This window comes from Pseudomonas sp. BE134 (assembly GCF_031456105.1).
Lineage (GTDB): Bacteria > Pseudomonadota > Gammaproteobacteria > Pseudomonadales > Pseudomonadaceae > Aquipseudomonas.
Genome location: NZ_JAVDUA010000042.1, coordinates 1 through 42,291, shown reverse-complemented (window position 1 = coordinate 42,291; position 42,291 = coordinate 1). Strand labels below are relative to the sequence as shown.

39 protein-coding genes are annotated in these 42,291 nt (G+C 58.8%); 15 read left to right on the top strand and 24 right to left on the bottom strand.

Translation table 11 applies throughout. The features are described 5' to 3' along the window. Nucleotides 1-114 precede the first annotated feature (114 nt). Nucleotides 115-1,056, bottom strand: a complete 942-nt coding sequence (locus J2Y56_RS26545; protein ID WP_310353692.1) for a fatty acid desaturase — start codon at nucleotides 1,054-1,056, stop codon at nucleotides 115-117. Nucleotides 1,057-1,394: 338 nt separating this feature from the next. Here J2Y56_RS26545 and J2Y56_RS26540 point away from each other — a divergent pair, with 338 nt between their 5' ends. Continuing rightward, a complete protein-coding gene (locus J2Y56_RS26540) occupies nucleotides 1,395-1,811 on the top strand; it encodes a GNAT family N-acetyltransferase (RefSeq protein WP_007945407.1) in 417 nt (138 codons plus the stop codon). Nucleotides 1,812-1,947: 136 nt separating this feature from the next. Here the strand turns inward: J2Y56_RS26540 and def are convergent, their stop codons facing one another. From def to J2Y56_RS26525, 3 genes are all read right to left on the bottom strand, one after another. Beyond that, complete coding sequence (gene def, locus J2Y56_RS26535) at nucleotides 1,948-2,487, bottom strand: peptide deformylase (RefSeq protein WP_310336104.1); 540 nt, start codon at nucleotides 2,485-2,487, stop codon at nucleotides 1,948-1,950. Further along, nucleotides 2,484-3,443: a YihY/virulence factor BrkB family protein gene (locus J2Y56_RS26530; protein WP_007949465.1), complete on the bottom strand. Its 960-nt coding sequence runs from the start codon at nucleotides 3,441-3,443 to the stop codon at nucleotides 2,484-2,486. The genes def and J2Y56_RS26530 overlap by 4 nt, the downstream gene beginning before the upstream one ends. Nucleotides 3,444-3,611: 168 nt before the next feature. Beyond that, nucleotides 3,612-3,803, bottom strand: a complete 192-nt coding sequence (locus tag J2Y56_RS26525; protein ID WP_007949464.1) for a CsbD family protein — start codon at nucleotides 3,801-3,803, stop codon at nucleotides 3,612-3,614. Nucleotides 3,804-4,003: 200 nt separating this feature from the next. Here J2Y56_RS26525 and J2Y56_RS26520 point away from each other — a divergent pair, with 200 nt between their 5' ends. Then, nucleotides 4,004-4,381, top strand: coding sequence for a hypothetical protein (locus J2Y56_RS26520; protein WP_116261953.1), 378 nt, complete (start codon nucleotides 4,004-4,006; stop codon nucleotides 4,379-4,381). A 160-nt stretch (nucleotides 4,382-4,541) separates the two neighbouring features. Here the strand turns inward: J2Y56_RS26520 and fadD1 are convergent, their stop codons facing one another. Together fadD1 and fadD2 are read right to left on the bottom strand one after the other, a co-directional pair. Then, a complete protein-coding gene (gene fadD1 / locus J2Y56_RS26515; protein ID WP_310353687.1) occupies nucleotides 4,542-6,242 on the bottom strand; it encodes a long-chain-fatty-acid--CoA ligase FadD1 in 1,701 nt (566 codons plus the stop codon). A gap of 378 nt (nucleotides 6,243-6,620) precedes the next feature. Then, nucleotides 6,621-8,309: a long-chain-fatty-acid--CoA ligase FadD2 gene (gene fadD2, locus J2Y56_RS26510; protein ID WP_007949461.1), complete on the bottom strand. Its 1,689-nt coding sequence runs from the start codon at nucleotides 8,307-8,309 to the stop codon at nucleotides 6,621-6,623. A gap of 231 nt (nucleotides 8,310-8,540) precedes the next feature. Between fadD2 and J2Y56_RS26505 the strand changes: the two genes are divergently transcribed. Both J2Y56_RS26505 and J2Y56_RS26500 read left to right on the top strand, forming a co-directional pair. After that, complete coding sequence (locus J2Y56_RS26505) at nucleotides 8,541-9,485, top strand: alpha/beta hydrolase (protein ID WP_310336108.1); 945 nt, start codon at nucleotides 8,541-8,543, stop codon at nucleotides 9,483-9,485. A 41-nt stretch (nucleotides 9,486-9,526) separates the two neighbouring features. Further along, on the top strand, nucleotides 9,527-9,997 hold the full coding sequence (locus J2Y56_RS26500) for a MaoC family dehydratase (protein WP_310353684.1): 471 nt from the start codon (nucleotides 9,527-9,529) through the stop codon (nucleotides 9,995-9,997). Nucleotides 9,998-10,055: 58 nt separating this feature from the next. Here J2Y56_RS26500 and J2Y56_RS26495 read toward each other — a convergent pair whose 3' ends face one another. Continuing rightward, nucleotides 10,056-10,523: a PA2169 family four-helix-bundle protein gene (locus J2Y56_RS26495; protein WP_007949457.1), complete on the bottom strand. Its 468-nt coding sequence runs from the start codon at nucleotides 10,521-10,523 to the stop codon at nucleotides 10,056-10,058. Between the two features lie 203 nt (nucleotides 10,524-10,726). On the opposite strand from J2Y56_RS26495, the gene J2Y56_RS26490 reads away from it, so the two are divergent. Together J2Y56_RS26490 and J2Y56_RS26485 are read left to right on the top strand one after the other, a co-directional pair. Continuing rightward, nucleotides 10,727-10,963 (top strand): DUF3820 family protein, encoded by a 237-nt coding sequence (locus J2Y56_RS26490; protein ID WP_007949456.1) that lies wholly within the window; start codon nucleotides 10,727-10,729, stop codon nucleotides 10,961-10,963. Nucleotides 10,964-10,980: 17 nt separating this feature from the next. Next, on the top strand, nucleotides 10,981-12,162 hold the full coding sequence (locus J2Y56_RS26485) for an aminotransferase class V-fold PLP-dependent enzyme (RefSeq protein ID WP_007949455.1): 1,182 nt from the start codon (nucleotides 10,981-10,983) through the stop codon (nucleotides 12,160-12,162). Between the two features lie 2 nt (nucleotides 12,163-12,164). On the opposite strand, the gene J2Y56_RS26480 is transcribed toward J2Y56_RS26485, so the two are convergent. The 4 genes from J2Y56_RS26480 to zwf all read right to left on the bottom strand — a co-directional run bounded on the left by J2Y56_RS26480 (nucleotide 12,165) and on the right by zwf (nucleotide 15,961). Continuing rightward, nucleotides 12,165-12,890, bottom strand: coding sequence for an intradiol ring-cleavage dioxygenase (locus J2Y56_RS26480; RefSeq protein WP_310353680.1), 726 nt, complete (start codon nucleotides 12,888-12,890; stop codon nucleotides 12,165-12,167). A gap of 218 nt (nucleotides 12,891-13,108) precedes the next feature. Beyond that, nucleotides 13,109-13,774 carry a bifunctional 4-hydroxy-2-oxoglutarate aldolase/2-dehydro-3-deoxy-phosphogluconate aldolase gene (locus J2Y56_RS26475; protein WP_310353678.1) on the bottom strand — a complete coding sequence of 222 codons (666 nt, stop codon included), beginning with the start codon at nucleotides 13,772-13,774 and terminating at the stop codon, nucleotides 13,109-13,111. Between the two features lie 17 nt (nucleotides 13,775-13,791). Continuing rightward, entirely contained in the window at nucleotides 13,792-14,505 is a 714-nt protein-coding gene (gene pgl / locus J2Y56_RS26470; RefSeq protein ID WP_310353676.1) for a 6-phosphogluconolactonase, read from the bottom strand. After that, nucleotides 14,492-15,961, bottom strand: coding sequence for a glucose-6-phosphate dehydrogenase (gene zwf, locus J2Y56_RS26465; protein ID WP_310353673.1), 1,470 nt, complete (start codon nucleotides 15,959-15,961; stop codon nucleotides 14,492-14,494). Before zwf ends, pgl begins: the two co-directional genes overlap by 14 nt. A 226-nt stretch (nucleotides 15,962-16,187) precedes the next feature. On the opposite strand from zwf, the gene J2Y56_RS26460 reads away from it, so the two are divergent. Next, nucleotides 16,188-17,048: a MurR/RpiR family transcriptional regulator gene (locus J2Y56_RS26460; protein WP_177318169.1), complete on the top strand. Its 861-nt coding sequence runs from the start codon at nucleotides 16,188-16,190 to the stop codon at nucleotides 17,046-17,048. A 102-nt stretch (nucleotides 17,049-17,150) separates the two neighbouring features. Here the strand turns inward: J2Y56_RS26460 and J2Y56_RS26455 are convergent, their stop codons facing one another. The 11 genes from J2Y56_RS26455 to edd form a co-directional block, all read right to left on the bottom strand. Further along, a complete protein-coding gene (locus tag J2Y56_RS26455; protein WP_310336115.1) occupies nucleotides 17,151-18,005 on the bottom strand; it encodes a D-hexose-6-phosphate mutarotase in 855 nt (284 codons plus the stop codon). Between the two features lie 114 nt (nucleotides 18,006-18,119). Continuing rightward, the gene (locus tag J2Y56_RS26450; protein ID WP_310353671.1) at nucleotides 18,120-19,466 is read right to left on the bottom strand and encodes a carbohydrate porin; all 1,347 of its coding nucleotides are present in this window, start codon (nucleotides 19,464-19,466) and stop codon (nucleotides 18,120-18,122) included. A 127-nt stretch (nucleotides 19,467-19,593) separates the two neighbouring features. Further along, entirely contained in the window at nucleotides 19,594-20,754 is a 1,161-nt protein-coding gene (locus J2Y56_RS26445; RefSeq protein WP_007949444.1) for an ABC transporter ATP-binding protein, read from the bottom strand. Between the two features lie 3 nt (nucleotides 20,755-20,757). Continuing rightward, on the bottom strand, nucleotides 20,758-21,603 hold the full coding sequence (locus J2Y56_RS26440; RefSeq protein ID WP_007949443.1) for a carbohydrate ABC transporter permease: 846 nt from the start codon (nucleotides 21,601-21,603) through the stop codon (nucleotides 20,758-20,760). Continuing rightward, nucleotides 21,596-22,504 (bottom strand): carbohydrate ABC transporter permease, encoded by a 909-nt coding sequence (locus tag J2Y56_RS26435; protein ID WP_007949442.1) that lies wholly within the window; start codon nucleotides 22,502-22,504, stop codon nucleotides 21,596-21,598. Before J2Y56_RS26435 ends, J2Y56_RS26440 begins: the two co-directional genes overlap by 8 nt. Nucleotides 22,505-22,667: 163 nt before the next feature. Next, entirely contained in the window at nucleotides 22,668-23,960 is a 1,293-nt protein-coding gene (locus tag J2Y56_RS26430) for an ABC transporter substrate-binding protein (RefSeq protein WP_007949441.1), read from the bottom strand. A 117-nt stretch (nucleotides 23,961-24,077) separates the two neighbouring features. Next, nucleotides 24,078-25,337: an AGE family epimerase/isomerase gene (locus tag J2Y56_RS26425; protein ID WP_310353666.1), complete on the bottom strand. Its 1,260-nt coding sequence runs from the start codon at nucleotides 25,335-25,337 to the stop codon at nucleotides 24,078-24,080. Between the two features lie 211 nt (nucleotides 25,338-25,548). Further along, a complete protein-coding gene (locus tag J2Y56_RS26420; protein WP_007949439.1) occupies nucleotides 25,549-27,018 on the bottom strand; it encodes an ATP-binding protein in 1,470 nt (489 codons plus the stop codon). Continuing rightward, nucleotides 27,008-27,739 carry a response regulator gene (locus J2Y56_RS26415; protein ID WP_007949438.1) on the bottom strand — a complete coding sequence of 244 codons (732 nt, stop codon included), beginning with the start codon at nucleotides 27,737-27,739 and terminating at the stop codon, nucleotides 27,008-27,010. The genes J2Y56_RS26420 and J2Y56_RS26415 overlap by 11 nt, the downstream gene beginning before the upstream one ends. Before the next feature lie 155 nt (nucleotides 27,740-27,894). Then, nucleotides 27,895-28,848, bottom strand: coding sequence for a glucokinase (locus J2Y56_RS26410; RefSeq protein ID WP_310353664.1), 954 nt, complete (start codon nucleotides 28,846-28,848; stop codon nucleotides 27,895-27,897). After that, nucleotides 28,845-30,671 (bottom strand): phosphogluconate dehydratase, encoded by a 1,827-nt coding sequence (edd, locus tag J2Y56_RS26405; protein ID WP_007949436.1) that lies wholly within the window; start codon nucleotides 30,669-30,671, stop codon nucleotides 28,845-28,847. The genes J2Y56_RS26410 and edd overlap by 4 nt, the downstream gene beginning before the upstream one ends. A 218-nt stretch (nucleotides 30,672-30,889) precedes the next feature. On the opposite strand from edd, the gene gap reads away from it, so the two are divergent. Together gap and J2Y56_RS26395 are read left to right on the top strand one after the other, a co-directional pair. Continuing rightward, nucleotides 30,890-31,891 (top strand): type I glyceraldehyde-3-phosphate dehydrogenase, encoded by a 1,002-nt coding sequence (gap, locus tag J2Y56_RS26400; RefSeq protein WP_007949435.1) that lies wholly within the window; start codon nucleotides 30,890-30,892, stop codon nucleotides 31,889-31,891. 29 nt (nucleotides 31,892-31,920) lie between these two features. After that, nucleotides 31,921-32,385, top strand: coding sequence for a methylglyoxal synthase (locus J2Y56_RS26395; RefSeq protein ID WP_310353660.1), 465 nt, complete (start codon nucleotides 31,921-31,923; stop codon nucleotides 32,383-32,385). A 73-nt stretch (nucleotides 32,386-32,458) separates the two neighbouring features. Here the strand turns inward: J2Y56_RS26395 and J2Y56_RS26390 are convergent, their stop codons facing one another. After that, a complete protein-coding gene (locus tag J2Y56_RS26390) occupies nucleotides 32,459-33,322 on the bottom strand; it encodes a DNA-3-methyladenine glycosylase (RefSeq protein WP_310353657.1) in 864 nt (287 codons plus the stop codon). Further along, nucleotides 33,319-34,746, bottom strand: coding sequence for an arginine-ornithine antiporter (gene arcD / locus J2Y56_RS26385; RefSeq protein ID WP_007949432.1), 1,428 nt, complete (start codon nucleotides 34,744-34,746; stop codon nucleotides 33,319-33,321). Before arcD (J2Y56_RS26385) ends, J2Y56_RS26390 begins: the two co-directional genes overlap by 4 nt. 462 nt (nucleotides 34,747-35,208) lie before the next feature. Here arcD (J2Y56_RS26385) and arcD (J2Y56_RS26380) point away from each other — a divergent pair, with 462 nt between their 5' ends. The 6 genes from arcD (J2Y56_RS26380) (at nucleotide 35,209) to J2Y56_RS26355 (ending at nucleotide 42,173) form a co-directional block, all read left to right on the top strand. Continuing rightward, complete coding sequence (gene arcD / locus J2Y56_RS26380) at nucleotides 35,209-36,636, top strand: arginine-ornithine antiporter (protein WP_007949431.1); 1,428 nt, start codon at nucleotides 35,209-35,211, stop codon at nucleotides 36,634-36,636. Between the two features lie 35 nt (nucleotides 36,637-36,671). After that, a complete protein-coding gene (arcA, locus tag J2Y56_RS26375; protein WP_007949430.1) occupies nucleotides 36,672-37,928 on the top strand; it encodes an arginine deiminase in 1,257 nt (418 codons plus the stop codon). An 81-nt stretch (nucleotides 37,929-38,009) separates the two neighbouring features. Continuing rightward, entirely contained in the window at nucleotides 38,010-39,020 is a 1,011-nt protein-coding gene (locus tag J2Y56_RS26370) for an ornithine carbamoyltransferase (RefSeq protein ID WP_007949429.1), read from the top strand. Between the two features lie 142 nt (nucleotides 39,021-39,162). Further along, nucleotides 39,163-40,092 (top strand): carbamate kinase, encoded by a 930-nt coding sequence (gene arcC / locus J2Y56_RS26365; RefSeq protein ID WP_007949427.1) that lies wholly within the window; start codon nucleotides 39,163-39,165, stop codon nucleotides 40,090-40,092. Nucleotides 40,093-40,104: 12 nt separating this feature from the next. Next, nucleotides 40,105-40,467 carry a DUF5064 family protein gene (locus J2Y56_RS26360; protein ID WP_007949426.1) on the top strand — a complete coding sequence of 121 codons (363 nt, stop codon included), beginning with the start codon at nucleotides 40,105-40,107 and terminating at the stop codon, nucleotides 40,465-40,467. Between the two features lie 197 nt (nucleotides 40,468-40,664). Then, nucleotides 40,665-42,173 carry a sigma-54-dependent transcriptional regulator gene (locus tag J2Y56_RS26355; protein WP_310353652.1) on the top strand — a complete coding sequence of 503 codons (1,509 nt, stop codon included), beginning with the start codon at nucleotides 40,665-40,667 and terminating at the stop codon, nucleotides 42,171-42,173. The last annotated feature ends 118 nt before the right edge of the window (nucleotides 42,174-42,291 follow it).

Genomic DNA, 42,291 nt, shown 5'->3' with positions numbered 1-42,291 from the left:
GGGTGGCATTCGCCCTCATGAAAAACCAGAGCGAATACCAGCCGAATTTACGGCTGCAGGGTTCCCCTGCAACATAGAATCTCCCACAGGGGATTGCGGGGTGATCCAAAAAAATCAGTGAAACGGATGCTGCGGGCTGTCGATGGCTTTGATCCCGTGCTCACGCCACAACTGGCCATACCCCCGCACCAGAAATCCGCCACTGCGCGCAATCCATTGCTCGCGACGCGCCTGGTAAGCACGCGGCAAGTCGTACCAGGCCAGCCCCGGCAAATCATGATGCACGAGGTGAAAGTTGAGGTTCAGGAACAGCCAGCGCCACGGCCAGGCCGCTTCGTTGATCACGGTACGTTGCTCGGGAGAAGCGTGGGGACGATGTTCATAGTAGGAGCGAATCATCGCAATCGACAGCGCCGGCACGCTGATCAGCAACAGGTAATGCCCTACCGGCAGCACACTGTAGCGGGCGATAAATGTCAGCATCAGCAAGGTCAGTGCGCCATGGGTCAGCCACATCAGCCACGCCTGTCGCTGGCCGGCTTTCAATCGCAGCCCTTCTTCCCGGGCCAGCGCCAGCAACGCCAGCGGTGCGCCGAGAACAAAACGACCCAGGACCGTTTTGTTCAACCAGTGCAGGCCCTGCTCGAACAGCGAACGGCCCTGCCACTGGTCGGCGCTCAGGTAGCGGCTTTCCGGGTCGCGACCGGGAAGGGTCAGGTCTTCGTCGCGGTGATGCAACAGATGGCTGTCGCGATACAGGGTGTAGGGATACCAGACAGCGAACGGTGCATAGCCAAGGACTTTGTTCAGCCATGTCCAGCGGGTCGGATGGCCGTGCAACAATTCGTGTTGTACCGACAACCACAGCACCAACAAGGGAATCAGCAACACCGTGCTCCACCACAGCCCCAATCGGTCACTCGCCAGGACCAGGTTGAACCAGCCTCCGTAAACGCCGATCAACAACAACCAGGTCGGCCATTCGGTGCGGGCAGTCAGGCGTTGACGCAGGGTTTCGATGTCTTCTTGGTGGGCGCTATCAAAGTAATGGGGCATGGCGTTGCTCAGATCGGGAACCAGTTCCCTTCTGTGCAATAGCCCTGGAAAATCTTGCAGATGATTTGCTTATATCGTTAGACGTGCAGCAGGAGCCCGATTGCCGGGCTCCCTTGGCGCGGGATCAATGACCGAACACATCCACCTTCTTGGCCTTCTTGTCCGCGCGCTTTTCGATGGCGGTTTTCGCCGGCTTTTTCTTCGCTGCTTTCTTCGAATCCATACCTTTGGACATGATGCGTACTCCACTCACACGGGATGTGAGATCAGGTATACACCTATCCCCGCGCGCGCGTTCTTTTATAATCGCCCGCTTTGCACACTGACAGTCCAGACCCATGCCCGACACCCGGTACACCTTGCTCGACGAGCCGTTATGGCCATTGATGAACAAATTTTATCGCGCTCACCAATCGCCGATGAAGGCCGTGCGCGACGCTCGGTTATGGGTCGCGCGGCGCGATGAGATTGTGGCAGCGCTGTGTTTGCGGCCGGTGGCGGGCGGGCATTGGCTGACGGGGTTGTTTGTCGATCCGGCCTGTCGTGAACAAGGGGTGGCTGGCGCGTTGATCGCGGCGGCAGTCAAGGACCTCGACCTACCGGTGTGGTTGTTTTGCCATCCGGATTTACGTGGTTTTTATGAACGGCGCGGCTTCGCCTTCGATCCGCAGATGCCTTACGCCATGGTCGAACGCTTGAGCCGCTATGCGCGTAGCAAGCCGATGATTGCGATGGGGTTGGAGCCGGGCCAGTAACGCCCTCAAGACCTGTAAAGATCCCCTGTGGGAGCGAGCCTGCTCGCGATAGCGGTGTGTCAGACACAACTTTGCTGACTGACACACCGCTATCGCGAGCAGGCTCGCTCCCACAGGGGGTCAATGTAATTTTGAATCAGTCGTCAGCGTTGGGATCAAGATCCGGAAACATGACCTCGGTAAACCCGAACTTGCTGAAATCGGTAATCCGCGACGGGTACAAACGGCCGATCAGGTGATCGCATTCATGCTGCACCACACGCGCATGGAACCCTGAAGCGATGCGCACGACAGGCTGACCCTTGGGGTCGAAGCCTTCGTAGCGAATCTGCTGGTAACGCTCCACGGCGCCGCGCAGACCCGGCACGGACAGGCAACCTTCAAACCCTTCTTCGAGCGTCGGACTCAACGGCGTGATCAGCGGATTGATCAGAATGGTTTGTGGTACCGCTTCGGCGTCCGGATACCGTTCGCTGTGCTCGAAACCGAAGATCACCAGTTGCAGGTCGACACCAATCTGCGGCGCCGCCAGGCCCACGCCACCGACGCTTTCCATGGTCTGGAACATGTCGTCGATCAACTGCCACAACTCGGGGCTGTCGAACATCTCGGCCGGAACCGGCGGAGCAATGCGCAGCAGGCGCTCATCGCCCATTTTCAGAATTTCACGGATCATTTGATGACTTCGTCAGTGGAGGGATGGACCGAGTGATCGCGCCCCAATCCCGAAACATGGTGTTTTTGATGGTCATGGCCGGGCTCGCCCGGGTATTTTTCGCCGGGGTCCTTGCCCTCCCTCGACATGTGTTCGATTACCGCGTTCATCTCCGCGCCGAGCAACAGCACCGCGGAAGAAATGTAGAAGTACAACAAGAGCACGATGATCGCACCGATACTGCCATACATGGCGTTGTAATCGGCGAAAGTCTTGACGTACAGGCCGAAACCCACGGAGGCGAGGATCCACACCACCACCGCCAACACTGAACCGGGCGTGATGAAACGAAACTCTTGTTTGACGTCCGGCATGACGTAATAAATCAACGCCACCGCGACCATCAACAAAATCACAACGACAGGCCATCGAAGGATGGTCCACACGATGACGATGAAATCTTCCAGACCGACTTGCGAGGCGATCCAGCCCATCACCTGCGGGCCGAGCACCATCAGCGCGGCGGCGATCAACAGCATCCCGGCGATGCCGATGGTATAGATGATCGACAACGGAAAACGCTTCCAGGCCGGTCGGCCTTCGACCACATCGTAGGCCGCGTTCATGGCACTCATCATCAGCCGCACACCGGCGGAGGCGGTATACAGGGCAATCACGATACCCACCGAGAGCAAGCCACCCTTGGATTGCTGTAGCTGGTCAATCACCGGATTAACCTGTTCCAGCGCCTGGGGCGGCAAGACCAGTTCCGATTGCAGGCGCAGCCAGGAGAAAAAATCCGGCAGGTGCAGGAAACCGATCAGGGCAATCAGGAACAGAATGAAGGGGAACAGCGAGAACAACATCTGATAAGCCAGCGCCGAGGCATAGGTCGACATCTCATCGTCGACGAACTCGGTGACCGTGCGCATGATCACACGGTGCAGGGGCAGATTTTTCATGTCCGGGAAAATCATTAGCGTCTCCTTTCGCCGCAAGATCGGGAGTCATGGCGACTCAAGGGCCGTTTTCTACATCAAAGTAGCCTACTTGGCGACTTTGAAACAATTTCCGTGATCAAGTTCTGGCTGATACAAAAACGGCCATCCATGGATGGCCGTTCCTGATCATCGAAAAAGGCCGAATCAGGCGTTGTCGACGCCTTTCTTGATGGCATCTTTGGCTTTACCCACGGCTTGCTGAGCTTCGCCTTTCCTTTCCTGAGCTTTGCCTTCGGTCTGCAGCTTGGGGTTGTCAGTGGCTTTGCCGACACCTTGCTTGACGTTGCCGACCGCTTCGTTTGCCATGCCTTTTACTTTATCGCCAGTGCTGCTCATGGTGTTTCTCCTGTGAACATTTCAATGAGAAAAGTAGTTACACAAGGATTGACCGGAGGCGTTTGCACGGAGTTTCATTTATTTTGTACTGCCCATTTCGTCGATCTCGGCAGGTTGGGCTTTATGTTTAACGACCAACCCCCGAGAATGCGCAACGTATTCAGGCCATGGCGCTGAAGATCCAATCCCGTAGGAATGTTATGAAACTCGATAAAAAGCAGGCCATTGCCCGCAGAAACCAGGAACTTGGCGGTGCCGTGCTTGGCGTCAACAACTGCCATTTCACCGAATTGAACCGCAACCGCAACATCTGGTGGTTCGATATCCCGGTCGCGCGCCTGGCCGTTGGTCAGTACGAATGGATTCACTTGCTGATGCACACGCCGGACACCGACGAGCTGCTGCACCTCAAAGTGCCGACCGTGTTCCTGCGTGAAAAGCTTGAAGGTCTGGTGGTGCGCAATGAAGGCAAGCGCAAGGCTGCGTTGAGCCTGGAGCTGAGTGCCGACAAGGACTCGTACCTGCAAGACATGCGCCCGGCGGGCACCAACGTCAACTTCGCGCCGTTTCGCCTTTAACTGATCGTTCCCACGCTCCGCGTGGTAATGCATCCCGGGACGCTCTGCGTCCCTGCAGCATAGGACGCGGAGCGTCCGGGGCGACATTCCCACGCGGAGCGTGGGAACGATCTCACGGTCATCCAACAAAAAGCCCCGCATCTGCGGGGCTTCTTGTGTGTTACGCGCCGACCTTTTTCGCGGCGATTTTCTTCAGTTCTTCGTCGCGCAGTTCGCGGCGCAGGATCTTGCCGACGTTGGTGGTCGGCAGCGCATCGCGGAACTCGACGGCACGCGGCACCTTGTAGCCGGTGACGTTCGCACGCATGTGCTCCATCACTTGCTCTTTGGTCAGCGTCACGCCGGGTTTGGCAACGATGAAGAGCTTGATCGCCTCACCCGATTTCTCGTCCGGCACGCCAATGGCCGCGCATTGCAGCACGCCCGGCAGGGTCGCGAGCACGTCTTCCAGTTCGTTCGGGTAAACGTTGAAACCGGAGACCAGGATCATGTCTTTCTTGCGATCGACAATGCGCAGGTAGCCATCCGGCTGGATCAGCGCGATGTCACCGGTCTTCAACCAGCCTTCACTGTCGAGCATTTCATCGGTGGCGTCCTGGCGCTGCCAGTAGCCCTTCATGACCTGCGGGCCTTTCACGCACAGTTCGCCGATTTCGCCCAGCGGCTGCTCGACGCCGGCATCGTCAACGATTTTGCAGTGAGTCGATGGAACCGGGATACCGATGGTGCCGATCTGGATGTGCTGGATCGGGTTGACGGTGGCCACCGGGCTGGTTTCGGTCATGCCGTAACCTTCGCAGATAGCGCAACCGGTGACCGCTTTCCAGCGTTCGGCGGCGGCCAGTTGCAGGGCCATGCCACCGGACAGGGTGACTTTCAGTGCCGAGAAGTCCAGCTTGCGGAAACCTTCGTTATTGCACAGCGCCACAAACAAAGTGTTGAGGCCGACGAAACCGCTGAACTTCCACTTCGACAGTTCCTTGACCATCGCCGACAGGTCGCGCGGGTTGCTGATCAGGATGTTGTGGTTGCCGATCAGCATCATCGCCATGCAATGAAAGGTGAACGCATAGATGTGGTACAGCGGCAGCGGAGCGATCAGAATCTCACAACCTTCATTGAGGTTGGAGCCCATCAGCGCCTTGCATTGCAGCATGTTCGCCACAAGGTTGCGGTGGGTCAGCATCGCCCCTTTCGCCACCCCGGTGGTACCGCCGGTGTATTGCAGCACCGCGACATCGCTGCTGGCCGGGTTGGCTTCAGCCACTGGCTGGCCATGGCCCTTGCTCAGCACGTCGTTGAACTTGATGGCTTTGGGCAAGTGATATGCCGGGACCATCTTCTTCACGTACTTGATGACGCTGTTGATCAGCAGACGCTTGAGCGGCGGCAGCAGGTCGGCCACTTCAGTGATAATCACGTGCTTGACGCCGGTTTTCGGCACAACGGTTTCGGCCAGATGGGCCATGTTGGCCAGGCAGACCAGCGCTTTGGCTCCGGAGTCGTTGAACTGGTGTTCCATTTCCCGCGCGGTGTACAGCGGGTTGGTGTTGACCACGATCAGCCCGGCACGAATGGCGCCGAAGACGGCAACCGGGTACTGCAGCACGTTAGGCAATTGCACGGCGATTCGATCGCCTGGCTGCAAGTCGGTATGCTGTTGCAGGTAAGCGGCAAACGCACCGGACAACTCGTACAGTTCACCGTAGGTGATTGTCTTGCCCAGGTTGCTGAACGCCGGCTTGTTGGCGAAGCGTTGGCAGGATTGCTTCAACACTGCCTGAATATTCGGGTACTCGTCTGGGTTGATCTCGGCAGAAATCCCAGCTGGGTACTTATCCTTCCAAAAGTCTTCAATCATGGAAGCCCACTCCTCAGCAACGCGAATTCATTACCGCATTTGATGCGATTATTATTGGTGTGTGTTTTTTTTTGGTGAGTCTGGCTGTTTACTAGGCCGAGAAGTCACAAAGCGCGCCGAGAGTAGCAGCTTTGCCAAGGGTCGACTAGAGCCAAAAGAGGCCTCTATGGTCACAAATATGACTCAAGAACTTCTGGTGGTCATTTTAGAGCAAAGATTCTATATAACCTCAAAACCCCCTGAATCCGGGGGCTTTCACCCTCTTCAAAAGCATCGCGGGCAAGCCCGCTCCCACATTGATTAGCGATAACCTTGTGGGAGCGTGGCTTGCCCCGGGCGGCGTTCCGACGATCCGCGCAACGCGCGGCCATTCAACGATTAAGCAATATCACGCAATTCCCGCCGCAAAATCTTCCCGACCGGCGTCATCGGCAACGACTCGCGCAACACGATGTGCTTGGGCACTTTGTACGCCGTGAAGTTTTCCTTGCAGTAGGCCTTCAATTCTTCAAGGCTGACCCCGGCTTCACGAGCCACCACAAACAACTTCACCGCCTCGCCCGAACGCTCGTCCGGCACACCGATGACCGCGCAATTGGCGACGTTCGGGTGCGCCATCACCACGTCTTCGATCTCGTTCGGGTACACGTTGAAACCCGACACGATGATCATGTCCTTCTTGCGATCGACGATGCGCACAAAACCGTCCGGGTCGATCACCGCGATGTCACCGGACTTGAACCAGCCCTCGGCATTCAGCACTTCAGCGGTGGCCTCGGGCTTGTTCCAGTAGCCCTTCATGATCTGTGGGCCTTTGATGCACAGTTCGCCGCGCTCGCCCAACGGTTGCTCGACGCCTTCATCGTTGATCACTTTCAGCGTGGTGCCTGGCACCGGCAGGCCGACCGTGCCGATCCGCGATTGGTCACCGTACGGGTTGGTGCATGCCACCGGCGACGTTTCGGTCAGGCCGTAACCTTCGGTGATGCGGCAGCCGGTCATCTGCTCCCAGCGCTCGGCGGTGGCCTTGACCAGCGCAGTGCCACCGGAGTTGGTGAGCTTGAGACTGGTGAAATCCAGGGTCTTGAAGTCCGGGTGATCCATCAACGCAACGAACAGCGTGTTGAGCCCCAGCAACGCCGAGAAACGCCAGTTCTTCAGTTCCTTGATGAAGCCGCCAATGTCTCGCGGATTGGTGATCAACACGTTGTGGTTGCCGGTCACCATCATGCACATGCAATTCGCCGTGAAGGCATAGATGTGGTACAGCGGCAGTGGCGCAATCATCACCTCCTGCCCTTCACGCAGCAGTGACTGGCCGTCAGCGCCGAACTGCCCAAGACACGCCCGCGCCTGTTGCATGTTCGCCACCAGGTTGCCGTGGGTCAGCATCGCGCCCTTGGCCAAACCGGTGGTGCCGCCGGTGTATTGCAGCACGGCGATGTCGTCGAGGCCGACTTTCAGCGGTTTGATCCCCAGGCCACGCCCCTTGCCCAGCGCGTGCTTGAACGAAATGGCCTGCGGCAACGAATACGCCGGGACCATCTTCTTGACCTTGCTGACCATGGTATTGACCAGCCAGCCCTTGGCGGTCGGCATCAGGTCGCCCATTTTCGCTTCGATCAGGTACTGGATGTCGGTGTCGGGCAGCACTTCCTGGACTTTCTGCCCGAACATGTTCAGGTACACCAGCGCCCGGGCGCCGGAATCCTTGAACTGGTGACGCATCTCCCGCGCGGTGTACAACGGGTTGGTGTTGACCACGATCAGCCCGGCGCGCAAGGCACCGAAGACGGCAATCGGATAATGCAGGACATTGGGCATCTGCACCGCGATCCGATCCCCCGGTACCAGGTCGGTGTGGGCTTGCAGGTAAGCGGCGAATGCCAGGCTCTGGCGTTCCAGATCGGCGTAGGTCAGGGTCACGCCCATGTTGCTGAATGCCGGGCGGTCAGCAAATTTCTTGCAGGAACGTTCGAACACCTCAATCACCGACTTATAGGCCCCAAGGTCAATGTTCAGGGGCACGCCGGCCGGGCGTTTGTCATTCCAGAATTCAGGTTGCATTATTCTTGTCCTCTTTACCTGAGCCTATCCGGGCCGCTTTCTGTCACTTCTGAAAAAAGCGGGCTTCACGGACACTAGCAGTTATGGCGATTCAGGCAAATACAGCCAACGCCCTCATTGACCGTGTGAATCTTCCTGCCGTGGCGTGGCCTGATCAGACGGCGCGCACGGGATGCGCTATACAATGCAACCACGCCCATGCCACATGCAGCCCCATGCAAAGGAATCGCCATGATCCACGACACGTTCTGGCTGACCGCAATGGACCACAGCCAACTGTTCGTCAACCAGTGGCTACCCGCCCCGCCTTTAAAAGCCGTGATCCTGCTGGCCCATGGCATGGCCGAGCACAGCGCTCGCTATGCCCGTCTGGCGGAAAAATTCTGCGAACAGGGTTACGGCGTATACGCTCCGGATTTGCGTGGACATGGCAAAACTGCCGAAAACGGAACACTGGGTCATTTCGCCGACAACGACGGCTGGTGCAAAGTCGTCGGCGACCTGGCCTGTCTCAACCAACACATTGGCCAACAGCATCCTGGCGTACCGATCATATTGCTCGGGCACAGCATGGGCAGTTACATCGCCCAGGCCTATTTGCTGCATCACAGCGCCAGCCTGCACGGCGCGGTGCTCAGTGGCTCCAATTTCCAGCCAGTGGCGCTCTATCGCGCGGCGCGGCAGATCGCCCGTCTAGAAAAATTACGCCAAGGGCCCAAGGGGCGTAGTGCGCTGATCGAATGGCTGTCCTTCGGTTCATTCAACAAACAGTTCAAACCGGCACGCACCCGATTCGACTGGCTCAGCCGCGACCCGGTGGAAGTGGATTTGTACGCCAACGACCCGCTCTGCGGCTTTCGTTGCACCAACCAGATGTGGATCGATTTGCTGGGTGGGTTGCAGCAAATCAGCAAAGCGTCCAATCTCGCGCAGATCGATCCGGGCCTGCCGCTGCTGGTGATTGGCGGCGAATGTGATCCGGTGAGCGAAGGCAAACGTCTGAAAGATCTGGCCGACGCGCTGCGCGCGGCAGGCAGCCAGAACCTGCACCTGACGATTTACCCTCAGGCGCGACATGAATTGTTCAATGAGAGCAACCGCGATGAAGTGGTCAACGACGTGTTGCACTGGATCGCGGAGGCGCTCAGCCACCGCCGGCCACCCCGGTCGGAATAGTTTTTTGTGGATTATTTAATTCGTCATAGGAACCGAGACAGATGACCCAGGTTACCAACACGCCTTACGATGCCCTCGAAGTCGGCCAGACCGCCAGCTACAGCAAGACAGTCGAAGAGCGCGACATTCAGTTGTTCGCCGCCATGTCCGGCGACCACAACCCGGTACACCTGGACGCAGAATTCGCGACAGGCACCATGTTCAAGGAGCGCATCGCGCATGGCATGTTCAGTGGCGCGCTGATCAGTGCCGCCGTTGCCTGTGAGCTGCCTGGGCCGGGGACTATCTATATTGGCCAGCAGATGAGCTTTCAGAAGCCGGTGAAGATCGGCGACACCCTGACCGTGCGTCTGGAAATCCTCGAGAAAATGCCGAAGTTTCGGGTGCGCATTGCCACGCGCGTGTTCAATCAGCGTGACGAGTTGGTCGTGGACGGCGAAGCGGAGATCCTGGCGCCGCGCAAGCAACTGACCGTGACGTTGCCAACATTGCCGGCGATCAGCATCGGCTAATCGACCGGCCACAAAAAAACGCCAGACTGGCTGGCGTTTTTTAGCAGGCAACGAACGCTTACGAGCGTGCGCGAGCCTGGTTACGCAGGGCTTTTACCTGATCGTGATTGCGTTGCACGCCGTGGTACTGACGTTCAACCAGATCACGAATGCCCACCAGGTTGTGTTTGTTGATTTTCTCCATGGCTTCCCGGTAAGCCTTCAGCGCATGGTCTTCACCGCGTTCGGCTTCGTTCAGCACAGCCTCTTCGTCCTTGCCGGTGAACATCGATTTCACGTCCACCCAACGACGGTGCAAGTCACCGCTGACACTGGTGGAAGTTTCCGGATCACCGCCCATCGAACGCACGGCGGCTTGCAGTTCCGAAGCCGCGGTGGCGCAATCGGCAGCACGCTGCACGAACAGGGTTTTTAGCTCAGGGTGTTTAATGTCTTCAGCGCAAGTCTTGAACCCTTCTTGACCGTCTTTGCTGGTTTCAATCAGGTCGTTGAGTACAGAGATCGCTTCTTTATTCATGTCGGTCATTTTCAATTCCTCGCGGGTTGATGAAAGATGTAATAACTATTGCACCCTGCATGCCAGCTTCGAATCGACAAATAATCCTTTAAATTTCAAATAGTTAAATTAAACGACGAAATCTGTATCCGTTTTTTTTGCATGATCTGTCAATTGGCCTGCATGCAGAATGCCTGTATTTTCCAGATCGATAGAATCCAGACGACTGCCTGATGAACCCTGAAAAACTCGAATTGCTGATCACCCGCGAAATGCCCTTCGGCAAATACAAAGGCCGGATCATTGCCGACCTGCCCGGCCAGTACCTGAACTGGTTCGCCCGGGAAGGATTTCCTCATGGCGAACTGGGTGGTTTGTTGGCCCTGATGCAGGAAATCGATCACAACGGCTTGTCGGAGTTACTTGAACCCCTTCGCGCCAAGCATGGCAAACCTGCCCCCCGCCATTGATCCAGACTGAGTAGCCCATGCCCGATAACACCCTCCGCGCCCGTGATGAAACGTTCTGGCAGACTTTTGCTGATCGCTATGCTGTCGAACCCGGCCCGATCAATCTGGAGAACGGTTACTTCGGGCGAATGTCGCGAACGGTGGTCGAGGAATACCAGCGTCATATCGAGTTCATCAACCGCAGTAATTCAGTGCATGTGCGCCAGCGATTCGAACAGGGCGAGATGCAGAAGATCAACGCACAGTTGGCCGAGTTGGTGGGCGTGCCTGCCGACTCTGTGGTCCTGACCCGCAATGCCTCGGACGGCTTGCAATCGTTGATCCGTAACTACAACCGCCTCCAGCCGGGCGATCAGGTGCTGATCTGCGATCTGGAATACGACACCGTCAAAGGCGCAATGCGTTGGCTGGCGCGCTACCGCGGTGTCGAAGTGATCGAAATCAACCATGCGCACCCCGCCACTTTCGACAGTTTGCTGGCCAGCTATCGCGAAGCGTTTGTGCGTCACCCCAAGCTCAAACTGATGGCCCTGACTCACGTCACCCACCGCACCGGTCTGGTCATGCCGGTGCAAGCGATTGCAGCCGCGGCCAAAGAACACGGGATCGATGTGATCCTCGACGGCGCCCATGCGTTGGGGCAAATCGACTTCAATCTCGATGAACTGGGAATCTCCTTTGCCGGCTACAACCTGCACAAATGGATCGGTGCCCCGCTGACGCTGGGGTTCATCTACATCGCGCCCGAGCGTCTGGCCGATATCGACCCGGACATGGGCGAGATGAGTTTCCCGGCCACCGACATTCGCGCACGCACACCGCACAGCACACCCAATATCCCGGCGCTGCTGACCCTGCCACTGGTATTCGAGGAGCATCGCACCATGGGTGGGTCCGCCGCCAAGGGTGCCCGGCTCAACTACTTGCGAAATCTGTGGGTGCGCGCGGTGCGCGAACTCCCGGGGATCGAAGTCATGACGCCGGATGATCCGCGCCTGTATTGCGGCATCACGTCGATGCGCTTCACGCGGCAGGCCGATCAACAGCCCATGGTCGAGCGGCTGCTTCGCGACTACAACCTGTTTACCGTGATGCGCAGCGGCGCCGCGAGTGGGCCGTGCATTCGTATCACACCGGGCCTGACCACCACCGCCGCGCACATGGAACTGCTGGCCCGGGCGCTGACCGAACTGCGCTGAGGTCACACCGTGTACTTGTCGAAGTCCTCGGGTTTGATGTGCGATGAGACCGCGAAGGTGTCGATACCGATGGTGGTGAAACCGAAAAAGCCATCTTCATTCGAATCCCGACCGAGGGTGTGAATGTTTAAGGTTGAAGCTTCGCCGCCATGCTGCTTGTAGTAAACGTCTTCATCGTTGGTCAACGCCAAGGCCTTTCGACCGCTGTATTCACGGCTGTTCAGCACTGATCGCGAAGCCACCTGCGGAAAGTAAAGCTGACCGACCCAGGCAACATGCCGTTCTTCCAGGTAATTGTTGCCGGCCGTGATGCGCACAGCGACATGAATGTGCAGCGCGCGGCCCGCGTAGAACCCCGGATAGATCGTGGTAAACCGCACGACACCTTTCTTGTCCGTGAATTGCCCGCCGCGCAGGTAAGTGTCGTCGTCGGTGCGCGGTATCGAGCCGATTTCATCGACATCGACTTCCTTGTCCGGATTGACCTTGCTCCAGCCCGAATAGGCACCACGCGCATTGCAATGCCAGATATCGACCAACGCGCCGGCGACGGGCTGTGCGGTCATGGCATCGACGATTGCCAGGCGCAACACCAAGGGAACGCCATCGGCGCTTTCACTGATGTTGCGCCTGATCAGTTTCGGATTGCGGAAATACGGGCCGGCGATCTGTTCGGGAGACAGCAGGTAAACCGCTTGTGAGGGTGCAACTGAGGGGGTGTCGTCCATGACGTTCGCTCTTCCATAAGATGGAACGCAGGTTAACGTCGGGCGCGCAGTGAGATGCGGTAACTATGTATCGCCTGAAGCCGACCTGTAGCAGCCTTCGGCAGCTGCTACAAGGAATCTGGGCTGCAAGTTGTTTTTTTGCGGGCAAAAAAAACGGTGCGCCGACCAAGCGCACCGTAAAGCCGTAGAACACACAACGAGGTGTCAGGTAAAGCTGATCAGTCCAGCAGCGCCAATGCCTCGGCGGTGCATTCCTGAATGCGGGCCCAGTCGCCGTTCTTGATCCACTCCGGATCAAGCATCCAGCTACCGCCCACGCACATGACGTTTTTCAACGCCATGTAGCTCTTGATGTTGGCCGGGCCGACACCGCCCGTCGGGCAGAATTTCACTTCGCCGAACGGACCACCCAGGGCCTTGATAGCGGCGACACCGCCACTCACTTCCGCCGGGAACAACTTGAAGCGGCGATAGCCCAGGCCATAGCCTTCCATGATGCCGGAGGCGTTGCTGATCCCCGGCAACAGCGGGATGGGGCTGTTGACGCTGGCTTCGAGCAGATCACGGGTGATGCCTGGCGTAACGATGAACTGCGAGCCGGCCGCTTCGGCAGCGGCGAGCATGTGGCGATCCAGCACGGTGCCAGCACCGGTCATCAGTTCCGGGCGCTGTTCGCGCAGGATCTTGATGGCCTTGAGGCCGAACTGCGAACGCAGGGTCACTTCCAGGGCGGTCAGGCCACCGGCGGCCAGGGCGTCGGCCAGCGGCAGCACGTCCTGTTCGCGAGCGATGGTGATCACCGGCAGAATCCGCGCCTTGGCGCAGAGGCTGTCGATCAGGGCAACTTTGTCCGCCATGGAAACGGTCGGGGATGGGGTTGTCATAGCGGCTGTTCCTTGGCTCATGGGCACCAGTAAATCTCTAACGTAGGTTGCAAAAAGGCGCGAATCGGCATGGCGGCGACATCGTCAGCGGCCAATGCGGCACTCAGGGTGGTCAGTTTGGACTGACCGCAAATCGATAGAACTTTGTGTTTGGCCGAGGCCAACAGAGCTCGACTCATGGTCAAACGCTGATGCGGCACGGTGGGCGCCAGCATCGGGTAGCAACGACGCGTACCGTCAGCTTTCAAGGCGTCGGCCAGATTCGGGCTGTTCGGGAACAACGACGCGGTGTGGCCGTCGTCGCCCATGCCCAGCACAAGCACGTCGATCGGCGGCAACTCGCCCAGCAAGCGATCGGCCTGCTCGGCAGCCTGTTCAAGATTGGCGCTGGCGCTATAGAGGCTCAGGAACTGAGCCTTGGCCGCCGGGCCTTGCAACAGGTAGCGCTTGAGCAGACCGGCATTGCTGTCAGCGTGTTCCACCGGCACCCAACGCTCGTCCGCCAAGGTCACAACGACGTTGGGCCAGTCCAGCGTTTGCTTGGCCAGGTGCTGGAAAAACGCCACCGGGCTACGACCACCAGAGACCACAAGCGTTGCGGTTCCGGTGGCATCGATCGCGTCGCTCAACTGCTTGGCCACGTTCAGCGCCAGGCCTTCGGCCAACAGCACCGAGCTCTTGAACTCATGGGCGCTGACGCCCTGAGGGAGTTTCAATTCAGATATCGCCATACCACGACCTCCCATCCCGCGTGATCAGAGCAATGGAGCTCATCGGTCCCCAGGACCCGGCCGCGTACGGCTTGGGCGCATCACCGGATTTTTTCCACCCGGCGATCAACTGGTCACACCACTTCCACGCGGCTTCGATTTCATCTTTACGGACAAACAGGTTCTGGTTGCCACGCATCACTTCCAGCAGTAACCGCTCGTAGGCATCGGGAATCCGCGCGCTGCGATACGTGTCGGAAAAATTCAGCTGCAACGGACCGCTGCGCAGCTGCATGCCTTTGTCCAGGCCTTGTTCTTTGGTCATCACGCGCAAGGAAATGCCTTCGTCCGGTTGCAGGCGGATAATCAGCTTGTTGCTGATTTGCAGGCGCTGTTCAGGGGCGAAGATGTAATGCGACGGTTCCTTGAAGTGGATGACGATCTGCGACAATTTCTGCGGCATGCGTTTGCCGGTCCGCAGGTAAAACGGCACACCGGCCCAACGCCAGTTGCGGATGTCGGCACGCAAGGCGACGAAGGTTTCGGTGTCGCTCTGGGTGTTCGAATTCGGCTCTTCCAGGTAACCCGGGACTGGTTTGCCTTCGCTGTAGCCGGCGATGTATTGACCGCGCACCACCTGAGTGGTCAGACCTTCCGGGCTGATCGGCGCCAGCGCCTTGAGGACTTTGACTTTTTCGTCGCGGATGCTGTCGGCGGACAGGTCGGCCGGCGGGTCCATGGCGATCAGGCAAAGCAGTTGCAGCAGGTGATTCTGGATCATGTCCCGCAGCTGCCCGGCCTTGTCGAAGTAACCCCAACGACCTTCGATCCCGACCTTCTCGGCCACGGTGATTTCCACGTGGGAGATGTAGTTCTGGTTCCACTGGGTTTCGAACAGGCTGTTGGCGAAACGCAGAGCGATGAGGTTTTGAACCGTCTCTTTGCCCAGATAATGGTCGATGCGGTAAGTACGGTTTTCCGGGAAGAACTGCGCCACGGCGTCGTTGACCTTGCGCGAGGATTCCAGGTCCGAACCAATGGGTTTTTCCAGCACCACGCGGGTGTTTTCAGCCAGACCGACCTTGGCCAGGTTCTCGCAAATCGCGCCGTAAACGGCGGCTGGTGTCGCAAAGTAGGCAATCACTCGATGAGCACTGCCGGCCATATCCGCCAGGGCGATGTAATCGTCAGCGTTGAGGAAGTCGACGTGCAGATAGCTCAGTCGAGCAAGAAAGCGCTCGACTACCGCTTCGTCCAGCTCTTTGGCACCCACATAACGACGCAACTCCGAGGCGATATAGGCCAGGTGCTGCTGTTCGGTGCCGGGCTCTCGGGCCAGCGCGATAACGCGCGTATCCTCGTGCAAGAGGCCTGCGCCATCGAGTTGATAGAGGGCAGGAAACAGTTTGCGCAAGGCCAGGTCGCCGAGGGCGCCGAACAAGGCAAAGGTGCACGGTTCAACCGTAATCGAAGGCATGATGTTTGTTCTTTTATCAAGTTAAGCTACAAATACCTTTTTTCAAGGCATCGCTCAAGAGAAAATGTAGTAATAACCACAACATTTTCGCAAAATACAGATTCCGAGTGGTAGCCGGTCGGAGCCATCAGTAGGATAGGCCACCGTTTGGGGCCGCATCCAAGGCCCTTTTGGCATAGCCGAACTCTAATTTGCGCAGCTGACCCAAGGAACATATATGGACCGCGTGCGAAATTTACTGGAACAGATCCAGAACCGCCTTGAAGACCTGAACAAGGCTGAACGTAAAGTCGCCGAAGTGATCCTGCTCAACCCACAGCAGGCCACCCGGTTCAGCATCGCTGCGCTCGCCCAGGCCTCAAAGGTCAGCGAGCCGACGGTCAACCGCTTCTGCCGTTCGTTCGGCGTCAGCGGCTACCCGGAACTCAAACTTCAGTTGGCCCAAAGCCTGGCCAGTGGCGCGGCGTATGTCAGCCGTGCAGTCGAGGCCGATGACAATCCTGAAGCCTATACAAAAAAAATCTTCGGCAGCGCCATCGCCTCTCTGGACAGTGCCTTGCAGGCGTTGGACCCGAACCTGATCAGTCGCGCCGTCGATCTGTTGATCCAGGCCCGGCAGATCCACTTCTTCGGCCTCGGCGCCTCGGCCCCGGTGGCACTGGACGCACAGCACAAATTCTTCCGTTTCAATCTGGCCGTCACCGCCCATGCCGACGTGCTGATGCAACGCATGATTGCGTCGGTGGCCCACACTGGCGAGCTGTTCGTGATCATTTCCTACACCGGCCGCACCCGCGAACTGGTGGAAGTGGCACGCATTGCCCGTGAAAACGGTGCATCGGTACTGGGCCTGACGGCCGAGGGATCACCATTGGCCAAGGCCAGTACGCTGAGCCTGAACATTCCACTGCCAGAAGACACTGACATCTACATGCCGATGACCTCGCGCATCATCCAACTGACCGTGCTGGACGTGCTGGCAACCGGCATGACCTTGCGACGCGGTGTGGATTTCCAGCCACATTTGCGCAAAATCAAAGAAAGCCTGAATGCGAGCCGGTATCCGATCGGGGATGAATTTAATTAATTGAAGATTCGCAGCCTCGTTTCACTCGACAGCTCCTACAGGAGATCGCCACACCTGTAGGAGCTGTCGAGTGAAACGAGGCTGCGATCTTTTGAGCCTCCCTTAAATTCCCACCCGCGCCTGCAAACTCAAATGCGCCCTCTCCCCCGGTGCCAGGCTCAAACTGTCGGTACCACCGCTGGCCGCTTCTACACAGACAAACTCCGAAATCTCATTCCAGCTCACGCCCAACAATGGCCGCGAGCCCGGATGCCAGACCACCGTGTCCGCTTGTTCACCGGTATCGATGCATAATTCACGCTGCCAGGCGTGGTCCTTGAGCTGCAATTCTCCGTCGTGCTGGAACACTCGCTGGCACCCGCCATCGACCCGCAATTCGCCTTCCTGCTGACACGTCTCGCGATTCAAGTGGTCATAACCCTGCGCGCCTTCCAGCCCGGACAGCGCTACCTCGCCCACATCACCAATACGCCAGTAAGCGTGCAACGCCTGACTCAATTGGCACGGCAGGCTGTCCTGATGCTCGGTGCTCAGGCGCAAATCCATGCGCTCGCCAAGGTGGGCATGCAGGTCCACTTGCCAGTCGCACAACTGGAGTTGCCAGTGCAATCGCACGCCATCGTCGCCATGGCTGCTGTCGAGCAACTTCCAGTCGAGCAACCGTGCCCAACCATGGGAAGGCCAGGCGTTTTCGCTCGGATGACGGCCGTACCACGGCCAACACACGGGTACACCGCCGCGAATCGCGCCGACCTGCGGCCACCTCGCCGCACACCAGAGCCAGGGCTTTTGACCCGTTGGCTGGAAGTGCAGCAACTGTGCACCCTGGCGACTGAACACGGCCTGACATAGCGGATGATCGATCACCAACACGTCGCGTTTCTGATAGCGCTCCCACGCAAACACCGGTCGTTGGCGCAAGGATTTGAAGAAGCGTTGTAGCGGATGCTCATGCATGTGCCACGGTCCTGAAAATCATCTGTCACCCGGGATGCGCTACCCCAAAAAAAAGCGGACAGCCTGGGCTGTCCGCAAATATGCGCACATTGAGGGAAGCTTATCGCAACAACGTTAGAACACCGACTGAATTTTCAGGCCGGCCACCAGCGCATCATCAACCTCATCCACACCGCCTGGATGAGTGACGTATTGCAGGTTGGGACGCACGGTCAGCCAGTTGGTCACGTGGAAGCCGTAGTTGATTTCATAGTTGTACTCGGTGGTACGCAGCGGCTGGAACAACGGGTTTTCGTAGTCGGTGACGCCATTGGCTTCGTTGGTCAGCTCGGAGTTTTTCTTCACGTCATCGTTGACGTGGGTACGGGCGAAACCGATGCCCATGTCATCTTTTGGACGCGCATCGAACGGGCCCTTGTACACAAACATCAGCGACTGGTAGTTGTCGACGAAGTTGGTTTCCTTGTCGTGGAACGTGGCGTTGGCCGCAATGTTCAGACCGCGAGTCTTGTCACCGTTGTGGCTGGTGAGTTGTTGTTGTGCGACGAACCAGTAGCCGTGCTTGCTGCTGTGTTCACGATAGGGTTGGCCGGTCGTGGCTGCATCATTGCCGTTGTCGTCTTTGAGGACGTCATTGGCCTCTGCCGTGCTCTTGTAGTAACCGACACGGTATTCGCCCGGCAGGTTGTTAGGGTTCGGCAACCAAACCAGTTCGACGGGCAACACAGTACCCGCGGTACCACTGCCGCTCAGCTTGAAGCCGTTACCGTGCTCCAGTTGCGACGGGTTCTGGTTGTACGCGCCGATCTGCGCATAGAACTCAGGCGAGATGTTGTACTTCACGCGGATCGCGGCCTGCATGACCGGCCAGTTGTACCAGATGTTGGTGGCCCAGTTACCCACTTGGGAACCGCAGAACGCCAGGTTCTGGAACTCGCACGGGAAGGTGTTGAAGTCTTCGCCTTCGCCGAAGTAACCGGCCTTGATGTCCAGTTTATTGTCGAGGAACTGGTGCTTGATCCACAGTTGGGTCAGACGGACCATGTGGCCACGACCGTAGACTTCCTGGGAAGAACTCAAGGTGCCCGCACGCGGGTCGCCGATACGGTCATTGGAGATGTTCTCACCATTACGGTTGGTGAGCTGGATCTTGGCCTGGGTGTTGTCCCAACCAAACAGTTTCTCCAGGTCCAGCGCGGCCCCCAGGCCGAACTGGTCGGCGTAGCGAGCCGTTGTGTCGTCGTTAAAGCCACCGTTGAGGTTGCTGCCGACTTCACCGACGTAGTCCATCTTGAGGTCGATGCCTTGCTCGATCAGCCTGGTCCGCTCGCCACCCCAATCGCCGGTCATCCATTCGGAATCGGCGCTGAACGCGTCAGCTGCATGCACACTACCGGCCAGCATCATTGCTGCAACTGCTGACAACTGGCAGATAAGCTGAGCGTTGTTGGTCTTCTTCATCCCTACTTCCTCGTTTTATTGTTATTAACTTTTCTTTTATTAACGCGGTGACATCGGTTACAGCGAGCAACAGGCCACCCGCTGCGTATCCCCCTGTGGAAGCAGGCTCACTCCCACATATGTGTTCTTAGCGCCCCTTGAATTGGGCCACGTTGGCGCTGTGCGCCTCGGTTTCAGGCTGAGCGGCAACACCAAGACGCTCCCCGGTCTTGGCATCGAATAGCAGCACTTTCGACGGATCGAATTGCAGGGTCAGTGTTTCACCCGGCGCCGGTGCGACGTCCGGTGCCAGACGGCAGCAGACTTTGGTGTCGTTGAGATTGACGAACACCAGGGTGTCCGGACCGGTCGGCTCGGTGACCTGAACTTCAGCGCGAATGGTCGGCAAACCGTTCGGCTCGCCGTTCGCCAGCACGATTTGCTCAGGGCGCATGCCGAGGATCACTTCGCGGTCTTCGAGACCGGCGTCCTGCATACCCAAAGGCAATTCACAACGTGCCTGACCGCTGTCGAGCAGTGCGACCAGACGACCGTCCTTGCGCTGCAAGCGCAGCGGGATGAAGTTCATCGGCGGCGAACCGATGAAGCTCGCCACGAACAGGTTGGCCGGGTTGTTGTAGATGTCTTTGGGCGTGCCGAACTGCTGAATGATCCCGTCCTTCATCACCGCCACTTTGTCACCCAGCGTCATCGCTTCGATCTGGTCGTGAGTCACGTAGACCGTGGTGGTTTTCAGGCGCTGGTGCATCAGTTTCATTTCGGTGCGCATCTCGACCCGCAGCTTGGCGTCGAGGTTGGATAGCGGTTCGTCGAACAGGTAAATCTTCGGCCGACGCGCCAGGGCACGGCCCATGGCCACCCGCTGTTGCTGACCACCGGAGAGCTGACCTGGCTTGCGGTTCAGCAGGTGTTCGATCTGCAGCAATTTGGCGACGCGAGCGACTTCTTCGTCGATTTCGGCGGTCGGCATTTTGCGAATTTTCAGGCCGAAGGCGATGTTGTCGCGCACGCTCATGGTCGGGTAGAGCGCATAGGACTGGAACACCATGGCGATGTCGCGATCTTTCGGGCTCATGCCGCTGATGTCGGCGTCGTCCACCAGAATGGCGCCGCCGCTGATGTTTTCCAGACCGGCGATGCAGTTCATCAGCGTGGATTTACCGCAGCCTGACGGACCGACCAGGATCAGGAACTCACCGTCATTGATCTTCAGTTCGATGTTTTTCAGGGTGTCCGGCAAACCGGCACCGTAGGTCTTGTTAACGTTGCGTAATTCGAGAGTTGCCATGTTCTACCCCTTGACCGCGCCGGACGTCAGCCCACGCAGGAAATACTTGCCAGCGAATATGTAGACCAGCAGTGTCGGCAGCCCGGCGATCATCGCGGCAGCCATATCAACGTTGTATTCCTTGGCCCCGGTGCTGGTGTTGACCAGGTTGTTCAGGGCCACGGTAATTGGTTGGGCATCGCCACTGGCGAAGACCACGCCGAACAGGAAGTCATTCCAGATCTGGGTGAACTGCCAGATCAGGCAGACCATCACGATCGGGATCGACATCGGCAGCAGGATCTTCCAGAAAATCGTGAAGAAGCCCGCGCCATCCAGGCGTGCTGCCTTGACCAGCGCATCCGGGATGCTCACGTAGTAGTTGCGGAAGAACAGCGTGGTGAATGCCAGGCCGTAGACCACATGCACCAGCACCAAGCCAGTGGTGGTGTTGGCCAGGCCCATCTTGCCGAGGGTGAACGAAGCTGGCAGCAGCACGGTCTGGAACGGCAGGAAGCAGCCGAACAGCAGCAGGCCGAAGAACAGTTGCGAACCACGGAAGCGCCACATCGACAGCACATAACCGTTCATGGCACCGATGAAGGTGGAGATCAGAACGGCGGGCACAGTGATTTTCACCGAGTTCCAGAAATACCCGCCGACGACGTCCCAGGCCTTGATCCAGCCGATTCCGTCAATCACGGTCGGCCAGCTCAGCAGGTTGCCGGTACGGATGTCTTCCGGGGATTTGAAACTGGTCAGCAGCATCACCACCAACGGGATCAGATAGACCGCCGCCGCCAGCAACAGCGTTGCGTAGATCGCGATACGGCTGAAGCTCAAGGCCGGTTTGCCAAGTTGATTACTCATGGCGCTTGCCTCGCAGTTCGGAGTACAGGTACGGCACCAGAATCGCCAGGATCGCGCCGAGCATCATCATGGCGCTGGCCGAACCAATGCCCATCTGGCCACGGCTGAAGGTGAAGGAATACATGAACATCGCCGGCAGGTCGGACGAGTAGCCAGGACCGCCGGCCGTCATCGCCGCCACCAGGTCGAAGCTCTTGATCGCGATGTGCGCGAGGATCATGAAGGCACTGAAGAACACCGGGCGCAGGCTCGGCAGCACGATCTTCATATAGATGGTCGGCAGATTCGCGCCGTCGACTTGCGCGGCACGGATGATCGATTGATCGACACCCCGCAGGCCGGCCAGGAACATCGCCATCACAAACCCGGAGGCTTGCCACACGGCGGCGATCACCAGGCAATACACCACGCGATCCTGATCCACCAGCCAGTCGAGACGGAAGCCTTCCCAGCCCCAGTCGCGCATCATCTTGTCCAGGCCCAGGCCCGGGTTGAGCAGCCATTTCCATGCCGTACCGGTGACGATCATCGAGAGCGCCATCGGGTACAGGTAAACGGTGCGAATGAAGCCTTCCTTGCGAATTCGTTGGTCCAGCAACACGGCGAGGAACACGCCGAGCACCAGGCTGATGCCGATGAACATGCCACCGAAGACCGCGAGGTTTTTGCTCGCGACCCACCAGCGATCGTTGTCCAGCAAGCGGGTGTACTGCTGCAGGCCGACCCACTTGTAGCTCGGCATGAAGCTGGAACTGGTAAAGGACAGTACGAATGTCCAGATGATGTAACCGTAGAAACCAACCAACACGATCAGCATGCTCGGCGCGAGTACCAACTTGGGTAACCAGCGTTGCAGCGCATCGAACGGTGAGGCTTTGCTGAAAACCGCCACAGAGCTCATCGGGATAATCCAGGTGAAGAAGTGAGGATCAGAGGGATCCCGTGTGGGAGCGAGCCTGCTCGCGATAGCGATGTATCAGTCGACATTGTTGTTGAATGTCAGTTAGCTATCGCGAGCAGGCTCGCTCCCACAAGGGGAACTCACTCAGGTAAATGCCAAGGGATTACTGGGCCGCTTTGATAGCCGATGCCAGTTGGGCGCTGGCCTTGGCCGGGTCAGCGTTTTTGTCGTTCATGAAGTTGGTGACCACGTCGAAGATCGCGCCTTGTACAGCCAGGGAAGTGGCCATGTTGTGCGCCATGCTCGGTTGCAGGCCGCCGGTCTTGTCGTCTGCCAGGAAATCCTTGGCCGATGCTTGAGCGCAGGAATCGAAGCCCAGTTTTTCCATGTTGTTCAGCATGTCGGTCCGCACAGGGATCGAACCTTTGTTGATGCTGAATACTTTCTGGAAGTTTTCACCCAAAGCCACTTTGGCCAGGTCTTGCTGAGCAGCGATAGTTCCCTTGTCCTTGACGTTGAACACGGCCAGGGAGTCGATGTTGTAGGTGAAGGCTTTTTCGGTGCCCGGGAACGGTACGCACAGGTAATCCGTGCCAGCTACTTTCTTGGCCGCAGTCCATTCGCTTTTGGCCCAGTCGCCCATCATCTGCATGCCGGCCTTGCCGTTGATCACCTCGGCAGCCGCGATGTTCCAGTCACGACCGGCGCGGTTCGGGTCCATGTAGCCGGTGAGTTTTTTCAGCTCGGTGAACGCCTTGGTCATCTCAGGCCCGGAGAGGGTTTTCTGATCAAGGTCCACCAGGGCTTTTTTGTAACCGTCGGCGCCCATGACCGAGAGCACCACGTCTTCAAACACGGTGCTGTCCTGCCAAGGCTGGCCACCGTGGGCGAGCGCGATGAAGCCTGCGGCCTTCAGCTTGTCGCCAGCGGCATAGAATTCTTCGAGGGTGGTCGGGGCTTTGTCGATGCCGGCTTTCTTGAAGACTTCCGGGTTGATCCACAGCCAGTTCACACGGTGAATGTTCACCGGAACGGCCACGTAATCACCTTCGAACTTCACGGTGTCGGAGACTTTCTTCGACAGCAGGCCATCCCAGCCTTCGGACTTGGCGACGTCTTTCAAGGTGTCTGGAGCGAGCAAGCCAATGCTGCCCCACTCCTGGATGTCCGGCCCCTTGATCTGCGCAACACCCGGCGGGTTACCCGCCACGGCGCGACTTTTGAGTACGGTCATGGCCGTGGCACCACCACCACCGGCAACGGCGCCGTCCTTCCAGGTGAAGCCGTCTTTTTCGACTTGAGCCTTGAGTACATCGACCGCTGCTTTTTCACCACCCGACGTCCACCAGTGAACGACTTCCACGGAACCTTTGGATTCGGCGGCAAGCACACTGAGAGGGAGCGCAGACAGGGAGGCGAGAGAAATGACAGTAGCGAGGCGAGAAATCGCATTCATCTAGAAGTACCTTTCTTGTTGTTATGCATGCAAGTCTGGTGCTTGCGCTGCATAAGATTTTAAACAGGAGTTATCCCCTCGCAGGTAACGAAGGGACGCTTGAATGTCACTGCATGGTTACACAGGAGCGCTTTGGGACAACTGCGCCAGAGCCGTGGCCATGCTCGGTGCCAAGGGCAATCGCGGAATCAGTACGGCTTGCCAGGCGTGATACAGATCGGGTTTTCCGGCCCAGATATCGGCGCTTGGGCTGTTTTGCGGATCGAGTTCGTGGTGCCAACTGCCGTCGCAACGGTCAATGAAATGATGGTCACAGAATTCCCAGAATTGTCGGTACCAGTGCTCGTATTGCTCCTCGCCCGTGCGTTTAAGCAACGCGCTGGCGGCGGCGCTGGCTTCGCAATGGGTCCAGTGCAAGCGATGGCGAACCACCGCGCGGTTGTCCCAATCCAAGGTGTAGACAATCCCGGGTAGCCCGTCGACATCCCAGCCATGACGGCAGTTGTGGTCGAACAGTTTTTGCGCGTCGGTGGCCAGCCAGCCCGGCGTGAGCATCCCGGCCTGAACCCGCGCCGCTTCGAGGTGCAGCAACAGCCGCGCCCATTCAAAACCGTGACCGGGCGTGGTGCCGTAGGGGCGAAAACCGTCGGCCGGGTTGTCGAGGTTGTAGTCGCGCAGCGGTTGCCAGGCGCGGTCGAAGTGCTCGATCACCAAGTATTGGTTGGCGGCCGCATGACCATGGATCACCCGCTCGACAATGCGCTGGGCGCGGCACAACCAGCGGTTGTCTGCCGTGACATCGGCCAGGGCGAGGAAGGCTTCGGTGGCGTGCATGTTGCTGTTGGCGCCACGGTAGGCTTCTTCTTCGCTCCAGTCGCGATTGAAGGATTCGCGCATCGCGCCTTCCTCCTCACTCCAGAAATGCCTGTCGATGATGTTGATCGCGTCATCGAGCAAGGTTTGTGCACCGGGACGTTTGGCGACCACGGCAGAGCTGGCGGCCAGGGCAACGAATGCGTGCAGATATGCTGCCTTGCCGGTGTTGTCATCCTGCGCATGGGCCACTGCAAACCAGCCACCGGACTCGGCATCGCGCAACGGACCACTGAGCGCTTTGACCCCGTGATCCACCCACTCGGCAAACCCCGGCAAGCCCTGAATGTGGGCCATGGCAAAACTGTGGGTCATGCGCGCGGTGTTCATGGTTTCGGCGTAAGCATTGGCCGGAAGTCGGCCTTTTTCATCCAGATTGCCAAAACCGTCGGCAAGCTTTGAAGCCTTGGCAAACGCCAGCAGGCGCAGGCCTTCAGCGGCGAGCCATTGCTGATGAGCAGGCGCGTTCAGCCAACTGCTGAAGTCTGGTTGAAAGGTGTTCATGGGGTGCCTTTTTTGTTGTTTTGACTGCAGGCAGTCTAAACAACGGGCGGTGACGGGCTTGTAACGAAGGGGGCGAGTTATGTCACTGACTTGTTACATTTGCTTTGAAGGATGTGTTGAATCTTCTGATGCCATCGCGAGCAGGCTCGCACAGGGGGTAACCATAGATGTGGGAGCGAGCCTGCTCGCGATGAACGATAACGCGGTCTAACTAGTCAACACTGCGCGGCAACTGCAACGTCACCCGCAACCCACCCTCACGCAGGTTTTGCAAGCTGACCTCGCCACCATGGCTATGCGCAATATTGCGCGCAATCCCCAGCCCCAACCCATATCCCTGCTGTTGCCCGGCCAGGCGGAAGTGCGGTTCGAACACCTGCTCCAATCGTTGCTCCGGCACACCCGGCCCTTCGTCATCGACGTGCAGGACGAACGCGCTGTCATCGTCATCGATGTGCAAGTGCGCGTTCTGCCCATACTTGAGGGCATTGTCGATCAGGTTGCCAATGCAGCGTTTAAGGGCCAACGGCTTGCCGGGGTACGCCGCCAACGCCCGCCCCTGCTGAGTCACGCGACCATTGCCGGAGGGCGCCAGATACGGTTCCACCAGGCAATCGAGCACATGATTGAGGTCCACCGGCTCGATGTTTTCGTGAATGTCGGTGTCTTTCACACATTGCAGTGCGCCTTTGACCAGCAACTCCAGTTCATCCAGATCACGGCCGAACTTGGCTTGCAGCTGCTCGTCTTCCAGCAATTCCACGCGCAATCGCAGCCGGGTAATTGGCGTGCGCAGGTCATGGGAAATCGCGCTGAACAACTGGCTGCGCTCGGTCAGGTAGCGACTGATGCGTTCGCGCATGGCATTGAACGCGCGCCCCACCTCGACCACTTCACTGCCGCCACCTTCGGCCACCGGCTCCACTTCCGCCCCCAGCGACATGTCCCGCGCAGCCCGCGCCAGGCGCTTGAGCGGTCGGCTCTGCCAGTGCACCAGCAGGCCGATGAACAACAGCAAAAAACCGCTGGTGAGGACGATGAACCAGACCTGCTGTGCGGGCAGCCCTTGTTCTTCAAGGCTGGTGTAGGGCTCGGGCAACAGCGAGGCGATGTACAGCCATTCGCCCGGCGCCATCTGGATTTGCGTGACCAGCACGGGCGGGTTCACAGGTTCCAGCGTCAAGGCGTAGTGCGCCCAGGAGCGCGGCAATTCATCGAGTTTCAAGCCGCCGTTAAAAATTCGCAGGTCGTCGGGGCTGACGAAAGTCACCGAAATGTCGGTGTCCTGGCCCAGCGACTGGCGCAACACTTCGTCCACCGCCTTGAGCACAGCTTCCTTGCGCGGGGTGATCGGCAGCACGTCCATGCCCAAGGGTTTATCGTTGAGCGTCACCACAAATCGGGTGCCGCCCATACTGCGCAACTGGTCCAGCACCAACGGCCTGAAGGCCACCGGCAAAGAACGGAAATAACTGACGCTGGCCGTCATCGAGTGCGCCAGGCTGCGCGCACTGGTGACCAGGCCTTGAAGCTGCGTAGCGCGCAGTTGCGATACCCAGATCACACTCGACAACGTCTGCGCAAACAGCACCGCCAGCAACGTCAGCAGCAACATCCGCCCGAGCAGCGAACGGGGCACCGGCACGCGGTCGGCGAGTTTGCGCAGAAACTCAATGGCCATTGCTGGCAACCACATTGGCGGCCAGTTGGTAGCCGCTACCGCGCACCGTGCGGATCAATCGTGGCGGTTTTTCGGTGTCACGCAGGCGCTGGCGCAAGCGGCTGACGGCCATGTCGACGATGCGATCCAGCGGCATCAGATCGCGGCCACGGGTGGCATTGCCGATGGTGTCGCGGTCGAGGATTTGTTGCGGATGATCGAGGAACAGTTTCAGCAGTGCGAAGTCGGCGCCGGACAGAATCACTTCTTCACCATCGGTGTGGAACAGCCGGTGGCTGACCATGTCCAGCCGCCAGTCGTCAAAGGCCAGCACTTCGCCGCCGTTTCGCTCCTGACCGAACTGCGCGCGGCGCAACAGGGCTTTGATGCGTGCCTGCAATTCACGCGGGCTGAAAGGTTTGCCAAGGTAATCGTCGGCGCCGAGCTCCAGGCCAATGACGCGGTCGGCCTCGTCGGAACTGGCGGTGAGCATGATGATCGGCACCTGGGCCTGACGCGGGTGCTGGCGAACCCAGCGGCAGAGGCTGAAGCCGTCTTCGTCCGGGAGCATCACATCGAGGATTACCAGATCGCTCGGCGCCTCGTTCAACGCCTGGCGGAAACCGGCGCCATCGGGCGTGGTGCGGACCTGGAAACCGGCGCGAGTCAGGTAGGTATCCAGCAACTCGCGTATCTCTTGATCGTCATCGACCAATAAAATCGACTTGTTGACTGAGCTCACGGGGCGGCGTCCTTGTTGTTTGAATTGGGCGGATTATGCCTGATCGTGCGCCGATCGTTCCCACGCTCTGCATGGGAATGCTTCAAGGGACGCTCCGCGTCCAGTGACGCGGAGCGTCACGGGCTGCATTCCCACGCGGAGCATGGGAACGATCATTACTGTGCCTGCTCCAGCGCCACGCCCGCGCCCATCAGGCCGGAATATGGCGCCGTCACCAGCCACACGGGAATGCCTTTGAAGTAATCGCTCATGCAGCCCTTGTCGGCAAAACACCGGGCAAATCCGCTTTCAAGGAAGAAATCGGCAAACCGCGGGATCACGCCACCGACGATGAACACGCCGCCGCGCCCACCGGTGGTCAGCACGTTGTTGCCGGCCACGCGGCCGAGCCAGCAGCAGAACTGCTCCAGCACTTCCAGCGCAATCGGATCGCCCGCCAGCCCGGCAGCGGTGATCGCTTCCGGCGTTTCGAGCACCGGCGTGTGGCCGTCCACTGCACAAATCGCCCGGTAAACCCGTGGCAAGCCGCTGCCGCTCAACGCAGTTTCAGCGCTGACATGCCCGATCTCATTGAAGATGTGTTGCCACAATTGCGTTTCGCGCGGGCTGCTCAGCGGCAAATCGACGTGACCGCCCTCCCCCGGCAACGCGGCAAAACGCCCGTCGCCAAGGTCCAGCAAGGTCCCTACGCCCAAGCCAGTGCCCGGCCCAATCACCACCGCCGGTCGCAACGGTTCCGGGGTGCCTTCGCAGACCACCCGAAACTCGCCCGACTGCAAACGGGTCATGCCCAGCGCCATTGCCGAGAAATCGTTGACCAGCAACAGTTGCTCGACCTGCAAGGTCTTGCAGAAACCCTTGCGGCTCAGCCGCCAGTGATTGTTGGTGAATTTAAATTCATCGCCACTCACCGGGCCTGCCACGGACAGGCACACCGAGCCGATCGAACCCGGCGCCAAGCCGAGTCCGCTCAGGTAGAGGCTGATCGCCTCTTCCGGGCTGGCGTGGTCGGCCGTCGCCAGCACCTGGACGCTTTCCAATTGCTGGTTTTTCCACAACGCGAAACGTGCGTTGGTCCCACCGATGTCACCGACCAAAGCCAGTTTCAATTAAGCGTCTCCAGGGCAGAAGTAAAGGCGCTGGCGCCCTGCTCTGCGGAGCTGAAGGCCAAGCGCATGAAACCAAACAGTTCGCGTCCGCTGCCAATGTTATTGCCCAACAGGCCCTTGGCAGGTTCACGCGCTGCAAATTCTTCGACGTCCACCTTAAGCTCCAGGGTGCCTTTGACGCCATCGACGCGGATGATATCGCCCTCTTGCACCCGCGCCAAAGCGCCACCGACATAAGCTTCGGGACTGACGTGAATCGCCGCCGGGATTTTCCCCGAAGCCCCGGACATGCGCCCGTCCGTCACCAGTGCCACTTTGAAGCCGCGATCCTGCAGCACACCAAGGAACGGCGTCATCTTGTGCAGTTCCGGCATACCGTTGGAACGCGGGCCCTGGAAGCGCATCACCGCGACAAAATCCTTCTCCAGCAGACCGGCCTTGAAGGCGTCTGCCAGGTCCTGCTGATCCTGGAACACCATGGCTGGTGCTTCGACGATCTGGTTTTCCAGCGCTACGGCCGAGACTTTCATCACGCCGCGACCGAGATTGCCTTCCATCACACGCAAGCCGCCTTCTGGTGAGAACGCACGAGCGACCGGGCGCAGGATGCTTTCGTCGAGGCTGTCGGTCACGCCTTCGCGCCAGACCAGTTCGCCGTTATCGAGGAACGGCTCCATGGTGTAACGGCGCAGGCCGTGACCCAGCACGGTGTTGACGTTCTCGTGGAGCAGCCCGGCGTCCAGCAGTTCACGAATCAGGAACGACATGCCGCCCGCCGCCTGGAAGTGGTTGATGTCGGCTTTGCCGTTCGGGTAGACGTGGCTCAGGGTCGGCACGACTTCGGAGAGATCGGCCATGTCCTGCCAGGTCAATTGAATGCCCGCCGCCATGGCGATGGCCGGCATGTGCAAGGTGTGGTTGGTCGAACCGCCGGTGGCGTGCAGTGCCACGATGGAATTGACCAGCGAGCGCTCGTCGACGATTTCGCCGATGGGCATGAAGTCGCCGCTCTGCTTGGTCAGACGTGTGACCTGGTGCGCCGCTTCGCGGGTCAGGGCATCGCGCAAAGGTGTGTTCGGGTTGACGAAAGAAGCACCCGGCAAGTGCAGGCCCATGACTTCCATCAGCAACTGGTTGGTGTTGGCGGTGCCATAGAACGTGCAGGTGCCAGGGCTGTGGTAGGACTTCATTTCCGATTCCAGCAGCTCTTCGCGACTGGCCTTGCCTTCGGCGTAGCGCTGACGCACGTCGGCTTTCTGCTTGTTGGAAATGCCCGAGACCATCGGCCCGCCTGGCACAAAGATCGTCGGCAGATGACCGAAACGCAATGCGCCCATCATCAGGCCCGGCACGATCTTGTCGCAAATGCCGAGCATCAGCGCGCCGTCGAACATGTTGTGGGACAACGCCACGGCGGTCGACATCGCGATCACTTCGCGACTCGGCAAGCTCAGTTCCATGCCCGGCTCGCCCTGGGTCACGCCATCGCACATGGCCGGCGTACCGCCAGCGAACTGGCCGACCGAACCGATCTCGCGCAGCGCTCGTTTGATCTGCTCCGGGAAGACTTCGTACGGCTGATGCGCCGAGAGCATGTCGTTATATGACGAAACAATTGCGATGTTGGCGGAGTTCATCATCCGCAGGCTGTTCTTGTCTTCGGTGCCGCAACCTGCCACGCCATGGGCGAAGTTGGCGCATTGCAGCTTGCCGCGCATCGGACCGTCGCTGGCGGCACCGCGAATCAGTGCAAGGTAGGCCTCACGCGTGGCGCGGCTACGGGCGATAAGCCGTTCGGTGACCTCTAGGACGCGGGGATGCATGTGTAGAACTCCAGGCTAACGGATGTGGCGACCTGATTGTCTATGCTGAGCAAGGACCGTTGTGATTGGGATGACAGACGGTTTTCTTGATCGGTCGGACCAGTTGATCAGGTCACTCGTTGTAGATTGAACAAAATATTGCCATTAAAAACGCTTGTTTTCTATTTTTATGCGAATAATCTTGTAATTCCAACAACAAAACGACGGCGGCGCTGTAAATGACTCTTCGAATCGCAATCAATGGTTTTGGCCGGATTGGCCGCAACGTCCTTCGCGCACTGTATACCCAAGGCTATCGTCAGGATCTTCAGATCGTTGCCATCAATGATCTGGGTGACAGCGCAATCAACGCTCATCTGCTCAAGTTTGACACTGTTCACGGCACGTTCGATGCCGATGTTCAGCATGACCGCGAAAGCCTGACCGTCAACGGCGACCGCATTGCCGTCAGCGCCATTCGCAACCCGGCCGACTTGCCCTGGGCTGCGGAAAAAATTGATGTGGTATTCGAATGCACCGGCCTGTTCACCGACCGCGCCAAGGCCGCCGCGCATATTACGGCCGGCGCACGTAAAGTGATCATCTCGGCCCCGGCCCAAGGCGCCGACGCCACGGTGGTGTATGGGGTTAACCACGACATTTTGCGCCAGCACCATCAAATCATTTCCAACGCGTCGTGCACCACCAACTGCCTGGCCCCGGTCGCGCAGGTGCTGCACCGCGAACTGGGGATCGAGAGCGGTCTGATGACCACGATCCACGCCTACACCAACGACCAAAACCTCACCGACGTCTATCACACCGACCCGTACCGCGCCCGTTCCGCCACCCAGAACATGATCCCGAGCAAGACCGGTGCGGCTGAAGCCGTCGGCCTGGTGCTGCCGGAACTGGCGGGCAAACTGACCGGCATGGCGGTGCGCGTCCCCGTGATCAATGTGTCGCTGGTGGACCTGACCGTGCAACTTAAGCGTGAAGCGTCAGCCGATGAAGTGAATGCGCTGCTCAAGGAAGCCAGCCAGCACTCGAAAATTCTCGGTTACAACACCCTGCCGCTGGTTTCCAGCGACTTCAACCACAACCCGCTGTCGTCGATTTTCGATGCCAACCACACCAAATCCAGCGGCAAGCTGCTCAAGGTGCTGGCCTGGTACGACAACGAATGGGGTTTCTCCAACCGCATGCTCGATAACTGCCTGGCGCTTTGTAACGCTGAATAACCCGCCGTGAAAAAGCAGGAGCAGCACCGATGATCGGTATCAGCTTTACGCAAAAGACCATGGCAGCGCGCAAGCGTATTGCCTTGGTCGCCCATGACCACTGCAAGGTGTTTTTGCTGGACTGGGCCGAGCGGCAGAAAGACAGGCTCGCACAGCATGAACTGGTCGCCACCGGCACCACCGGGTTGTTGTTGCAACAACGCCTGGACGTGCCAGTGAAGACCATGATCAGCGGTCCGTCGGGCGGTGACCAGCAACTGGGTGCGCAAATCGCCGAGCAGCGGGTCGACATGCTGGTGTTCTTCTGGGACCCGTTCGAACCACAGCCTCACGACCCGGATATCAAGGCCTTATTACGGGTTGCGGCGGTCTGGAACATTCCGGTGGCCTGCAACGAATGCAGTGCCGACTACCTGCTGAGCAGCCCCTTGATGGATCAAGCGCACCCACATCGAATCCCTGATTACGCGACCTATCTGCTCGGCCGCGCCTGAGGCCACATTTCGGGTGTAAGGTTGCCGCTGTCCCCTGTAGCCAGCCTGCTGGCGATGAGGTCCTAACAGACACTCAGTCCGGCCGGCTCAGCGAAGTCCAAAGCAACTGCGCCGCATACCCTCGATGAGGTCGCCACGCCTCGGCTCGCAGCAGCAACTCCCGCGCCGTCATCGGCCCGCTTTCAAGCGCGGCCAGCGCGTTGATCAACCCCACATCCCCTGACGGAAACGCATCCGGCTCGCGCAACTGGCGCAAGGCAATGTACTGCGCCGTCCACTCACCAATCCCGTGCAAGGCGAGTAAGCGCGTCACGCCATCCTCCCGACCGGACTCAAACAACAGCGGATCCTCCAGCAATGCCTGCGCCACGCCAGACAAGGTTCGCCCCCGGCTTTTCGGCATGCCCAACGTCGCCAGATCCGCCTTCGCTAACACGGACGCCTCAGGAAACACATGGATCAACCCCGCCAGCGGCGACTGCACCGGCGCGCCATATTGCGCCACCAGTTTGCTCGCCAGCCGGATCGCCGCGCTCACCGTAATCTGCTGCCCCAGCACGGCGCGAATCGCCAATTCCAGCCCATCCCATGCCCCCGGCACCCGCAAGCCAGGACGCTGGGCAATCAAGCGTTTCATCAAGGGGTCCAACACCAACTGTCGGTGAATCGACGGCAGATCCGCATCCAGGTCAAACATCCGCCGCAGTCGTACCAGGATCTCAGGCACCGCCGACACATCCGGAAAATCCAGCACCAGCTCAAGCGCATCACCCTGCGCCGACCCTATCGAAAACGTACCGTGAACGCCGTTCAGCCCGATGCTGCGCGAATACACCCCATCGGCCACGACTTCCATACCGGCCACCGCCCGCGTCGATAAAAACTGCAACATCGCCGACCAATCATAGGGCGGTTGATACGCCAGCAACGCTCTCACAACGACAACAAGCCGCTGTACAACCCATACGCGGCGACCCCGGCACCCACCAGGACAACGATAAAAATGCCCTTCTCAATAGTGGTGAATAGTGGCTCGCCCTGCTCATGCTTGGCCTTGGCAAACAGAATTACCCCCGGCGCATACAGCAACGCCGACAACAGCAGATATTTGACGCCGCCGGCGTACAGCAACCACACCGCATATCCCAGCGCGATACCACCGATCATCAGGTCTTTGGTACGCTCGGCGCTGGCGTGCTCGTAGGTTTCGCCACGCCCGCTCAACAACACCGCATACGCCGCCGACCACAGGTACGGCACCAGAATCATCGACGAGGCGAGGTAGATCAGGCTGGTGTAAGTGCCGGCGGAAAACAGCGTGATCAGCAGAAAAATCTGGATCATCACGTTGGTCAGCCACAACGCGTTTACCGGTACATGGTTGGCATTTTCCTTTTTCAGGAAGGCGGGCATGGTCTTGTCTTTGGCCGTGGCGAACAAAATCTCGGCACACAGCAGCGCCCAGGACAGCAATGCCCCCAACAGCGAAATCGCCAGTCCAACGCTGATCAGCAACGCGCCCCAGGGCCCGACAATATGTTCGAGCACCGCCGCCAGCGACGGGTTTTGCAAGTTGGCCAGTTCCGGCTGACTCATGATTCCCAGCGACAGCACGTTGACCAGCACCAACAGCGCCAGCACCCCGATGAAACCGATGACCGTCGCCCGCCCTACATCCGAGCGTTTCTCCGCTCTCGCCGAATACACGCTGGCGCCCTCGATGCCGATGAAGACGAACACCGTCACCAGCATCATGTTGCGCACTTGATCCATCACCCCACCGAATTCCGGGTTGCTGTGCCCCCAGATATCCCGGGTAAAAATGTCGGCCTTGAAGGCGACGGCGGCGATGACGATAAACATGATCAGCGGCACGATCTTGGCCACGGTGGTCACCTGGTTGATGAACGCCGCCTCCTTGATCCCGCGCATCACCAGAAAATGCACGGCCCACAGCAGCACCGAGGCGCATCCGATAGCAATGGGCGTGTTGCCCTGGCCAAAGACCGGAAAGAAGTAGCCGAGGGTGCTAAACAGCAACACGAAATAACCGACGTTGCCCAGCCAGGCGCTGATCCAGTAACCCCAGGCTGAAGAGAATCCCATGTAGTCGCCGAAGCCGGCCTTGGCGTAGGCGTACACCCCGGAATCCAGTTCGGGTTTGCGATTGGCCAGGGTCTGGAAGACGAATGCCAGCGTCAACATCCCCACGGCGGTGATGGCCCAGCCGATCAATACCGCCCCTGCATCGGCCCGTGCCGCCATGTTCTGCGGCAACGAGAAAATCCCGCCACCAATCATCGATCCCACCACCAGGGCGATCAGCGCGCTCAGGCGTAGCTTTTGCGTCGGTTGTGACATTCCTGCGTCTCCACTGTTTTCCTGATGCGGCCGGGGTGACCCTTGTTAATAAAACCGTCACACGCTTGGTTTTAACTAAATAGATACAGCGTAATAACGTTTATTAGATGACGCCATGCCCAGCCTCGCTATTTATAACCGATCATTCTATGAGCGTCATGGTCAAGAGCATTTATGTGAACCAATCCTGGCAAATTCACTCCGTTCATGAAACCGGCGCCAAATAGTTGCGGAAACGAAAAAACCAACTAGCTTAAAAATCGAAGCAGGGGGTTCCTTATTCCTGTTTGTTCTGACCGAGGCCTCTGGATAGGGCTTTTCCGGCAGCATCGCCATGGACGGAAAAGATTTGTAACCCTTTAATAAACAATGGAATGTGCCCATCCAATGATCTAAGTCAGATGTTCGAACAGTTGGCAGAACTACTCTGTTGTCTCTCTTCTCCTGCACTGGAGTCATGCGATGTCTGAATCCCCCGGAAAACTGAAACTTGGCGCATTGGTTGCGCTGGTAGTCGGCTCAATGATTGGTGGCGGGATCTTCTCGTTGCCACAAAACATGGCCGCCAGTGCCGATGTTGGCGCTGTACTGATCGGTTGGGCCATCACTGCCGTCGGCATGCTGACCCTGGCGTTCGTCTTCCAGACCCTCGCCAACCGCAAGCCTGATCTGGATGGCGGGGTTTACGCCTACGCCAAGGCCGGATTCGGCGACTACATGGGTTTCTCTTCCGCCTGGGGGTACTGGATCAGTGCCTGGCTGGGCAACGTTGGTTACTTCGTGCTCTTGTTCAGCACCCTCGGCTACTTCTTCCCCATTTTTGGCGAGGGGAATACGGTGGCAGCCATCATCGGCGCATCGGTACTGCTCTGGGGTGTGCATTTCCTCGTGTTGCGCGGGATCAAGGAAGCGGCGTTCATCAACATGGTGACCACGGTCGCCAAGATCGTGCCGCTGTTGCTGTTCGTGTTGATCGCGATATTCGCCTTCAAACTGGACATCTTCACCGCCGACATCTGGGGTTTGAAAAACCCGGATCTGGGCAGCGTGATGAACCAGGTGCGCAAAATGATGCTGGTCACCGTCTGGGTGTTCATCGGCATCGAGGGTGCGAGCATTTTCTCGGCCCGCGCCGAAAAACGCAGCGACGTGGGTAAAGCGACCGTCATCGGTTTCATCACCGTGCTGCTGTTCCTGGTGCTGGTGAACGTGCTGTCCCTGGGGATCATGACCCAACCGGAACTGGCCAAGTTGCAGAACCCGTCGATGGCGGCGGTGCTCAAGCATGTAGTCGGTGAGTGGGGCGCGGTGCTGATCAGCGTCGGCTTGATCATCTCGCTGCTGGGGGCCTTGCTGTCGTGGGTGCTGCTGTGTGCGGAAATCATGTTCGCCGCCGCCAAGGACCACACCATGCCGGAGTTCCTGCGCAAGGAAAACGCCAACCATGTGCCGGTCAACGCACTGTGGCTGACCAACGCGATGGTGCAGCTGTTCCTGATCATCACCCTGTTTTCGGCCAGTACTTACCTGTCGCTGATCTACCTCGCCACCTCGATGATTCTGGTGCCCTACCTGTGGTCGGCGGCTTACGCCCTGCTGCTGGCGGTGCGCGGTGAAACTTACGAGAACGATGGCCGCGACCGCACCAAAGACCTGCTCATCGGCGCCATCGCGGTGATCTACGCGGTCTGGCTGGTCTACGCGGGGGGTACCAAATACCTGCTGCTGTCTGCCTTGCTCTATGCGCCTGGCGTGATCCTGTTCGCCAAGGCCAAGCGAGAACTCGGCAAACCTGTTTTCACCAACGTCGAGAAACTGATTTTTGCAGCCGTAATCGTGGGCGCCGTGGTGGCGGCCTACGGCCTATATGACGGTTTCCTGACCCTGTAACACCTGAATAATTTGTCATCTGGAGGATCACTGTAATGACCACGGAAAAAGTTAAGCTCGGTGTACATTCCGAAGCCGGCAAACTGCGCAAAGTCATGGTTTGCTCCCCCGGCCTGGCCCACCAGCGGCTGACCCCGAACAACTGTGACGAACTGCTGTTTGATGATGTGCTGTGGGTCGCCCAAGCCAAGCGCGACCACTTCGACTTCGTCACCAAGATGCGCGAACGCAACATCGACGTGCTGGAAATGCACAACCTGCTGACCGACATCGTCGCCATCCCGGAAGCGCTCGACTGGATTCTGGAGCGCAAGATCACCCCCAACTCTGTGGGCCTGGGGCTGATCAATGAAACCGGCTCGTGGCTGCGCAGCCTGGAGCCGCGCCAAATCGCCGAGTTCCTGATCGGCGGTGTCTCCGCCGATGACCTCCCGGACAGTTTCGGCGGCAAAACCATCGAGATGTTCCGCGACTTCCTCGGCCACTCCAGCTTCATTCTGCCGCCACTGCCCAACACCCAGTTCACCCGTGACACCACTTGCTGGATCTACGGTGGCGTGACCCTGAACCCGATGTACTGGCCGGCACGCCGTCAGGAAACCCTGCTGACCACCGCCATTTACAAATTCCATCCGCAATTCACCAACGCCGAATTCGAGATCTGGTACGGCGACCCGGACCAGGATCACGGCAGCTCCACCCTCGAAGGTGGCGACGTGATGCCAATCGGTAACGGCGTCGTGCTGATCGGCATGGGCGAGCGCTCGTCCCGTCAGGCCATTGGCCTGCTGGCGCAAAACCTGTTCAAAAACAAAGCGGTGGAAAAAGTCATCGTCGCCGGCCTGCCGAAATCCCGAGCGGCGATGCACCTGGATACCGTCTTCAGCTTCTGTGACCGCGATCTGGTCACCGTTTTCCCTGAAGTCGTCAACCAGATCGTCGCCTTCACCCTGCGTCCGGACGAGAAGAAACCGGGAGGCATCGACATCCGACGCGAAGAAACCAGCTTCCTCGACACGGTGGCCAAGGCCCTCAACCTGAAAGCGTTGCGGGTGGTGGAAACCGGCGGCAACAGCTTCGCCGCCGAGCGCGAGCAATGGGACGACGGCAACAACGTGGTGGCCGTGGAGCCAGGCGTGGTCATCGGTTATGACCGCAACACCTACACCAACACCTTGCTGCGCAAGGCGGGTATCGAGGTCATCACCATCAGCGCCGGCGAACTGGGGCGTGGACGCGGGGGCGGCCACTGCATGACCTGCCCGATCATTCGCGACCCTATCGACTACTAACCTTTGAGCCCTGGCCGCCGCTGCCGTCTCACCGACGGTATGCACGGCCAGGGGGATAACCGACACCTAAGGAGATCCATCATGGCTTTTAACATTCACAACCGTAATTTGCTGAGCCTGGAACACCACACTCCTCGCGAATTGCGCTATCTGCTCGATCTGTCCCGCGACCTCAAGCGCGCCAAGTACACCGGTACCGAGCAGCAACACCTCAAAGGCAACAACATCGCGCTGATCTTCGAAAAAACCTCGACCCGCACCCGTTGCGCCTTCGAAGTCGCCGCCTATGACCAAGGTGCCAACGTCACCTACATCGACCCGAATTCCTCGCAAATCGGTCACAAGGAAAGCATGAAGGACACCGCCCGCGTACTGGGGCGCATGTACGACGCTATCGAATACCGTGGTTTCAAGCAGGAAATCGTCGAGGAGCTGGCCAAGTTTGCCGGTGTGCCCGTGTTCAACGGCCTGACCGATGAATATCACCCGACCCAAATGATCGCTGACGTGCTGACCATGCGTGAGAACGCCGACAAGCCAATCCACGAAATCAGCTACGTCTACCTGGGCGATGCCCGTAACAACATGGGCAACTCGCTGCTGCTGATCGGCGCCAAGCTGGGCATGGACGTACGCATCTGCGCGCCGAAAGCCCTGTGGCCGCTTGACGATCTGGTCGCACGCTGCAAGCAATACGCAGAAGAAAGCGGTGCGCGCATCACCCTGACTGAAGACCCGAAAGCCGCAGTCAAAGGCGTGGACTTCATCCACACCGACGTCTGGGTCTCGATGGGCGAACCGGTCGAAGCCTGGGCCGAACGTATCCAGCAACTGCTGCCTTATCAGGTCAACGCCGAATTGATGAAAGCCACCGGCAACCCGCGCACCAAGTTCATGCACTGCCTGCCGGCCTTCCACAACAGTGACACCAAGATCGGCAAGCAGATTGCCGAGCAGTACCCGAACCTGAAGAACGGCATCGAAGTGACTGATGACGTGTTCGAGTCGCCGGCCTGCATCGCCTTCGAGCAAGCGGAAAACCGCATGCACACCATCAAGGCGATCCTGGTGTCGACCCTGGCTGACCTTTAACGGCTCCCCTCTCCACCCGATCGTTCCCACGCTCTGCGTGGGAATGCCGCCACGGACGCTCCGCGTCCGATGTGACGCAAAAACGTCACGGGATGCATTCCCACGGGGACCGTGGGAACGATCATTTTGAAAGGACTGCATTATGCGTATCGTCGTTGCTCTGGGCGGTAACGCCCTGCTCCGCCGTGGTGAACCCATGACCGCGGACAACCAGCGCGCCAACATCCGGATCGCCACCGAACAAATTGCCAAGGTCCATGCCGGTAACCAACTGGTGATCGCCCACGGCAATGGTCCGCAGGTCGGCCTGTTGTCGCTGCAAGCCGCGGCCTACACCTCGGTTTCCCCTTACCCGCTGGACGTGCTTGGTGCCGAAACCGAAGGCATGATCGGCTACATCATCGAACAGGAACTGGGTAACCTGCTGGACTTCGAAGTACCCTTCGCCACCCTGCTCACCCAAGTTGAAGTCGACCCCAACGACCCGGCGTTCCAGAACCCCACCAAACCGATCGGCCCGGTGTACACCAAGGACGAAGCGGAAAAACTTGCCGCCGAGAAAGGCTGGGCGATTGCACCGGACGGGGACAAATATCGTCGCGTGGTAGCCAGCCCCAAACCGAAACGCATTTTCGAAATCCGCCCAATCAAATGGTTGCTGGAAAAAAGCAGCATCGTGATCTGCGCCGGCGGTGGCGGCATCCCGACCATGTACACGTCTCCAGGCGTACTGGAAGGTGTCGAAGCGGTCATCGATAAAGACCTGTGCTCGGCGCTGCTGGCCGAACAACTTGAAGCCGATCTGCTGGTGATCGCCACCGACGTCAGTGCCGCCTTCATCGATTACGGCAAGCCGACTCAGAAAGCCATCGGCCAGGCTCACCCGGATGAAATGGAAAAACTCGGCTTCGCCGCAGGCTCCATGGGACCGAAGGTTCAGGCCGCCTGCGAGTTCGCTCGCCACACTGGAAAAGTCGCGGTAATCGGTTCACTCTCAGACATCGAAGCGATCGTCCAGGGCACGGCCGGTACGCGCATCAGCACGGCAGCACCTGGCATTACTTACTTATAAGGAAAGACGTCTATGGCACAGTTTGAGCCTGGTCACTTGCACATCGAGCGTCACGCACTGACCAAGGATGATGTTAGCTACAACGTGCACCTCGACTACAAGGTCGCGCAGGATCCCAAGAAAGGCAAAGGGATCGAGTTCACCCTGCATGGCAGCATGCAGGGAAAGGACGTGAAAGAGACCTTCTTCCTACCCAAGGAAGAGGCCTACAACTTTGCCAACAACGTGACAAAAATCGCCGAGAAGTACGGCATTCCAAAGACACACAGCCAGATCGGCTCGGTCCACAAGCATTACGATCTGATGTTTAAAGATATCCGGGAGAAACTGGATATGAAGTCCGGTGACCCGGTGAATATCGAACACTTCGAATAACCCACGGACCCTGTGGGAGCGGGCTCGCGAAAGCGGTCTGACAGTCGACATCGATAGCGACTGACACGCCGCCTTCGCAGGCAAGCCAGCTCCTACAGGGGTTCGGTGTAGTCCTGTATTCCTGTGCAGGATTTCAACATTCGCCCGCCCCAAGGCATACTTGCGCCCCTCCGCACCTCAGAATCAAAAACCGCCCCATGCGTATCCACGTCAGCTTCATCGACCGCGTCGGCATTACCCAGGAAGTACTGGCCCTGCTCGGTGGGCGCAATCTCAATCTGGATGCGGTGGAAATGGTCCCGCCCAACGTTTACATCGACGCCCCGACCCTGAGCCCGCAAGTCCTCGAAGAGCTGCGCGATGCGCTGTTCAGCGTGCGTGGCGTGCAAGCGGTGACGGTGGTCGACATCCTTCCCGGCCAGCGCCGACACCTGCAACTCGACGCATTGCTCGCGGCCATGACCGACCCGGTACTCGCGCTGGACAGTGCCGGCAAAGTGTTGCTGGCCAACCCGGCACTGATTGCGTTGTACGGCCGTGAACCGGCCGGTGAAAGCATCGCCGAGCTGTTTGCCGACCCGGCGCTACTCGACGCCCTGCTTGAACACGGCTTTCGCTTGCCGCTGCGGGAAATCACGGTCAACGGTCAGACGTTGCTGCTGGACGCCACGCCGATCACCGATGCGGGTGCCCTGCTCACCTTGTATCAACCCAACCGCATCGGCGAACGCCTCTCGGCGCTGCACCATGACCACGCCGAAGGATTCGATGCGCTGCTCGGCGAGTCACCGGTCATCCGCACCCTCAAGGCTCGCGCCCAACGGGTCGCAGCCCTGGATGCGCCGTTGCTGATTCAGGGCGAAACGGGCACCGGCAAGGAATTGGTGGCACGGGCCTGCCATGCCATCAGCGCTCGGCACAGCTCGCCATTTCTGGCATTGAACTGCGCGGCATTGCCGGAGAACCTCGCCGAAAGCGAACTGTTCGGCTACGCCCCCGGCGCCTTCACCGGTGCGCAACGGGGAGGCAAACCGGGGCTGATGGAACTGGCCAACCAAGGCACCGTGTTTCTCGATGAGATCGGTGAGATGTCGCCGTATTTGCAGGCGAAACTGCTACGGTTTCTCAATGACGGCAGCTTCCGGCGAGTCGGCGGCGATCGTGAAGTGAAGGTCAATGTGCGGATTCTCAGCGCCACCCACCGCGATCTGGAAAAAATGGTCAGCGAAGGCAGCTTCCGCGAGGACCTGTTTTATCGCCTCAATGTGCTCAACGTTGAAGTCCCGCCGCTGCGCGAACGTGGCCAGGACATTCTGTTGCTCGCCCGCTACTTCATGCAGCAGGCCTGCGCGCAAATCCAGCGTCCGATCTGTCGCCTGGCACCGGGCACCTACCCGGCGCTGCTGGGCAATCGCTGGCCGGGCAATGTGCGGCAATTGCAGAACGTGATCTTCCGCGCGGCAGCGATTTGCGAAAGCACACTGGTTGATATTGGCGACCTCGACATCGCCGGCACCTCCGTGGCGCGCCAGAGTGACGCAGACGTCGACAGCCTGGAGCAGGCGATGGAGGAGTTCGAGAAAACCCTGCTGGAAAAACTCTACGTCAGCTACCCCTCGACCCGCCAACTGGCCAGCCGCCTGCAAACGTCCCACACGGCGATTGCCCATCGGTTGCGCAAGTACGGCATACCTAACAAGCCCTGAAATCCCCAGACACCACAGTACCCCTAATGAAATGGCTACCCCCGCTGCCCCCTGTGATCGCCCACTAAGCTTTCACAGGGGGCCTACCGGAGACCGTTGCCATGAACAAAGTAGCTAT

Bases quoted from the DNA above. Each gene is read 5' to 3' on its own strand.
- J2Y56_RS26545 (WP_310353692.1), bottom strand. From the start codon at position 1,056: ATGCCCCATTACTTTGATAGCGCCCACCAAGAAGACATCGAAACCCTG.
- J2Y56_RS26540 (WP_007945407.1), top strand. From the start codon at position 1,395: ATGCCCGACACCCGGTACACCTTGCTCGACGAGCCGTTATGGCCATTG.
- def (WP_310336104.1), bottom strand. From the start codon at position 2,487: ATGATCCGTGAAATTCTGAAAATGGGCGATGAGCGCCTGCTGCGCATT.
- J2Y56_RS26530 (WP_007949465.1), bottom strand. From the start codon at position 3,443: ATGATTTTCCCGGACATGAAAAATCTGCCCCTGCACCGTGTGATCATG.
- J2Y56_RS26525 (WP_007949464.1), bottom strand. From the start codon at position 3,803: ATGAGCAGCACTGGCGATAAAGTAAAAGGCATGGCAAACGAAGCGGTC.
- J2Y56_RS26520 (WP_116261953.1), top strand. From the start codon at position 4,004: ATGAAACTCGATAAAAAGCAGGCCATTGCCCGCAGAAACCAGGAACTT.
- fadD1 (WP_310353687.1), bottom strand. From the start codon at position 6,242: ATGATTGAAGACTTTTGGAAGGATAAGTACCCAGCTGGGATTTCTGCC.
- fadD2 (WP_007949461.1), bottom strand. From the start codon at position 8,309: ATGCAACCTGAATTCTGGAATGACAAACGCCCGGCCGGCGTGCCCCTG.
- J2Y56_RS26505 (WP_310336108.1), top strand. From the start codon at position 8,541: ATGATCCACGACACGTTCTGGCTGACCGCAATGGACCACAGCCAACTG.
- J2Y56_RS26500 (WP_310353684.1), top strand. From the start codon at position 9,527: ATGACCCAGGTTACCAACACGCCTTACGATGCCCTCGAAGTCGGCCAG.
- J2Y56_RS26495 (WP_007949457.1), bottom strand. From the start codon at position 10,523: ATGACCGACATGAATAAAGAAGCGATCTCTGTACTCAACGACCTGATT.
- J2Y56_RS26490 (WP_007949456.1), top strand. From the start codon at position 10,727: ATGAACCCTGAAAAACTCGAATTGCTGATCACCCGCGAAATGCCCTTC.
- J2Y56_RS26485 (WP_007949455.1), top strand. From the start codon at position 10,981: ATGCCCGATAACACCCTCCGCGCCCGTGATGAAACGTTCTGGCAGACT.
- J2Y56_RS26480 (WP_310353680.1), bottom strand. From the start codon at position 12,890: ATGGACGACACCCCCTCAGTTGCACCCTCACAAGCGGTTTACCTGCTG.
- J2Y56_RS26475 (WP_310353678.1), bottom strand. From the start codon at position 13,774: ATGACAACCCCATCCCCGACCGTTTCCATGGCGGACAAAGTTGCCCTG.
- pgl (WP_310353676.1), bottom strand. From the start codon at position 14,505: ATGGCGATATCTGAATTGAAACTCCCTCAGGGCGTCAGCGCCCATGAG.
- zwf (WP_310353673.1), bottom strand. From the start codon at position 15,961: ATGCCTTCGATTACGGTTGAACCGTGCACCTTTGCCTTGTTCGGCGCC.
- J2Y56_RS26455 (WP_310336115.1), bottom strand. From the start codon at position 18,005: ATGCATGAGCATCCGCTACAACGCTTCTTCAAATCCTTGCGCCAACGA.
- J2Y56_RS26450 (WP_310353671.1), bottom strand. From the start codon at position 19,466: ATGAAGAAGACCAACAACGCTCAGCTTATCTGCCAGTTGTCAGCAGTT.
- J2Y56_RS26445 (WP_007949444.1), bottom strand. From the start codon at position 20,754: ATGGCAACTCTCGAATTACGCAACGTTAACAAGACCTACGGTGCCGGT.
- J2Y56_RS26440 (WP_007949443.1), bottom strand. From the start codon at position 21,603: ATGAGTAATCAACTTGGCAAACCGGCCTTGAGCTTCAGCCGTATCGCG.
- J2Y56_RS26435 (WP_007949442.1), bottom strand. From the start codon at position 22,504: ATGAGCTCTGTGGCGGTTTTCAGCAAAGCCTCACCGTTCGATGCGCTG.
- J2Y56_RS26430 (WP_007949441.1), bottom strand. From the start codon at position 23,960: ATGAATGCGATTTCTCGCCTCGCTACTGTCATTTCTCTCGCCTCCCTG.
- J2Y56_RS26425 (WP_310353666.1), bottom strand. From the start codon at position 25,337: ATGAACACCTTTCAACCAGACTTCAGCAGTTGGCTGAACGCGCCTGCT.
- J2Y56_RS26420 (WP_007949439.1), bottom strand. From the start codon at position 27,018: ATGGCCATTGAGTTTCTGCGCAAACTCGCCGACCGCGTGCCGGTGCCC.
- edd (WP_007949436.1), bottom strand. From the start codon at position 30,671: ATGCATCCCCGCGTCCTAGAGGTCACCGAACGGCTTATCGCCCGTAGC.
- gap (WP_007949435.1), top strand. From the start codon at position 30,890: ATGACTCTTCGAATCGCAATCAATGGTTTTGGCCGGATTGGCCGCAAC.
- J2Y56_RS26395 (WP_310353660.1), top strand. From the start codon at position 31,921: ATGATCGGTATCAGCTTTACGCAAAAGACCATGGCAGCGCGCAAGCGT.
- arcD (WP_007949432.1), bottom strand. From the start codon at position 34,746: ATGTCACAACCGACGCAAAAGCTACGCCTGAGCGCGCTGATCGCCCTG.
- arcD (WP_007949431.1), top strand. From the start codon at position 35,209: ATGTCTGAATCCCCCGGAAAACTGAAACTTGGCGCATTGGTTGCGCTG.
- arcA (WP_007949430.1), top strand. From the start codon at position 36,672: ATGACCACGGAAAAAGTTAAGCTCGGTGTACATTCCGAAGCCGGCAAA.
- J2Y56_RS26370 (WP_007949429.1), top strand. From the start codon at position 38,010: ATGGCTTTTAACATTCACAACCGTAATTTGCTGAGCCTGGAACACCAC.
- arcC (WP_007949427.1), top strand. From the start codon at position 39,163: ATGCGTATCGTCGTTGCTCTGGGCGGTAACGCCCTGCTCCGCCGTGGT.
- J2Y56_RS26360 (WP_007949426.1), top strand. From the start codon at position 40,105: ATGGCACAGTTTGAGCCTGGTCACTTGCACATCGAGCGTCACGCACTG.
- J2Y56_RS26355 (WP_310353652.1), top strand. From the start codon at position 40,665: ATGCGTATCCACGTCAGCTTCATCGACCGCGTCGGCATTACCCAGGAA.